The sequence below is a fragment of the Pseudomonas sp. FSL R10-0056 genome (assembly GCF_009600105.1).
Lineage (GTDB): Bacteria > Pseudomonadota > Gammaproteobacteria > Pseudomonadales > Pseudomonadaceae > Aquipseudomonas > Aquipseudomonas bubulae.
Genome location: NZ_WIWL01000187.1, coordinates 1 through 48,576, shown reverse-complemented (window position 1 = coordinate 48,576; position 48,576 = coordinate 1). Strand labels below are relative to the sequence as shown.

General features: G+C 57.8%; 46 protein-coding genes and 2 pseudogenes. 35 read left to right on the top strand and 13 right to left on the bottom strand.

The features are described 5' to 3' along the window. Positions 1 to 26 precede the first annotated feature (26 nt). The 9 genes and pseudogenes from GHO42_RS15550 (at position 27) to GHO42_RS15510 (ending at position 6,684) form a co-directional block, all read left to right on the top strand. Entirely contained in the window at positions 27 to 458 is a 432-nt protein-coding gene (locus GHO42_RS15550; RefSeq protein WP_153328135.1) for a hypothetical protein, read from the top strand. A gap of 55 nt (positions 459 to 513) precedes the next feature. Continuing rightward, a complete protein-coding gene (locus GHO42_RS15545; protein WP_153328133.1) occupies positions 514 to 1,095 on the top strand; it encodes a tail assembly protein in 582 nt (193 codons plus the stop codon). 65 nt (positions 1,096 to 1,160) lie between these two features. Beyond that, positions 1,161 to 1,514: a hypothetical protein gene (locus GHO42_RS15540; RefSeq protein WP_095024239.1), complete on the top strand. Its 354-nt coding sequence runs from the start codon at positions 1,161 to 1,163 to the stop codon at positions 1,512 to 1,514. A gap of 55 nt (positions 1,515 to 1,569) precedes the next feature. After that, positions 1,570 to 3,548, top strand: a pseudogene (locus GHO42_RS15535) (host specificity protein J); the annotation flags it as partial. Positions 3,549 to 3,829: 281 nt separating this feature from the next. After that, positions 3,830 to 4,123, top strand: a complete 294-nt coding sequence (locus GHO42_RS15530; RefSeq protein WP_153328131.1) for a hypothetical protein — start codon at positions 3,830 to 3,832, stop codon at positions 4,121 to 4,123. Between the two features lie 24 nt (positions 4,124 to 4,147). Beyond that, positions 4,148 to 4,420 carry a hypothetical protein gene (locus tag GHO42_RS15525; protein WP_095024241.1) on the top strand — a complete coding sequence of 91 codons (273 nt, stop codon included), beginning with the start codon at positions 4,148 to 4,150 and terminating at the stop codon, positions 4,418 to 4,420. A 58-nt stretch (positions 4,421 to 4,478) separates the two neighbouring features. Further along, positions 4,479 to 5,012: pseudogene (locus GHO42_RS15520) on the top strand (glycoside hydrolase family 19 protein). Further along, entirely contained in the window at positions 5,009 to 5,569 is a 561-nt protein-coding gene (locus GHO42_RS15515; RefSeq protein WP_095027278.1) for a lysis system i-spanin subunit Rz, read from the top strand. Before GHO42_RS15520 ends, GHO42_RS15515 begins: the two are co-directional and overlap by 4 nt. Positions 5,570 to 5,613: 44 nt before the next feature. Next, complete coding sequence (locus GHO42_RS15510) at positions 5,614 to 6,684, top strand: hypothetical protein (protein ID WP_153328129.1); 1,071 nt, start codon at positions 5,614 to 5,616, stop codon at positions 6,682 to 6,684. Positions 6,685 to 6,774: 90 nt separating this feature from the next. On the opposite strand, the gene GHO42_RS15505 is transcribed toward GHO42_RS15510, so the two are convergent. From GHO42_RS15505 to GHO42_RS15490, 4 genes are all read right to left on the bottom strand, one after another. After that, positions 6,775 to 7,692 (bottom strand): hypothetical protein, encoded by a 918-nt coding sequence (locus GHO42_RS15505; RefSeq protein WP_153328127.1) that lies wholly within the window; start codon positions 7,690 to 7,692, stop codon positions 6,775 to 6,777. A gap of 412 nt (positions 7,693 to 8,104) precedes the next feature. Next, positions 8,105 to 8,347 (bottom strand): hypothetical protein, encoded by a 243-nt coding sequence (locus GHO42_RS26140; RefSeq protein WP_153328125.1) that lies wholly within the window; start codon positions 8,345 to 8,347, stop codon positions 8,105 to 8,107. Between the two features lie 97 nt (positions 8,348 to 8,444). After that, on the bottom strand, positions 8,445 to 9,050 hold the full coding sequence (locus GHO42_RS15495; RefSeq protein ID WP_095024247.1) for a hypothetical protein: 606 nt from the start codon (positions 9,048 to 9,050) through the stop codon (positions 8,445 to 8,447). 71 nt (positions 9,051 to 9,121) lie between these two features. Further along, positions 9,122 to 10,009, bottom strand: coding sequence for a LysR substrate-binding domain-containing protein (locus GHO42_RS15490; RefSeq protein ID WP_153328123.1), 888 nt, complete (start codon positions 10,007 to 10,009; stop codon positions 9,122 to 9,124). 108 nt (positions 10,010 to 10,117) lie between these two features. Here GHO42_RS15490 and GHO42_RS15485 point away from each other — a divergent pair, with 108 nt between their 5' ends. The 7 genes from GHO42_RS15485 to GHO42_RS15455 all read left to right on the top strand — a co-directional run bounded on the left by GHO42_RS15485 (position 10,118) and on the right by GHO42_RS15455 (position 14,289). Continuing rightward, complete coding sequence (locus tag GHO42_RS15485) at positions 10,118 to 10,453, top strand: carboxymuconolactone decarboxylase family protein (RefSeq protein WP_178126987.1); 336 nt, start codon at positions 10,118 to 10,120, stop codon at positions 10,451 to 10,453. Between the two features lie 6 nt (positions 10,454 to 10,459). Next, a complete protein-coding gene (locus tag GHO42_RS15480; protein ID WP_153328121.1) occupies positions 10,460 to 10,834 on the top strand; it encodes a tautomerase family protein in 375 nt (124 codons plus the stop codon). 161 nt (positions 10,835 to 10,995) lie between these two features. Beyond that, positions 10,996 to 11,727, top strand: coding sequence for a zeta toxin family protein (locus GHO42_RS15475; RefSeq protein ID WP_153328119.1), 732 nt, complete (start codon positions 10,996 to 10,998; stop codon positions 11,725 to 11,727). Beyond that, positions 11,724 to 11,918 carry a hypothetical protein gene (locus tag GHO42_RS15470; RefSeq protein WP_095018804.1) on the top strand — a complete coding sequence of 65 codons (195 nt, stop codon included), beginning with the start codon at positions 11,724 to 11,726 and terminating at the stop codon, positions 11,916 to 11,918. The genes GHO42_RS15475 and GHO42_RS15470 overlap by 4 nt, the downstream gene beginning before the upstream one ends. Before the next feature lie 283 nt (positions 11,919 to 12,201). Next, positions 12,202 to 12,717, top strand: a complete 516-nt coding sequence (locus tag GHO42_RS15465; protein ID WP_153328116.1) for an ATP-binding protein — start codon at positions 12,202 to 12,204, stop codon at positions 12,715 to 12,717. A gap of 430 nt (positions 12,718 to 13,147) precedes the next feature. Beyond that, positions 13,148 to 13,375 carry a hypothetical protein gene (locus tag GHO42_RS15460; protein WP_095002317.1) on the top strand — a complete coding sequence of 76 codons (228 nt, stop codon included), beginning with the start codon at positions 13,148 to 13,150 and terminating at the stop codon, positions 13,373 to 13,375. A gap of 245 nt (positions 13,376 to 13,620) precedes the next feature. After that, positions 13,621 to 14,289, top strand: coding sequence for a DUF3313 domain-containing protein (locus GHO42_RS15455; protein ID WP_095002318.1), 669 nt, complete (start codon positions 13,621 to 13,623; stop codon positions 14,287 to 14,289). Between the two features lie 72 nt (positions 14,290 to 14,361). Here GHO42_RS15455 and GHO42_RS15450 read toward each other — a convergent pair whose 3' ends face one another. Next, positions 14,362 to 14,568: a hypothetical protein gene (locus tag GHO42_RS15450; protein WP_095002319.1), complete on the bottom strand. Its 207-nt coding sequence runs from the start codon at positions 14,566 to 14,568 to the stop codon at positions 14,362 to 14,364. Positions 14,569 to 15,116: 548 nt separating this feature from the next. Here GHO42_RS15450 and bcsQ point away from each other — a divergent pair. The 10 genes from bcsQ to GHO42_RS15400 all read left to right on the top strand — a co-directional run bounded on the left by bcsQ (position 15,117) and on the right by GHO42_RS15400 (position 30,790). Beyond that, entirely contained in the window at positions 15,117 to 16,196 is a 1,080-nt protein-coding gene (gene bcsQ / locus GHO42_RS15445) for a cellulose biosynthesis protein BcsQ (protein WP_095021181.1), read from the top strand. After that, positions 16,193 to 18,415, top strand: coding sequence for a UDP-forming cellulose synthase catalytic subunit (gene bcsA, locus GHO42_RS15440; protein WP_095018808.1), 2,223 nt, complete (start codon positions 16,193 to 16,195; stop codon positions 18,413 to 18,415). Before bcsQ ends, bcsA begins: the two co-directional genes overlap by 4 nt. After that, positions 18,415 to 20,682 (top strand): cellulose biosynthesis cyclic di-GMP-binding regulatory protein BcsB, encoded by a 2,268-nt coding sequence (gene bcsB, locus GHO42_RS15435; RefSeq protein ID WP_153328114.1) that lies wholly within the window; start codon positions 18,415 to 18,417, stop codon positions 20,680 to 20,682. The genes bcsA and bcsB overlap by 1 nt, the downstream gene beginning before the upstream one ends. A 6-nt stretch (positions 20,683 to 20,688) precedes the next feature. Then, positions 20,689 to 21,927 carry a cellulose synthase complex periplasmic endoglucanase BcsZ gene (gene bcsZ, locus GHO42_RS15430; protein ID WP_153328112.1) on the top strand — a complete coding sequence of 413 codons (1,239 nt, stop codon included), beginning with the start codon at positions 20,689 to 20,691 and terminating at the stop codon, positions 21,925 to 21,927. Continuing rightward, positions 21,903 to 25,823: a cellulose biosynthesis protein BcsC gene (locus tag GHO42_RS15425; protein ID WP_133144368.1), complete on the top strand. Its 3,921-nt coding sequence runs from the start codon at positions 21,903 to 21,905 to the stop codon at positions 25,821 to 25,823. The genes bcsZ and GHO42_RS15425 overlap by 25 nt, the downstream gene beginning before the upstream one ends. A 17-nt stretch (positions 25,824 to 25,840) precedes the next feature. Next, a complete protein-coding gene (locus tag GHO42_RS15420; RefSeq protein WP_095025060.1) occupies positions 25,841 to 26,509 on the top strand; it encodes an SGNH/GDSL hydrolase family protein in 669 nt (222 codons plus the stop codon). After that, positions 26,506 to 27,168 (top strand): alginate O-acetyltransferase AlgF, encoded by a 663-nt coding sequence (locus GHO42_RS15415; RefSeq protein WP_095025061.1) that lies wholly within the window; start codon positions 26,506 to 26,508, stop codon positions 27,166 to 27,168. The genes GHO42_RS15420 and GHO42_RS15415 overlap by 4 nt, the downstream gene beginning before the upstream one ends. 18 nt (positions 27,169 to 27,186) lie before the next feature. Further along, a complete protein-coding gene (locus tag GHO42_RS15410) occupies positions 27,187 to 28,602 on the top strand; it encodes an MBOAT family protein (RefSeq protein ID WP_153328110.1) in 1,416 nt (471 codons plus the stop codon). Between the two features lie 11 nt (positions 28,603 to 28,613). Beyond that, positions 28,614 to 29,750 carry a cell division protein FtsQ gene (locus GHO42_RS15405; protein WP_153328108.1) on the top strand — a complete coding sequence of 379 codons (1,137 nt, stop codon included), beginning with the start codon at positions 28,614 to 28,616 and terminating at the stop codon, positions 29,748 to 29,750. 209 nt (positions 29,751 to 29,959) lie between these two features. Beyond that, positions 29,960 to 30,790, top strand: coding sequence for an AraC family transcriptional regulator (locus GHO42_RS15400; RefSeq protein WP_095002327.1), 831 nt, complete (start codon positions 29,960 to 29,962; stop codon positions 30,788 to 30,790). Here the strand turns inward: GHO42_RS15400 and GHO42_RS15395 are convergent. Then, a complete protein-coding gene (locus GHO42_RS15395) occupies positions 30,787 to 31,374 on the bottom strand; it encodes a LysE family translocator (protein WP_153328105.1) in 588 nt (195 codons plus the stop codon). The two genes, GHO42_RS15400 and GHO42_RS15395, sit on opposite strands and share 4 nt — an antisense overlap. A gap of 159 nt (positions 31,375 to 31,533) precedes the next feature. Here GHO42_RS15395 and GHO42_RS15390 point away from each other — a divergent pair, with 159 nt between their 5' ends. The 4 genes from GHO42_RS15390 (at position 31,534) to GHO42_RS15375 (ending at position 35,448) form a co-directional block, all read left to right on the top strand. Next, positions 31,534 to 32,091 (top strand): helix-turn-helix domain-containing protein, encoded by a 558-nt coding sequence (locus GHO42_RS15390; RefSeq protein ID WP_095002329.1) that lies wholly within the window; start codon positions 31,534 to 31,536, stop codon positions 32,089 to 32,091. Between the two features lie 22 nt (positions 32,092 to 32,113). Continuing rightward, a complete protein-coding gene (locus tag GHO42_RS15385) occupies positions 32,114 to 33,460 on the top strand; it encodes a glutamine synthetase family protein (RefSeq protein ID WP_153328103.1) in 1,347 nt (448 codons plus the stop codon). A 145-nt stretch (positions 33,461 to 33,605) separates the two neighbouring features. Further along, positions 33,606 to 34,367 (top strand): hypothetical protein, encoded by a 762-nt coding sequence (locus GHO42_RS15380; RefSeq protein WP_153328137.1) that lies wholly within the window; start codon positions 33,606 to 33,608, stop codon positions 34,365 to 34,367. 22 nt (positions 34,368 to 34,389) lie between these two features. Further along, the gene (locus GHO42_RS15375) at positions 34,390 to 35,448 is read left to right on the top strand and encodes a linear amide C-N hydrolase (RefSeq protein WP_095031856.1); all 1,059 of its coding nucleotides are present in this window, start codon (positions 34,390 to 34,392) and stop codon (positions 35,446 to 35,448) included. Between the two features lie 136 nt (positions 35,449 to 35,584). On the opposite strand, the gene bamA is transcribed toward GHO42_RS15375, so the two are convergent. Then, complete coding sequence (gene bamA / locus GHO42_RS15370) at positions 35,585 to 37,951, bottom strand: outer membrane protein assembly factor BamA (protein ID WP_153328101.1); 2,367 nt, start codon at positions 37,949 to 37,951, stop codon at positions 35,585 to 35,587. A 183-nt stretch (positions 37,952 to 38,134) separates the two neighbouring features. Between bamA and GHO42_RS15365 the strand changes: the two genes are divergently transcribed. The 3 genes from GHO42_RS15365 to GHO42_RS15355 all read left to right on the top strand — a co-directional run bounded on the left by GHO42_RS15365 (position 38,135) and on the right by GHO42_RS15355 (position 40,727). Then, positions 38,135 to 38,818, top strand: a complete 684-nt coding sequence (locus GHO42_RS15365) for a response regulator transcription factor (RefSeq protein ID WP_095021175.1) — start codon at positions 38,135 to 38,137, stop codon at positions 38,816 to 38,818. After that, positions 38,815 to 40,074, top strand: a complete 1,260-nt coding sequence (locus tag GHO42_RS15360; protein WP_153328099.1) for an ATP-binding protein — start codon at positions 38,815 to 38,817, stop codon at positions 40,072 to 40,074. The genes GHO42_RS15365 and GHO42_RS15360 overlap by 4 nt, the downstream gene beginning before the upstream one ends. A gap of 203 nt (positions 40,075 to 40,277) precedes the next feature. Further along, entirely contained in the window at positions 40,278 to 40,727 is a 450-nt protein-coding gene (locus tag GHO42_RS15355; protein WP_095002338.1) for a hypothetical protein, read from the top strand. Here GHO42_RS15355 and GHO42_RS15350 read toward each other — a convergent pair. Further along, positions 40,721 to 42,307 carry an aldehyde dehydrogenase (NADP(+)) gene (locus GHO42_RS15350; protein ID WP_095026976.1) on the bottom strand — a complete coding sequence of 529 codons (1,587 nt, stop codon included), beginning with the start codon at positions 42,305 to 42,307 and terminating at the stop codon, positions 40,721 to 40,723. The genes GHO42_RS15355 and GHO42_RS15350 overlap by 7 nt on opposite strands. A gap of 330 nt (positions 42,308 to 42,637) precedes the next feature. Further along, on the bottom strand, positions 42,638 to 43,249 hold the full coding sequence (locus tag GHO42_RS15345) for a TetR/AcrR family transcriptional regulator (protein WP_095018821.1): 612 nt from the start codon (positions 43,247 to 43,249) through the stop codon (positions 42,638 to 42,640). A 117-nt stretch (positions 43,250 to 43,366) separates the two neighbouring features. Between GHO42_RS15345 and GHO42_RS15340 the strand changes: the two genes are divergently transcribed. Further along, on the top strand, positions 43,367 to 44,572 hold the full coding sequence (locus GHO42_RS15340) for an MFS transporter (RefSeq protein WP_095002341.1): 1,206 nt from the start codon (positions 43,367 to 43,369) through the stop codon (positions 44,570 to 44,572). A 59-nt stretch (positions 44,573 to 44,631) separates the two neighbouring features. Here the strand turns inward: GHO42_RS15340 and pcp are convergent, their stop codons facing one another. Genes pcp through GHO42_RS15325 form a run of 3 tightly spaced genes read right to left on the bottom strand, consistent with a single transcriptional unit; the run spans position 44,632 to position 46,956 of the window. Continuing rightward, positions 44,632 to 45,270 carry a pyroglutamyl-peptidase I gene (gene pcp, locus GHO42_RS15335; protein ID WP_150628075.1) on the bottom strand — a complete coding sequence of 213 codons (639 nt, stop codon included), beginning with the start codon at positions 45,268 to 45,270 and terminating at the stop codon, positions 44,632 to 44,634. A 7-nt stretch (positions 45,271 to 45,277) separates the two neighbouring features. Next, on the bottom strand, positions 45,278 to 46,228 hold the full coding sequence (locus tag GHO42_RS15330) for a DUF979 domain-containing protein (protein WP_095002343.1): 951 nt from the start codon (positions 46,226 to 46,228) through the stop codon (positions 45,278 to 45,280). Then, complete coding sequence (locus GHO42_RS15325) at positions 46,225 to 46,956, bottom strand: DUF969 domain-containing protein (RefSeq protein WP_095002344.1); 732 nt, start codon at positions 46,954 to 46,956, stop codon at positions 46,225 to 46,227. Before GHO42_RS15325 ends, GHO42_RS15330 begins: the two co-directional genes overlap by 4 nt. 306 nt (positions 46,957 to 47,262) lie before the next feature. Between GHO42_RS15325 and GHO42_RS15320 the strand changes: the two genes are divergently transcribed. After that, a complete protein-coding gene (locus GHO42_RS15320) occupies positions 47,263 to 48,183 on the top strand; it encodes a LysR family transcriptional regulator (protein ID WP_095002345.1) in 921 nt (306 codons plus the stop codon). 90 nt (positions 48,184 to 48,273) lie between these two features. Here GHO42_RS15320 and GHO42_RS15315 read toward each other — a convergent pair whose 3' ends face one another. Next, positions 48,274 to 48,441, bottom strand: a complete 168-nt coding sequence (locus GHO42_RS15315) for a hypothetical protein (protein ID WP_153328097.1) — start codon at positions 48,439 to 48,441, stop codon at positions 48,274 to 48,276. Positions 48,442 to 48,576 lie beyond the last annotated feature (135 nt).

Below are 48,576 nucleotides of genomic sequence, written 5' to 3'. Positions count from 1 at the left end.
TCGCTGGTTGCTCATGGCACCTCCTAATGGGCCTCATTTTAAGGCTTGGAGGTGTCTACGAAACTAGGGGCGATTCAGGGTGTGCGTCTTCACCCATCCCAGTCAGCCAGGCAAAGCCGGTTCCATCTGATGAGCTTTATGCTTTCCAGTCAAAGCCCGCGGGTGAGAGTGGTGTGATTACAGTCGTCCGGGATTCCGGGATGGTTGGATCTGGTTGCGATATCGTCGTGTACGTCGATGGGCGCAAAGCTGGCAAGATTGGCACCAGTCAGCGCGCGAGCTTTTATCTGCCTGCCGGCAATATAAATCTGGGGGCTGGATTGGCTGGCTCCGGCCTGTGTGCTGGCGCGGCGATTCGAACCATTTCAGCCAGTATTCAAGCCAACAAAGAAAGCCTCTACAGGATCAGTGGTGATATGAGCGGCTTCTATATCGGCCCCTATGTCGATTACAACTGAGTTCCAATCTTTAAAAGCCGCCTCCGGGCGGTTTTTTAATGTCCGGAGAAAAGTAATGCAGGGTTCGGCAATCAACTACCAACCCGTGACGACCATCCGGTTGTACGGCCCATTACGCCAATTTGGTCGCTCATTCAGACTGGCCGTTAAATCACCAGCAGAAGCCGTCAGGGCTCTCTGCGTCCAGGTCCCTGGCTTCGAGCGTTTCCTGTCGAATGCCAAATCCAGAGGGCTTGAATTCACCGTATTCCGGGGCAAAACAAACATTGGACAAGATGAGCTTGGCTACTGTGGGGCTGGCGATATACGCATTGCTCCTGTCGTAGTCGGCAGTAAGCGGGCAGGGCTTCTTCAAACCATCATTGGTGCGGTACTCATTGTGGCAGGCAGCTACTTTAAGCAACCTTGGGCTGTTCAGTTGGGCGTGGGTTTGGTCGGTGGTGGCGTAATCCAAATGCTCAGCCCCCAGGCGGGAGGCCTAAAAACCAGCGCGGCTCCCGAGAACACCCCCGGCTACGCCTTCGGTAGCGCCAAGAACTCTACGGCCTCCGGCAATCCTGTTTCGCTCTGCTACGGGCGCCGTCGCTGGGGTGGCGCCATTATCAGTACTGCGGTCTATGCGGAAGATCAAGTCTAGAGGTCGGGTGGAAACAAGTACTGATATCATTATAATGGCGTACTTCAAAAAAAGGAAATGTTGTAATGACATCGGAAATCACTCAAACGCCTACCATCTCTTTTGAAGAAATTCATACCAGAGGTACTGAGCTCATACGCAAGCGAGCGTCATTCGAGATATTGGGGCTTAATGGCAAGATGATTGATGCTGTTAGCCTGCTCGAAGCCGAAATTGAAAAGCAGGGTTTGACCTGCCGCATTTACACAAGCGGTAGAATTGCATCGATTGGCGCGTCCATGCTGGGTGGAGTGACTGGGATTGTAGGGATTGCTTCTGCTGCAGTGATTGCTGCGCACAACATAGCTACCTTCAATCCAGACTATGAAGTGTCAAAACATCTCGTAGACAACAAGCTTGTTGTTTCATACGAAAAGTAGGATTTCAGAAAGTACGGACCCGCGTTAGCGGGTTTTTTTTCGTCTGGAGGAAAACATGGGCGCAGCACAGCTACTCGATATCCACGGTGCCAAGGGCGGTTCCGACAAGCCGAAAACCCCAACCGAAGCCCCGGACAGCCTGCGCTCGATTGCCTTGGCGAAGATGCTGATCGCGGTCGGCGAGGGTGAATTCGACGGCATCCCCACGGCCCAAAATATCTACCTCGACAATACCCCGCTGCAGGACGAACAGGGCAACTTGAACTTCCCGAACGTAAAGTGGGAATGGCGCTCCGGCTCCGTGGAGCAGCCTTATATCCCCGGTATTCCCTCGGTCGAAAACGAAACCACCTTGGGCATTGAGCTGCGCAGCGGCACGCCGTGGGTGAGGTCGATCAACAACACCCAGCTGTCCGCAGTACGCCTGCGCTTTGCCTGGCCCATGTTGCAATCAATCGACGAGAGCGGAAATATCAACGGCTACCGGATCGAGTACAAGGTTGAGGTAGCTACGGATGGCGGTGCCTATCAGCAGGTATTGAGCGAGGCCGTGGACGGCAAGACCACCAGCACCTACGAGCGCACCCGGCGCGTTGACTTGCCCAAGGCCGCAAGTGGCTGGATGTTGCGCGTCACTCGGATTACGCTGAACCAGAACAGCAACAAAATTGCCGACACCATGCAGATCGCAGGTTACACCGAGGTCATCGACGCCAAGCTGCGCTATCCGAACACCGCGCTGCTCTATATCGAATTCTCTGCTGAGCAGTTCCGCAATATCCCTGCGATCACGGTTGAGTGTGACGCGCGCAAAATCGCCGTGCCCAGCAATTACGATCCGCGGAGCCGGTCGCACACGGGTATCTGGGACGGCACCTTCAAGCAGGCCTGGACTGACAACCCGGTATGGATGACCCACGACATTACGGTCAACGACCGCTTCGGCCTCGGCCGGCGCATCAAGCCCTGGCAGGTAGATAAGTGGGAGCTGTACCGCATCGCCCAGTACTGCGACCAACTGGTGCCGGACGGCAGGGGCGGCTTGGAACCGCGTTTTATCTGCAACCTGAACCTGCAGGGCAAGGCGGATGCCTGGACGCTGCTGCGGGATATTTCGGCGATTTACCGCGGCATGACCTACTGGGCGCAGGGTCAGGTGTTCTCGCTGTCGGATATGCCGCGCTCCACTGATTTTGATTTTGCCTACACCCGTGCCAATGTCATCGACGGTAAGTTCACCTATGCCAGTGCCTCGGAGCGCACCCGCTACAGCCGCGCAATGATCAGCTACGACAACCTGGCCAACAACTACGACACCGATGTCACCGCGGTGACCGACAGTAAGTTGCAGCGCCGCTATGGCGACAGCCCGTTGGACATCAGCGCGATTGGCTGCACCTGCGAATCAGAGGCGCAGCGCCGGGGTAAGTGCGCTGCTGACCAATGCCAAGGATCGGGCGGTGACGTTCAGAACGGGCTTGGCCGGGCGTATCCCGCTGCCGGGGTATGTGATCCCGATTGCTGACGAGTTGATTGCAGGGCGGCCAGTGGGCGGGCTGGTGGCGGCGGTTGCCGGCAAGGTCATTACCCTGGACCGCGAGACCTCGGCCAAGCCGGGCGATCGCCTGATTCTCAACTTGCCTGATGGCAAGTGCGAGGGGCAGACGATCCAGCTGGTCAGCGGGCGCAAGGTGACGGTGACAACGGCGTACTCTGTTGCGCCTGAACCGGAACTGGTGTGGTGCCTGGATGCTGACGATCTGGCGGTACCGCTTTACCGGGTCACCAGCGTGTCGCGGCCGGAAGCCGGTGTATTCGAAATATCGGCCGTGCAGTACGACCCGAGCAAGTTCGCGCATATCGATACCGGCCCGCCTGGAAGAGCGCCCCATCAGCGTGATCTCGATCACCGTGGTGCCGGCGCCGGCCAGTGTGGCGCTGACGTCGAATTCGTCGATTGCCCAAGGCTTGGTGGTGACCACCATGAGCATCGCCTGGGAGTCGGTTCCCGGCGCTGTCGCCTATGACGTGGATCTTCCCGCAGGGCGCGGGCAGGCTTGGGATGGCGCCTTGCAGCCAGCCACCTTTGTTGGCCAGCCTGCACATAACGTCACACTCTCGTTTACGACCGGACAGGATGGCACTGGAAATGCGCTCTATACACTCATGCAAACTTATTGGATGAACTCGAGTGTACTTTATGTCGGGGTTAATACTGGCCATGCACCCGCCTATGTACACCCGCCAATGGAATATGGAATATTGGCGGCAGGCTCGTTTGTTGCGTCTTTCCAATCTTCAGGGCGGTTGAAATAATGAAAATATTCCTAAGCCCGCAACGGCGCGACGATACGTTGAGCGTTGTCAGACGTGGTGATTTGCTGATTGTAAATGATGAGCCTTTTGATTTTCCGGCAGTTGAGGAAGGCGACATATTGCCCCGGTCTGCAATCGAATCAGACTGGTTTGCCGGGGATGTGACACGAGTAAACGGCGAGCTTGAACTGACCCTGATCCTGCCAAACCCCGCGAACTTCAGTCAGGCGCAAGCGTTCCCCGTGCCCCTCACTATTACTAAAATGGGCCAGTTGAGTTTCCCAGGCCGTTAACTGACGTAACCAAGGAGCCAGCCCATGAGCAATATTGACTGGTCAGAGCTGCGCAAGGCAGCAGATATCAAAGCTGAGGCCGAGACTGCATGCTTGGCGCCTTTGATTGCTGTCGAAGTCCAGTGGGTCGAGCAGGAGCGTAAGTTCGTGGCTGAGCAACTGGAGGCCATTGAGGACGGGGAGCAGGTAGCGGGCACGGAGCGCCTGTGGCGTGACTATCGCACCCAGGTTCGAGCCTGGAAGTTGGGGGGCGAGGGCTATCCCGACTCAAGCCAGCGGCCAGAACGCCCAAGCTGACATCAACAGCAACACCGAGCCCCGCCGAGTGCGGGTATTTTTTTGCCGGGAGAAAGTCATGCCCATCACCACGCAGCAACTGTTACAGATCCTCCCGAACGCCAGCCATGTTGCTGGCGTTTTTGTTCCTGTCTTAAACACCGCGATGGGCCGGTACCAGATTGTGGGCGCCAAGCGAGGAGTCGCATTTATCGCCCAGATTGGCCACGAATCCGGCCAGCTTAAATATGTCAAATAAATCTGGGGCCCCACGCTCGCTCAAACCAAATACGAGGGCCGCAAAGACCTGGGCAACACCGTAGTAGGCGACGGCTCCAAGTACCGAGGGCGTGGCCTGATCCAGATCACGGGCCGGGCCAACTACATGGCGTGCGGCGAAGGGCTGGGGCTTGACCTGATCAAGCAGCCTGAGCTGCAGGAGAAACCACCGCACGCATGCATGTCAGCGGCATGGTTCTGGGCGACTAATGGCCTGAGCACCTTGGCCGACGCGGGTCAGTTCGACAGGATCACCCAGCGCATCAACGGTGGCCAGAACGGCGCGGCCGATCGGCAGGCGCTGTATGCCCGGGCGCTCAAGGTGTTGGCGTGAACATCGACGCGGTGAAGTGGGGCGGGGTGCTGCTGATTATCCTGGCCCTGATGGCTGGCAGTGCGTGGGCCGCATGGACGTGGCAGGCCAACACCTACGGCCAGCAACTGGCCGCTAAGGAAGCTGCCCACCAAACCGAACGCACCCATCTGGCCAATGCCAACTCCGCGCAAATTCTGGCGGAGCAGGGCAAGCGTCTTGCGCTGGAGCAATGGCTGGCAGCCAGCGACCAATCCCATTACCGAGCCCTGACAGATGAGAAAACCAAACAAGCACGCCTGCGTGATCGCCTTGCTACTGCTGACCTGCGGCTGTCAGTCCAACTCGACGCCTCCGCAACTGGTTGTGACGCAGTGCAACCCGCCACCGGCGCCGGCGGCGTGGTTTATGGCGCCCATAGAGCCCGACTTGCCCCAGCGCACGCTCAACGAATTATCGGAATCACCGGCGATGGGGATCAAGGACTGATCGCATTGCAGGCCTGCCAAACTTATGCTGAAGAGTTTCTAATCCGCCTGATAGTAGCAATGAATAATTTAAGTGGATGCATACTTTGAGGCGTGATGGTAAATTGCCAGCTTTTTGGGCAGGGATGGCGTTTGTGACTAAGCTAGTTATTAAGAATGATAATGCTGCACTCAATCTATTGCAGAAATTGTTAGACGATGAAAACTTCGAAGTTCCAGAGGTGGAGTTTAAAAATTGGCCTCGATTCGAAATGCATGTGAAAGGCGAGCGTTATCACTCGACAATTACTCCAGAGCTTATGGAGTCTTTTTTAGACTTGCAGAAAACAATAAACAAATCATTTGCTTTGGTTCGCTATTCGGATTCTAGCCGTAGGCTTACCAAGGCGGATAGGCAAGATTTAAAGATATTAGTAGAAGTTAAGGACGGTAGCTCAGGTTTTTTTGCTGCACTAGAAGCGCATGTAGGTATCATTGCTACAGGAATAGCTGAGGGGTTTAAAACTATGGACTCAAGGCATAAGCTTATTGCTATTTTGGCTATTGGCACTTTAGCCATTGGTGGGTATGGATTTAACTCCTATATAGAGACGCAAAAGGCCACAAGACTGGCTGAGCTCCAGAATCTAGATAACGAGGCTGAGCGCAATGAGCGTATTAGGACTCTAAGCTTATATAAAGATATGAACTCGGAACAAACAGCTAAAAATGCGGAGCTTTACGGTAAGGTTCTAGACAAAATGCCGCAAGTGCAAACCATTTCTGATCACATGGCAGGGACCTATAACAAATTTATTGCAGGCACTGTTGATGCTGAATATATAGAGGTTCAGGGGGCGAAGGTTCCTGGTATCGTTGTTGATGAGATTAGCAATGCTTCTCGAAATGTTGCAGTAGATGACAGGGTGGCGAGTGTTTTCCTCATGCGTGGTGTAGATCACTCATCAGGCGAAGACTATAAGTTTAAGCTTTTTGATGTTGTGAGAGGCGGCGAAGTTAATGCGACTTTGCCTAAGGATGGGTCTTTCGTGACGGACGCTATACTTGATGTGATTCAGGACGCTGAGTGGGGTGGTAAAGTAGTGCTGCTCCAACTTAGAACGAAAACGCGAGCAGGAAAAGTTGTAAAGGCAGAGATCGAGAAGGTCACGGAAATAAAAGATCAGGGTGGTTATGAAGAGGCTGTTGCTTCTAAAGAGGATTGAGGAAATCTGTAAGAGCCTAAGGGGAATACAATCTCCTTAGGTTGGTGTTTTTAAATGAAGCTATTCGTGGTTGGGCGAGATATGACTACATCATGAGTTAGTTTCGACATTGGCCATCACGGCTTGGATTGCTTCCGTCTGCGAAAATGTGCCCTTTAATAGATCTATCGTAATGGAAAACCCTTCATACTCCTCAGCGGAGATACCTGAGGCAGAGGTTATGAAAACTGCTGAAAAAATTCCGAAAATAGTTACTGACGTGACCAGCTGTCTGCCAAGCACCATAGAAAGCAACACATGAGTGCCATGCTCTTTTTTACATGAGATACCATGAATGCTATTAGTCCCACCTTTCATGCCAATCGAAGCGAACTCTTCATCCAGTGTTGTTGCTAGCCCTAGGCGATATATCTCCCCACTTTCTGAGTTGATGGCACTGTCTCCAAAGCACCAGACAGTCATTAAATAAGCAATTTTCAGTAGCTCTTTTTGTACTAGATAAGTATCGCAGCTGAATGATGTATGTATCTTGGGGTTTGGTGTGATGATGGATTCACCAATATCTATCGATATTTTCTTTTTTGCATGATCTTTCTTTACTCTCTGAGCATGTGCCTTGGCTGCGTCGCCAAACCCTTTGACTGCTTTTATTTTTCCAGTTGCTGGATCGGTAACTACCGGATTCGCAAATCTAAAACTAATTTCATTTAGTGAAAATGATGTTTTCAGAGCGTCACCATTAGATACAAGTATGGCAGGGAGGTTGGCTATGACAGGTCCAGATCTAGATACAACACCTTGGCTCATTGCTAGGAAACGAATTAGTTGGTCGTTAGAAAAAGGAGCATCGATTAATTCGTTTAGTCTGCTATTTTCCGATTCAGAAGCAATGACAAAGAACTTCGTTGGCGCGCCAATTGCCACCGGCAACACGTGCTCCTCATTGATTCGCTCAATGGAAGCTAACGGTTGGTTTGTATACGGGCATAACGTCTGTGGTACCTGCATGGCCAGCATCCTTTAAAGGGTAGTTATTAAAAACGATATCACGAATGATGTTAAACGAGCGCCTGTTGCTGGAGTCCAGTGTTTACTGGTGCTTAGTCGGCGGAAAGGCAATGTCGGGGACTTACTGAAGGCTTTGCAGGCCCCCTATGAAGCACATAGTGTCATCACAAGGATACGTCGCAATTTCCAACAGTATGCCATCATAGGGAGTGCAGTAAAGCTGTAGCAAAATACAGCTCTAAGTTATTGATTTTTATAGGGTAGTTGTCCTGGTTTTGCACAGTCTTAGCAATAAATAAATCCTATGTATTTCAATGACTTACGTTAGTTCAACGGTCAACCTTGACATGGTGGGCGTCGTTGGTTCGAGTCCAATCGCGCCTACCAAACAAAATCCGCTCTGCTGGGCGGTCTAGAAGGGCTCACCGAAAGGTGGGCCCTTTTTTGTTGTTCTCGTTTGGGAAAACTTTGGCCAATCATTGGGCAAACCACCAACGCGCAGCAGTTTCAGATCGGCTTTGACCTTGTGATAAATCACAGCCTCCGGCCCATGCCCGGACTGATAATGCTCTGTCATTTTCACATCGGCATACCCCATCAAACCCTGAATGTTATCCTGAGCAAATCCCTGTTGCTCATATAGCCAGGCACCCAACGCTCGAATCTCATGAAAGGTTGGCCGCTCATTCGCCGGAATGTGGTTATAGGCCTTTGCTTGCCCAAAGCGAGCGAGTCGCTACTTGATTTGTTATTCAGCAGTTGAATACCGGTGCGTAGCGTTCTTCGCGCTTCTTGAAGTGGACAGGTGCCATCGGGACTTTCTCACCGTTCACGAAAATATCCGGAAAGGTTACGGTGAAGTCATCCATATCCCCTTTGCCCAAGGGCGTTCCCTTGAAGCCCGCGTGGAAGATTTTCCTCGGATCAAAACCGGTTTCCAGCTGTTCAACGCTGACCTGATAAGACTGCCCTGTAGCCAGTTGCACGGTGACCATGGGCGATGCGGCACTCACCCAAAGGTCGGGTGGGGTCTGTTTGAGCGCCGCGCTGCGTTGTTCCGGGGTGTTCAGGTTGAGCAGGTAAGGCGGTTTGTACAGGCGACCGAAGAGGCGCAGTTCCGTGTCAGTTGAGCGCTTGTTGCTTGGCCAGCTGGATGTACCCGGCGGTGCTGCATAAACCAGCACATGAACCCAGTCGAGTTCTTCAGAAAGAGGCGTATAGCTCATCGCCGCCTTTGGCCCGGGGCAGGTACGCTCGAGGAGGGCGTTTTGGCCCACGGCTGATTCTGGATGCAGATAGGGCCCTGTACTGCATCCCGCGAGCAGTACCAACAGCGCATACAAGGTGTGTTTTTTCATAGGGGCAACTCCATTTGCTGCGCGATAAGCCGCTAGTTCGACGTCTGGGCTGCTTGATTCAAGCTAAGAATTTATTTTGAAACTGCAAAATTGAATGCCGGCTCTTGTAGGCTCGCTTTGATCAATGCTGCGAGTTCACGCGTGGCTGGTGTGGGAGCCTCAGTACAGCTATGAATCATGTAACCAAGGTGTGGTACAGGGGGCAAGCCTGAAACGATGTCGAGATGGCCCGGTAGCCCGATGCGGGTTCTTAGCGTCAAGCCTAATCCAGCAGCAACGGCGGCCCATATACCGGCAACGCTGGGGCTGGTCAGGGCGATTCGCCAGGGGATATTCGCCGCATCCAGTGCCTGGGTGGCGGCACTGCGCAACACGCACGGCGCATCAAACAGGATCAATGGCAGCGGTGAGTCATCCATCATGGTTGGCAGTCGTGTGTTACGAGCCTCGATCCAGTGCATCGGCGTTTCACCCAGTCTCGTCGCAAGCGGCGAATTGCGCTCCGTGTCCCATGTTAGGGCCAAGTCCAGGCCGGTGCTTTCTACCATTGAAAGTAATTCAGCGTTTCGCGCAATCCTGACTTCAAGATTCACCATTGGGTAGGCTTGAACGAAGCGTCGCAGGATGTCGCTGAGGAAATGCTCCCCAAAATCTTCTTGAACTCCGAAGCGAACGGTTCCGGTCGTCTGGCTTTCATGCAGGCTAAAGAAAATCCCGTCGTTGAGCTCCAGTAGCCGGCGGGCGTGGCTGAGCAGGGTTTCTCCCACAGGTGTCAAGACCAGGCCACGTCCTGATCTGGCCAACACCGGGGTGCCCATCTGCTCTTCAAGTTTCTTCAATTGAGCGCTCACTGCGGACGTAGATCGACCGAGGCAATCCGCAGCCTTGGCAAAGCTGTTGAACTCAACGCCGGTGACGAAGGTGCGCAATACATCGAGATCGAAAGTTGGACGGCGCATCGGATAATCCACAAATTTGGAACAGTTGCTCCTATTAAATCTGATATTCGCAATTACCGCGACTTGATAGTTTTGCCCGATTGACAAGGTAATTCGGGGATTAAGGTCGTGAATACATTAAAGGAAAGCGGGCGAGAGCACGTGGGCAGATTCCCGCAAAAGTTTGCCGATTTAACTGACCATACCCTGTTTGGTGATATGTGGAAGCGAACGCAATTGACACCCCGTGAGCGCAGCCTGGTGACGGTGGCTGCCCTAGTGGCGCTGTACCGGCTGGAGCAACTGCCGTTCCATTTGAGTCGAGCGCTGGACAACGGTTTGAGTGATGATGAATTGGAGGAAGTCATGACCCATCTGGCGTTCTATTCAGGCTGGCCGACGGCTGCTTCTGGCCTGAAGCAGCTCCGCGATGTGCAAGCCAGTCGTGCTCCCAGCCAAGGGTAACTATTTATGCCATTTGCACGTATTTCACTGCATCGCGGAAAGTCCGCTGCGTATCTGCAGGCGCTATCCCAAGGGGTGCATGACGCTCTGGTCGAGAGTTTTGAGGTGCCTGGCGCAGATCGCTTCCAGGTCATCCATCAGCATGATGTCGGTGAGCTGATTTTCAATCCCGAGTACCTGGGCGGGCCGCGCAGTCATGATTTTGTGTTGATTGCTATCACCGCTGGCCGTTCACGAAGCGTCGAAACGAAACAGCATTTCTACCGCACTCTGGTCGAGAAACTTAACGAGGCTACTGGGCTTAGCGAGGAAGATGTCATGGTGGTAATTACCACCATAGGCAGTGAGGATTGGTCGTTTGCTGGCGGTCGGGGTAACTAGCTCCCGGACTTTGCGGGGATTTGCAACACCATGCTGTGCATCTTTTAATTCTGAGATAATGGCGAAAAGCCACGCAGCCCTTGATCACGCGGGGCATGGTTTATCATGACTTGACCCAAGCATTAGGTGGTAGAGTCTTGGTTCTCGTTAAGGATGAGACCATGCCCGGGGAAGAGCAGGCCGTTTCTGAGCGCGCCGTAGCGTTTGCAAAGCTAAATCGAACTAGCGTTGCCCGGGAATTGGCATCCTTGGATCGATATCCGTGCGATGAGTACCCCGTCTCGGTGTTTATGGCGGGGTCGCCAGGAGCAGGGAAAACTGAAGTGTCCAGGGCGTTTATTCAAATGATGCAGGCCGGAGGATCGTGTGCGTTACGAATCGATCCGGATGATTTCCGGTGCTACTTCCCTGAATACACGGGGCTTAACTCCAGTCTTTTCCAGCGAGGGGTGACCACTTTTGTTGAGCGCACTTTGGACTTGGTTTACCAGCAGCGTCAGTCTTTTTTGCTGGATGGGACACTTGCGAATCTCGATGTAGCAAGGCGGAATATCTCCCGCGCTCTTGATAAAGAAAACAGGTCGGCCCAAATTATCTACGTGTACCAGAGGCCAGAACTTGCATGGGAGTTTGTGCTTGCAAGGGAGAAAAAAGTTGGAAGGAACATTCCCTGTTTAGAGTTTGTCAGGCAGTTCTATGCTGCAAAGGCATCTGTTTGCGCGCTTAAGCGTGAATTTGACGCTGCTTTGCAGGTAGATGTAATCATCAAGGATATCGATGGTGGAAATGAAGACATTGGGATCGACCTTTCAGCTGGTGAAATTGACGGGTTCGTCAACCAGCCCTATGATCACCTCGAGCTTGAAAGAATTTTGAACGGAGTACCCCAATGAAAGGCGAAAATGCAGCAGTCGCTTCGACGAAGGTGAATGCCTCTTCGAAGATGTCTGAGTTTTTCCGCCACGGCTCCGTGGAGGAAAGGCGAGCGGTTTATCTCATGGCAGCCAATGTCGCCATCAACGAGCAGAAGGATGTTATTCGCTCAGTTAAGTCTGGCGAATTTCTGATCACGAAACGCAAATAGCCTTCTCCGGACGTCCTAAACCCAGCCCTCGTGCTGGGTTTTTTCATTTGGCAGTCTGCCAGTTGCTTCCGAGAGAAACCATCGCACCCACAAAGCGCTCAGCTTTCTTCTGTGTGTCTACGAGTCAGCTATTTATGACGCTCCCACCAGTACTCCGGATCTGCACCACCCAGAGGCCACGCTTCGGGTAGAGGCAACGCTATCGATTGAGTGGTAGTAGATGCTGAAGTGGCCCGGTTCCTGCGTATAACGGGCAGTCACCAGACCCATTCAAGGACATAAAATGCTTATTGTCTTCAGCGGCCTTCCAGGCACCGGAAAAACGACTATCGCAAGCGAGCTTGCGGGCAGAACGGGTGCCGTCTACCTAAGGGTCGATACCATCGAACAGGCGATTCGAAACGCCGGCGTTCTTGCAAAAGAGGTGGGCAAGAGCGGTTACATGGTCGCCAATGAGCTTGCTCTGAGCAATCTTCGTTTTGGCCACACGGTTATAGTCGACTGTGTAAACCCGGTCGTTGAAAGCCGACAGGCATGGAGTGATATTGCTCAGCGTGCTGATGTGCCCTTGGTCAACATTCAGGTGATCTGTTCTGACAGGCGCGAGCACCAGCGTCGGGTGGAAACCAGGGAGGTCGATATTCCCGGGTTGACGCCCCCAACCTGGCAGTCTGTTCTCGATCATGAATATGAGGCGTGGGGCACTGCTCCATTCAGCATCGACACGGCCTTGACTTCTAAGGCGCAGGCTGTGGCGCTGATCACTGAAACGCTTTTATCCAGGGCGAGTCTGCTCTGAAGGCGTTCAATGCGCCTCCCGGTTCTCCTGGAGCCGGTTATCTGTCCGCATCGGAGTGCGATCTGCCTGATGCTTGTCAGCTGCGCTTGTGCGCTGGCCGGCAGCCCCGGATCACACTCCGATGCGACCTCCCGTGAGGGATCGGGCAGTTAGCGACAGGCTGTCGTTGGCGCTGGTTGTTCGGTGCGGTTCTATACCTGTAATTGAAGCTTGATCAGGTCAACTTGCACTGCTTTTTGCAGATTTATTGACCGTCGGTTCTCATTCTGCTCCCCAATTAACCAACACCAAGCAGGCGAAAGTGGTTGGGTCAGGTAGGGCGTGTGCCCCAGTACGCAGTCTTTGCGAGGGCGGGAGCAGCCGCGGGTGTCGAGGAATCATTGGTCGTTTTTATTGTCATATTTATGACCTTTTCTTTCAGGACGTTCAAATGAAGCGCACAACCCTATTGATCCTGGCCGTCTCAGGCGCTTTTCTGCTGGGCGGCTGCGCGCCTGTCTGGTACGACGGGGGGCGGCATGGTCACGATCGAGGTTACGACTCGGGCCGTGGATACGATCGCGGGCATGATGATCGGGGTTATGACCGCGGCTACGATCGTCGCGACAATGATCGCCGTTATGACCGCAATCGCGATCGTGATGACAGGGACGACTGATCCTCTGGTGCTTTAACTGCGCAGCGTGTCATCCACGCTGCGCTTCAGGTTATTAACTGCTGGCTCAATCCATTCCCGCCATTTGTTTCACCTCTGCAATATCCCTGCTTTGCGGAAACAAACCGGACATCTGCCAGCAATTGCGTTCAGGCAAGCTGTGCGCAATTAGTCCCGCCACGCTCGTTCTGGCACCCGGGGCTGATGAGAACCCTCCTGTAAAACATCGTCCCGGGAATTCCTGCTCCATGCGAACCAGTCTTTCGCTGCCGCTGCTGGCTGCCTTGTCCATTTTGCTTGCGGCCTGTGCCAGCAAGACCATCCCGCCCGAAGAGTTTTCGGGCTATCTGTCCGATTACAGCCAGTTGGCGCAAAAGCAGTTGCCTTCCGGGCAGGCCGTACTGTCCTGGGTAAGCCCTGATCTGGATATCAGCCATTACACCGGCGTCTATATCGAGCCAAGCCAGTTTTACCCGTGGGTGCTACCGACCGGGCGGGGGCCACAGTCCACGCTGTCGGCCGTAACCGGTTATTACGATGCTGCGCTCAAGCGCGAACTGGGCAAGGTCATGACGGTTGTCGCGGCCCCGGGCCCTGGCACGCTGATTGTCAGGCCGGCCATAGTCTCGCTCTCGGCTAGTACCCAGGGCCTGCGGTTTTATGAGTATTTGCCCGTGACCCTGCTCGCCGCTGGGGTCAGCACGGCGGTCGGGATGCGTGATCAGGACAGTGAAATCAGCACCGAGATCGCCGTGATCGATGCCGCTGACCAGCAGGTGGTCGCGCAAGTGGTGCGCAAGGGGACAGGGTTGGCGCTGGAAAATGATTCTCAGGTCATGACGCTGGATGATTTCAAGCTGGTGCTCGATGGCTGGGCGCTTGATATGCGCCGCGAATACTTGTCCAGCCGCCATTGAAAGCCGGTCAAGGGTTGGTCCGGGGCTCGCCGAAAGGCGGGCTTTTTTTTGTCTGCGATTTGTCTGGCTCCTTCACACGACTTCAAGTGCCGCCTGAATCTGATCGGCGTACTTGCTCAGGTTATTCATCTCTGTCTGTAACTGACCGGAGCTGGCTGAGTTCAGCACCTTGGACTGGATCAAGGTCAAAGCAGCCGCGACGGCCAGTTCACGTTTGCCTTCCGGGCTGGCAGCACCAAAGGGGGTATCGCCCCGGAGGTTTTTGAAGTGCTCAGACATGATGCTCTCCTTATCGTTGCGGTTTTAAACCTGTTACTACCGGTAACCGGTAATAACTAAAGTTTAGGGTAGGATTGATGGCGCGCATCGAAAAGGGCCTGAAAACAGCCCGGTAGACATGGTTGTGCCCGAAAGTACCGGCATGAATCTGAGGAACCGATCAGGGTGACCAGCGGTGCACCGTTAGTCGCTGCGTAACGTTCAACTTTGTTCATAATGGCGCGGTAATTGCTGTCTGTCGGTCCGCCAATGGATCACTCGTCTAATTTATGTGCATTTCCTGCGCATTTTCCGGTCTTTCCGGCCTTCGCGTATAAGCCTCGTCATTACAAAGGATTGGGTTGATTGGTTGAGAGCGACGCGAGCAGCGCCAAATAAAAATAGCCGTACTAGTCAATAAAATGGCGAACAGCCTGATTATTTGTGCTTGCAATTACGATATTAATCCAAATTTGTTCAATTTATTGACGATATCATTGTGATGTCTTATTTTGACGCCCTGTTGCTGGCCATGCGTCGTGAATACTCAGTCCGGAAGGAACCTACTTATGAGTCGTACAGACGACATATCGAACTTGTTCAGCAGGTTCGGCGCCACTTCGGACAGTTATCACGAGTTCGACAGTCAGTTCGAATACCCCAATACGCCGCCAGCTCAAGTTAAAGCCTCTGAGCCTGAAGAAGTCACGGCCCCGGTACTTGCTGCTCTGCCACCGGTTGCGCCAGTCTGCGTGGCATTGGCGAAAGCCGAAGATCCGGCACCGCTGATGAGCACTGCCGACGTTGCCATCCCGCTGCGTAATTTGCTCGCTGAAGTAGCGCTTGCTCGTCAGGCCGAAACCGAGGCCCTGCAGGCACAATTGCGCACGCCGCAGTGCAAGGCTCGTGTCGTGGTGCTGGTCTCGGCCAAGGGCGGCGTTGGCAAGACCACGCTGGCCGCCAGCCTGGCAAGCAGCCTGCGTCTGGAGGGTGGCAAGACCCTGGCCATCGACCTTGATCCGCAAAATGCCCTGCACCATCACCTCGGCGTTGAATCCGGCGTGACCGGCATCGGCAGCGCCTGCTGGAGCAGCAATCTGCAGCAGGGATTCAACGATGTACAAGTGCTGCCCTACGGCGTGTTGAGCGATGACCAGCGCTGTGCCCTGGAGCGCGAAGTAAGCCAGGACCGCCACTGGCTGGCACGGCAACTGGAACGCATGGACCTGGGCACACATGACCTGGTGATTGTCGATACGCCCACCGGCCGCTCGGCGTACCTGCAGCAGGCGCTGGATGTGGCCGATCAGGTGCTGGTGGTCACTGCTGCCGACGCGGCCAGCTTTATTGCCCTGGAGCATATGGACCGTCTGCTGGGAGCCAACGTTGCGCGCAGCTATGTGGTCAATCAATTTGAGCCCGGGCGCGAGTTTTCCCGCGACATGCTCGAAGTGCTCAAGCGCCGTCTGGGTGCGCAGTTGACGGGGGTAGTAGAGCAGGATCACGGTTTTGGCGAGGCCTTGGCTTACGGCCGCAACCCGTTGACGGTGCCCGTCCGGTCTGTAGGTGGTGAAGGGGTTTTACTGCTTGGCGAACACCTTAAGGCTGCTTTGCAGAACGTCCGTGTAACCGAGAACTCAGCTTCATGAGTCAGTCAAACAGCCCCCCCCAGGTTGCGCAAAGCCGGTTTCAGCGTTGGGCCCAGTCGCTGTCAGATCATCTTGATCAGTGGCCGGCTGCGGCACGCCGTGCGCTGCTTGCCGGTACCGCAGTGTTTTGCGGGCTTTTGGGCCTGCTGATCATTACCGTACCGTTCGAATTCTATGCGCAGTGCATCTTTGCCATCGGCTGCTTTGTTGCAGCATTGGTGCTGCGCAGGATACCCGGGCGCCTGACCATCCTGATCATGATCGGCCTGTCACTCACGGCCTCGTTGCGCTATATATACTGGCGCTTGACCGAAACCCTGGGGTTCGACGACTGGGTCGACATGGCGTTCGGTTATGGCCTGGTGCTGGCCGAAATCTATGCCCTGGTGGTGCTGGTGTTTGGCTACCTGCAAACGGCCTGGCCGCTGCGGCGCCAGCCGGTATTGCTCAAGGGCCCGCCGAGCGAATGGCCAGTGGTTGACGTGTTTATCCCGTCATACAACGAGACGCTCGATATCGTGAAGCTGACCATCTTTGCCGCTCAGGCAATTGACTGGCCACAGGACAAGCTGCGCGTGCATGTGCTCGATGACGGTCGCCGCGAAGACTTTCGCGAGTTCTGCGAGCAGATCAACGTCAACTACATCACCCGTGACAACAATCGTCATGCCAAGGCCGGTAACCTCAACGAAGCATTGCAGGTCACCAGTGGCGAGTTCGTAGCATTTTTCGATGCCGACCACGTGCCGACCCGCTCTTTCTTGCAAGTGAGCATTGGCTGGTTCCTCAAAGACCCCAAGCTGGCGATGTTGCAAACGCCGCACTTTTTCTTTTCACCCGACCCGTTCGAAAAAAATCTCGACACCTTCCGTTCGGTGCCCAACGAAGGCGAGTTGTTTTATGGTCTGGTGCAGGACGGCAACGACCTGTGGAACGCCACGTTTTTCTGTGGCTCTTGCGCAGTGATCCGTCGCAAGCCGCTGATGGAAGTCGGCGGGGTGGCGGTCGAAACTGTGACCGAAGATGCCCATACCGCGCTCAAGCTCAACCGCGCCGGCTACAACACTGCTTATCTGGCGATACCGCAGGCAGCGGGTCTGGCCACGGAAAGCCTTTCACGCCACATTAGCCAGCGTATTCGCTGGGCGCGGGGTATGGCGCAGATTTTCCGCACCGACAATCCGCTGTTTGGCAAGGGCCTGAACCTGGGCCAGCGCCTGTGCTACCTCAACGCAATGCTGCATTTCTTCTATGGTTTGCCGCGCTTGGTGTTTTTGACGGCGCCGCTGGCTTTTCTGTTTTTTGATGCGCAAATCTTTCATGCCTCGGGCTTGATGATTGCCGCCTATGCATTGCCGCATATTTTTCATGCCAGCCTCACCAACTCCAGCATTCAGGGGCAATACCGGCATTCGTTCTGGAACGAGGTCTACGAGACAGTACTGGCCTGGTACATCATGGCCCCGGTGCTGGTGGCGCTGGTCAACCCCAAGTTCGGTGGTTTCAACGTGACCGACAAGGGCGGGATCATTGACGAGAAGTACTTCGACTGGAAGCTCGCCCGTCCATATATCGTGCTGCTGACCCTTAACATGGCAGGGATGGCGTACGGGATCGCGCGGCTGGCAATGGGTGAGGAGGGCGCCACGACCACGCTGTTGATCAACCTGTTGTGGACGCTCTACAACGTGATCATCACCAGTGCCGCCGTGGCAGTGGCCAGTGAAACCCGGCAGGTTCGTGCCGAGCCGCGGGTTGCTGCCACATTACCGGTGCGCCTGGTCCGTGGCGATGGCAGTGTGATAGACGGCGTTACCCAGGACTTTTCGCAAAAAGGCATGGGCTTGCGTTTGCCACAGGGCGTCAGCGTACCTCAAGGCGAGCAGGTGCAGATTTCGCTATTGCGCAGCCAGCACTTGAGCCTGTTCCCGGCTGTGATTGTATTCAGTCGCGGTGAATTGCTCGGCGTTCAATTTGAAGCTCTGACTCTGCGCCAGCAAAGTGATCTGGTACGTCTCACCTTTTCCCGTGCCGACACTTGGGCATCGACCTGGGGTAGCGGGCAGGTTGATACCCCGCTGGTGGCCCTGCGCGGAGTCAGCCGAATTGGTTTTCGCGGTATCCAAGAACTCTTCAAAGCCTCGCTCATGGAAGTGCGCAGCTTGCTGCGCCGTCGCCGCGTCGCCCCATCAAAGCTAGAAAACATCCAGGATAAGTGATGAATTCAACGTCTTCAGTCTTCGCCAATTTGCGCGATCCGCGTCGTGCCCTGGCACGCATTGCGTGTGCCTTGCTGGCTTTGAACAGCGGCGCTGCCTGCGCCGAGAGCGCTCCAGCCGTTGCTGCAACCGGTAGCAATAATTACACCGTGACCCTCAAACAGTTGGGCCGCAATTATCCGATGAACCTGCGTGGTGTGGAGTCGAGCGACAGTGTCAGTTTCGATGTGCGGGCCGACTCGATTGTGACGGGTGCCAAGTTGAACTTGCAGTACACCTACTCGCCGGCATTGCTGGAAGAGCTGTCGCAAATCAACGTCATCATCAACGATGAAGTGGCGGCAAGCCTGCCGTTGCCCAAGGACAAAGCCGGGCAACTGCAACAGCATGTCGTCGACATACCGGCGCACCTGATTACCGAGTTCAACCGTCTGAGTTTGCAGTTTATCGGGCACTACACCATGAGTTGCGAAGATCCGCAGCACACCAGCCTGTGGGCCAAGATCAGCAACGCCACCAGCTTGAGCATTGATGTATCGCCCTTGGGTTTACCCAATGATCTGTCCATCTTGCCGTTGCCATTTTTCGATCGTCGCGATACCCGGGCTCTGGATTTGCCGTTTGTGTTCGTCTCTGCGCCTGACAACGCCACGCTCGAAGCAGCCGGTGCACTGTCGTCGTGGTTTGGCGCCCAAGCCAGTTTTCGGGGTGCACGGTTTTCCTCGAGTTACAACCAGATTCCCGCCAGCGGCAGTGCGGTGGTTTTGATCAGTGGTCCGGATGCGCTGCAGATTGGCAGTATTAGTCTACCGCCAGCGAAGGGCCCGACCCTGACCTTGATGACCAATCCGAATGACGTCAATGCCAAGCTGCTGGTGGTCAGCGGTCGCGACGGTGCCGAACTCAAGAGTGCCGCAACTGCTTTGGTACTGGGCAGCCAGGCCTTGTCGGGCAGCAGCGTGGTGATCGATCGATTGCAGGTGGTGCAGCCCCGCAAGCCCTATGACGCGCCGAACTGGTTGCCCAGTGATCGCCCGGTAAAGATTGGTGAGTTGATGCAGGCCAAGCAACTGGCGGTGTCCGGCTACAACCCGGGTGACATCACCGTGCCGTTGAATTTTCCGCCGGATTTGTTTACCTGGCGTAACGAAGGCGCGCCGCTGAATCTTAAATACCGCTATACGCCGCAAGAGAAGTCCTACAATTCGTCGTTCATTATCAGTTTTAATGACGCGCTGATTCAGTCGCAGAACCTGCTGTCCCGGGACAGGCTCGACAGCAGTGTGCTCAGAACACTGAAGTCAGACGACAGCCTTGACCGCGAAACCAATGTGTTGCTGCCCCTGAACTCGGTGGCCCTGCAGTCCCGCCTGCAGTTGCGCTATATGTTCGATTACATCAAGCAGGGCCAATGTAACGACATCATCATTGACAATATGCGCGGTGCGATTGATCCCGAGTCGACCCTTGATTTGAGCGGCTACGACCACTTTATCGCCATGCCCAACCTGGGCGTGTTCAAGGATTCTGGCTTTCCGTTTACCCGTCTGGCTGACCTGTCGCAAACCGCCGTGGTGTTGCCGGATGATGCCGGGGTTGCTGATTTGAATGCCTACCTCACACTGCTCGGCCGATTTGGCCAGTCCACCGGCTACCCGGCTACTGGCGTACAGGTGATTCAGGCGGATCAGGTGGCGGGCGCTGCGGACAAGGACTTGCTGGTGCTGGCGTCCGGTGCCAATCAGCCTTTGCTGACACATTGGGCCGATCGCCTGCCCGCTAACGATGGCGAAGGCCAGCAGAGCTTTCATTTATCTGACTTGCCGATGCGGCTACGTGACTGGTTTAGCCCCGATCCTGAAGCCAATATTCGCAAGACGCGGTTGGCGATGGCGTTTTCCGGTGGCGCGCGTAGCACTTACCTGACCGGTTTCGAATCGCCGCTTAAAAAAGGGCGCAGTGTTGTGGTTATTGCCAGTGGTCAACCGCAAGGTCTGGCCGATGCCACAAATGCACTGATCGGAGGTGAGGATTACACCCATTCGATCCAGGGCAGTCTGGTGATGGTACGCGGTAAAAACATCGAGCCTCTGGTGGCGGACGAGCAGTACTACGTTGGCAGCCTGGGGCCTATCAAGTACCTGCAATGGTTGATGTCGCGCCATGTGGTCTTGTCCCTGCTGCTGACCGGTCTGGGGGTGATTTTGCTCAGTGGTCTGGCTTATCTGGCACTGCGCGCACGCGCCAACAAACGACTAGGTAACTGACGGCTCATGGGGTTCTTCGCGATCAAACGTTTTAATTCCTCACCGCGGCGCCTGCATCGTGCGCTGCTGTGGTTGGCAGGCGCTCTGGCAGGTATCGCCCTGACCCCCGCGATGGCCAAGGACACCAGGTGCCAAAAAGCCGACTGGTCGCTGTGGCAAGCCTACGCTTCGCGCTTTGTACAGGCTGACGGCCGTATGCTGGAGTCCAGCCCACAGCTCAACCAAAGCTCTTCCGAAGGTCAGTCCTACGGGATGTTATTTGCATTGATCGGCAATGATCAGGCGCGCTTTGACAGGTTATGGCAATGGACCCTGGCCAATATGGCTGGCGCCGACGTGAGCACGCGTTTGCCAGGCTGGTTGTGGGGGCAGGGCAAGGACGGGACGTGGCAATTGCAGGACGCCAATTCAGCGTCCGACTCGGACTTGTGGATTGCCTATTCGTTGCTTGAAGCGGCACGTCTGTGGCAGCGCCCTGACTACCGCGAGGCAGCCTTGCATCTGCTTGAAAACATCCAGAGCCAACTGGTCGTGAGCTTGCCCGGTCTGGGCAAAATGGTGTTGCCCGGGCCTCAAGGCTTTGTGCAGCCCGATCACCTGTGGCGCTTGAATCCCAGCTATCTGCCGCTGCCGTTGCTGCGGCGGCTGGCCATGCAGGCACCGGCCGGGCCGTGGAAAGAAATTGCCGAAAACACCGTGAAAATGGTCAAGGCTTCCAGCCCCAAAGGCTATGTTGCCGACTGGATCGGCTATCGTGCCACCGGGCCGAACAGCGGTCTGTTCGTGGTCGATCCGGTTAATGGCGAACTGGGCAGTTACGACGCGATTCGCGTTTACCTGTGGGCAGGCATGACGCCCAAATCCGATGTGCTGGCAGCACCGTTGCTGGCGCGACTGGAGGGCATGGCGAACAGCACGGCTTCCACCGGCATTCCACCGGAAAAGGTCCAGGTCAGGAGCGGTACGCTAGAGGGGCAGGGGCCGTTCGGCTTCTCCGCCGCGCTGATTCCTTACTTCCAGGCCAAAGGCCAGCCCTGGCTTGCCCAAGCTCAGCAGCGTCGAACCGAGCTAGCCCTCACGAAGGTGCTGGGGCAGGCCGATGGCGAACGTACCGAGCCTTTGTATTACAACGTCATGCTTAGCCTGTTCGCACTCGGCTGGGCAGAAAACCGCTTTCAGTTTCGTGATGACGGAACACTCAAACTGTCTTGGGAGACGTCATGCGTCCGCACCGCCACGCACTAGCTATCGGGATTCTAACCGCAGTCATCGGCACAGCCGTCCACGCCGATACCAGCGACGTGCAAGCGCGGCTGGTCGAACAGGGTCAGTACTGGCAAGGCCGCGCCAATGCACAACGGGCGGCCGAGGCCTGGGAAAAAGTCTTGCGTCTGGACCCCAATCAAGTGGATGCCCTTTATGGTATGGGCTTTGCCAGCCTCAAACAGAACAAGCCCGAGCAAGCCAGGCAATACCTGGCGCGTTTGCAGGCCCTGTCGCCCCGACCGTGGCTGGCGGCGCAGCTGGAACAGGATATTGCCCTGACTGAGACGCAGAACAAAGCACTGCTGGATGAGGCCCGACGTCTGGTCGATAGCGATCAGCGAGATGAGGCGACTCAGGTGTTTGCCAAACTGTTTGCCGGTCGCACACCGTCAGGCACGGTGGGACGTGAGTATTACAACAACCTGGCGTTCAATCCTGCAGGTTGGCCAGAAGCGCGAAAAGGCATGGAGCGCTTGCTGCGCGAGACGCCCAACGACTCGACTCTGGCGCTGTTTCTGGCCAAGCAACTGATTCGTTACGAAGACAGTCGCCCTGAAGGTATCCGTAATCTGGCCAAGCTATCGACCCGGCCCGACATCGGCGGGGACGCTGATGAAAGCTGGCGTCTGGCGCTGGTCTGGTCCGGTCCGCCGAGTGCTGCCCAGGTGCCGTTGTTCGAAGCCTTTTTAAAGGCTCATCCAGATGATCAAGAAATTCGTGACCTGCTGAACAAAGGTAAATTGAAAGCCAGCACTGCAGACCGTGTACCGGCCTGGCAACCTGATCCGCTGGTCGAGCGTGGGCTCAAGGCGTTGGATAAAGGTGATCAGGCGGGTGCCGAGCAAGCCTTTGCCGCACGCTTGAAAAACAAGCCGAATGATCCTGATGCTTTGGGTGGGCTCGGTGTGGTGCGTCAGCAACAGGACCGTCTGAGCGAAGCTGAGCAACTTTTGAACCGCGCTATCGGCAACGGCGGCTCGCGCTGGAAGCCGGCGCTGGATAACGTGCGCTACTGGGCTTTGCTGCAACAGGCGCGCAACCAGGCCAAGAGCCAGCCCGCCAAGGCCCGGGAAAGCATTGCCCAGGCAATGCGAGTGAACCCCAGGGGCATCGAGGCACGTTTGGCCCTCGCCGATATTCAGGCTCAGAACGGTCAGCTCGATGAGGCTCAAGCCAGTTACCGTCAGGTGCTGAGTGTGCAGAAGGACAATGCTCAGGCCGTACAAGGGCTGGTCAATGTCCTGTCGCAAGCGGGGCAGGCCGATGAGGCCTTGCGCCTGCTAGATACCCTGACCCCGGCCCAGCAGGCCGAAATGGGCGGTGGCGGTCGACTGCGTGCGCTGCGCTCCACGCAGGCTGCGGCATTGGCCGAGCAGCGTGGCGATACCCGGGGCGCACAACAAGCTTTGGTGCAAGCGGTCAAAGATGACCCGGACAACGTCTGGACCCGTTTTGATCTCGCCCGCCTTTACCTGAAAACCGGTGAGCCGCAAAAAGCCCGCGTTCTGATCGACAGCTACCTCAAAGCCCATCCGACAGATGTTGACGCCCTCTATACCAGTGCTCTGCTCTCAGTGGAAATGGAGCAGTGGGACGCTGCCCAGGCTGCCATAAGCCGGATTCCAGTGGGTCGTCGCACCGCAGATATGAACGATTTGGCGGATCAGATCACGCTGACGGTGCAGGTCAAGCTCGCTGCCACCATGGCCAAGCGTGGCCAGCGTCAGGAAGCCCTGGCATTGCTCGACCGGTTGCAACCGATGGCGAGCCGCAGTCCGGATCGTATGGCAACGCTGGCCTCGGCTTATGTGGACACAGGAGATTCCACGCGAGCGTTGACCATGATGCGCGATGTGATCAACCAGACACCGACACCTTCCGCCGACTTGATGTTGCAGTACGCCAATCTGCTGCTCAAGACGGGTAATGATGCCCAGGTCAACTCGATCCTGCGCGGCCTGCAAAACCAGCGAATGAGCGTTGCCACACGCAAACGTTTCGACGACCTGCTGTATCAGTACCGCATTCGTCAGGCCGATCTGCTGCGTGAAGGCGGTGACCTGGCGGGCGCTTATGACACTCTGGCACCGGCGCTGGCATCGCGGCCTGGGGACGCCGGTGCGACTTCGGCGCTGGCGCGGATGTACGTCAGCAGCGGCAATAACGCCAAGGCGTTTGAGCTGTACAAGCCTTTGCTGCAACGTCAGCCCAACGATCCGCAAATCCTCCTTAATGCCGCGGACGCTGCGGTTCTGGCCCGAGATAACGGCTACGCCGAGCGTGCGCTGGAGCAGTTTGTGAAACTGCAAAACTACGACCCGCAGTCTTTGACCGAAGCGGCACGAATCTACCGCAGCATGGGCAAGAGCGCTCAGGCTGCGCACCTGTTGCGCAAGGCCGTGGACATCGAGCAAACCGAGAAAAAACGCAACCTTACGGCTCAGGCCGGCGTATCTGGCGTTGCGCCGAACCCGTTCGCCGGCTTGTCGGGCCCAGCCAATCAGATGGGGCGTGGGGCCATCGATGCGATTCCCGCGCCCGCCCAAACCACGCTCGATTCGAGCGCTTATATGGCAGACGACAATGCGCTGTTGGCCAGTGATGTCTATCCGGGGCAGCCCCTGCCTTCCAGGACAGGCAATGGCACCTTGCCCGTGGGACGTAATGCTGGTGCCGGGGCTAATCCATTTTTACCCCAAGGCACGGTCAATGTGGCGGTGGACCAAGCCAGTTCGGCCCAGCGTGCGCTGGACAGTATCCTCCAGGAGCGCAGTGCCTACGTGACCCAGGGCGTCACTATTCGCAACAACGACAGTGAGCCTGGCCTTGGCAAAATGACCGATATCGAAACACCGCTGGAAATTAACTTTCCGGCGGGTGACAACCGTATCGCCGTACGTGTGACACCGGTGTCCCTGAATGCGGGTAGGGTGGGTGTTTATGCCGCCGAACGCTTTGGTAGTGGCAAAGAGTCAACCGAGGGGATTGGCGCCCAGCGTGAGAGTGGTGTGGGTGTGAGCGTTGGCTACGCTCGCCCGGATGAAGGCATCAAGGCCGACCTCGGTACCACGCCGATCGGCTTTCAATACAGCACCGTGGCCGGTGGCGTGAGTGTCGATCGCCCGCTCGCCAGCAATTCCAATGTGCGTTATGGCGTCAATGTTTCACGCCGCCCGGTGATCGACAGCGTAACGTCATTCGCCGGTACCACCGATGAGCGCACCGGGCAGACGTGGGGTGGCGTAACGGCTAACGGCGGCCGTGGTCAGCTGAGCTATGACAACCAGGCTGTAGGCGCCTATGGCTACGGCGCCTGGCACAAGCTGCTGGGTCATAACGTCGAATCCAACAGCCGTGCCGAACTGGGCGGTGGAGTGTATTGGTATTTGCAAAACACCGAGGACAGCAAGCTGACCCTGGGTCTGAGCGCTACCGGCATGAGTTTTGAGAACAACCAGAACTTCTTTACCTATGGCCACGGCGGCTACTTCAGCCCGCAAAGCTACTTTGCCCTGGGCGTGCCGGTGGCCTGGTCGCAGCGCACCGATCGCTTCAGCTACCAGGTCAAGGGCTCGGTGGGCGTTCAGTACACCCATCAGGCCGGTGCCGACTACTTCCCCGGTGACAAGGACATGCAGGCCACCAACGACCAGCGCTACTCCGGCGAGAGCAAGACTGGCGTCGGTTACAGCCTGGCCGCTGCCGGTGAGTACAAGTTCGGGTCGAGCGTTTTCCTGGGGGCCAATTTGGGTCTGGATAATGCTCAGGACTACCAGCAAATCACCGGGGCGATGTACCTGCGCTATATGTTTGAAAATATGAATGGCCCTATGGAGCTGCCGGTCAGCCCATACAGTTCGCCTTATTCCAATTGATGTCCTGGAGACTTTAAATGCCTTCTTCCGTTCTTGCCGGTATGACCCTTCTTGTTCTAGGGGAAAGCCACATGAGCCTGCCTAACTGTTTGATGGAGCCGCTGCACGCCAACCTGACCCAGCAGGGCGCAAATGTGCACTCGATTGGCGCGTGCGGTGCCGGTGCCGGCGATTGGTTGATTACCAAAAAAGTCGATTGTGGAGCCGAAGAAAAGGGTAACGGTAAAATTGTGATCAGGGGGCGTGACGCGACCACTACGCCGATCAAGGAGTTGCTTGCAGCGGATAAACCGGATCTGGTGGTGCTGGTGATTGCAGACACTATGGCCTCTTACGACAAGCCGGTGTTTCCCAAGGCGTGGGCGTGGCAAAACGTGTCTGCCCTGGCCAAGGAAATTACCGCCAATGGCGCCAAGTGCGCCTGGGTAGGCCCGGCGTGGGGCAAGGAAGGTGGCATGTACAAGAAGAACGATGCCCGCACCAAGCTGATATCTGCGTTCCTGGCGACCAATGTTGCACCTTGTACTTACATCGATTCGCTGGAGTTTTCCAAGCCGGGGCAGTGGGTGACCACTGACGGCCAGCATTTTACTGTAGCGGGTTACAAATCCTGGGCCAACGCCATCGGTGATGCATTGGGCAAGCTGCCCCCTGAAGCGGTCAGTGCCAAGGGTGCAAACAAGTGATCCGAGCTGTATTGAGCGCGGCAGTGTTGTTTTGCAGCGCGCATGCGCTGGCTGCCGACGTTGCGCTGTACCCCACTGGCCCCGATCAGGACGCCGCCTTTATCCGCTTCGTCAACGCCACCGCTACCCCTCTGGACGTAATGGGCCAGCCTGGGCAACCACCGTTGCGCCTTGAAACGGCAGCGCCTGCTTCATTGTTGTTCCCGGTGGATTCGGGCAAGGCCGTCAAGGGCTCGCTGGCCAGTGGAGCGCACCAGTTGGCCCTGGACCTCAAGGTCGAGCCGGGTGAGTTCGCGACCATTGTGGTGGTGCCGCAAGGCGACGGGATCGAACAAGTCGCCGTGCGCGAAACACCGGATGACTTCAACGGCCTCAAGGCTTCGCTGGCGTTTGTCAATGTCGACAAGTCCTGCAGCGATGCCAGTCTGCGTCCTGCCGGGCGCACGGGCGATCTGTTCAAGGCGGTACCGTTCGCCAGTCTGCAGCGACGTTCAATCAACCCGGTAAACCTGTCAGTGCAACTGGTATGTGCCAACGCCAACACCGGCGCGCCGCTGGACCTGGGCGCACTCAAGGCTGGCGAACGCTACAGCGTGCTGCTGCTGCCATCTGCCAGCGGGCCGCGTTTGTTGAGTACCACGGACACGCTGTCCCACTGATCGGATTCTGCTGCCACCATGGTCTTCGCCTCACTCGAGTTCCTGACGCTGTTTTTACCGGCCTTTATGCTGGTCTACGCCCTGGGCAAGCCGCAGTGGCGCAACGTGATTCTGTTGATCGGCAGCTGGCTGTTCTATGGCTGGTTGAACCCGATGTTCCTCGCGTTGCATGTGGCATTGACGGTCGTGGCATGGCTTGGCGGGTTGCTCATCGATCGCAGTCGTGAGGACTCCCGGGGCAGGGTGCGGCTGTTGATCGCGTTGGTCGTGTTCAACACGGCGGTGCTGTGCTGGTACAAGTACGCCAATATCCTGGCCGCGACCTGGATTGACTGGATCACATATCCGGGGGCGATGCCGCTGGAATGGCAGCGGGTGGCGCTGCCCGCCGGGCTGTCGTTTATCGTGCTGCAGGCGATTTCCTATCTGGTGGATGTACATCGCCACACCGTGCCGGTGGAGCGCAGCTTTATCAATTACGCCACGTATATCTCGATGTTCGGCCACTCGATTGCGGGGCCGATCATTCGTTATGACTGGGTGCGTCGCGAACTCACCCAACGTTATTTCGACTGGCAGAATTTCTCCCTGGGTGCGCGCCGTTTCATGATCGGCATGTGCATGAAAGTGCTGGTTGCCGACACCCTGTCGCCGCTGGTGGATGTTGCGTTTCACCTCGACAACCCTTCTTTTGTCGACGCCTGGATCGGCTGCCTGGCCTACTCGCTGCAACTGTTTTTCGACTTTGCAGGCTATAGCGCCATGGCCATTGGCCTGGGCCTGATGCTGGGTTTTCATTTCCCGGAAAACTTCAACCAGCCGTATCTGGCCAGCAGCATTCAGGACTTCTGGCGGCGCTGGCACATGTCGTTGTCCAGCTGGCTGCGGGACTATCTTTATATCGCCCTGGGCGGCAACCGCAACGGTGCCTGGAAAACCTATCGCAACCTGTTCCTGACCATGGCCATTGCGGGGCTGTGGCATGGCGGTGACAGCTGGAACTACCTGCTATGGGGCGCGGCCCACGGTATTGCGCTGTGTGTGGACCGGTTGTGGTCGCGTTCCAGCCTGCCGAGCATTCCGTCATGGTTGTCACATACATTGACGCTGCTGTTTGTGTTTATGGCCTGGACCTTGTTCCGCGCTCAGGATTTTGCTTCGGCCCTGAATATGTACGCCGCTCAGTTGGGTTTGCACGAGTTTGCCCTGGGCGACGCGCTGGCCGTGAGCCTGCGCTCGGCTCACGGCCTGGCGGCATTGCTGGGGGTGGCGTGCATCATCGCGCCGCTGTTCAAGCACCGGTATGAAGAGCGTTTTGGTGCGCAATTCTGGTTTGCGCCGATGGCGGCGCTGTGGCCAGTCGCGGGTTTTCTGCTGTCGTTCGCGTTGATAGCGAGCCGCGAAGCGGTGCCCTTTCTGTACTTCCAGTTCTGATGGTCGCGCCCATGTCCTCGTCATCGCCCAAACCGGCTGTAGCCACTGAATTCACTGCCCGTGTGAGCAGATTTGGCGGTGCAGTGTTTGTGCTGTTTCTGGCGGCGAGCTTTGCCTCGTCCCTGTGGTTGTTTGCCAGCGGCAAAATACAGATGCTTGCCCCCGACCTGAGCCGTGATGCGGTGCTGCATGGCGAGGTGACCCACAGAATTGCCAAGCAGTTGTCCGAGTCCGGCGTTGCACAAAAGGCGGCCGATCTGGAGCGTGGCGCCAGCTGGTTGCTGTTCCACGACACCGGCGCGCGGGTGCGTCCGGGCTGTACGGGCTGGCTGTTCTTGACCGATGAAATGCGCATCAATCGTCATGCTCAGATTAATGCTCAAACCAAGGCAGCAGCGGTGCGTCAAATCCAGCAGCAGTTAGCCGGGCGTGGTATCCGCTTGCTGGTGGCCGTGGTGCCGGACAAGAGCCGGATTGCCAGTGCGCAACTCTGTGATTTACGCCGCCCGGTGCAGTTGCAACATCGCGCCGAAGCCTGGGTTGAGGGATTGAACAAGGCAGGGGTGAGCGCTGTGGATCTCGCGCCAGTTCTTCAGTCTGTGGGCAGCGATGCCTATCTGCGCACTGATACCCACTGGAGTGAAGCCGGGGCCTCGGCGGCAGCCATGGCCATTGCCGTGCAGGTACAGGCAATGGGGATCAGCGCCACGCCGCACAAGCTTTATGAAATTGCCCGGCAAGACCCGGCGCGTCGCCCGGGAGATCTGGTGCGACTGGCCGGTCTTGAATGGTTGCCAGTGGGGTTGCAACCCGCTGCGGAATCGGTGGCGGCCAGCCGGCTCAGTGAGAAAATCGATTTATCCCAAAGCGATGCAGATAACCTGGATGATCTGTTTGGCGATGACAACCTGCCCAACGTTGCCTTGATCGGCACATCGTTCTCGCGCAAATCCAACTTTGCCGGTTTTTTGCAGCAGGCCCTGGGTGCGCCGATTGGCGATTTTGCCAAGGACGGCGGCGAGTTCTCGGGTGGTGCCAATGGCTACTTCAGCAATCCTGCCTTCAAACAGACACCGCCAAAACTGGTGATCTGGGAAATCCCCGAGCGTGATTTGCAGACGCCTTACAGCGAGCCAATAAAACTGTAACCCGAAGCAGCTGCCGCAGGAACGAGGCTGCGTCCGGCGACGCAGTCGCCGCAAAATCAGGCACTGCGGTGTGCCAGGTAAACCCGACTCGCAGGGTTTACGGTCGCTTCGCAACCGAACGCAGCCTCGTTCCTGCGGCAGTTGCTACGGACGGTCAGCCAAGGTGCTAGTCTGGTGATCTGTCACCTGCCCATCACGGTCACGCTACCATGCCCGCAAGCCCGTCAACACACTGCGCTACACCCCGGTTCTGGCGGGACGCGCAGTTGCCCTTTATCGAAGCGCGCTCCATCGCCGATGGCCGTAAGGTCTGCTATGCCCGACACTCCCACGAGATTTTCTCCATCGGCGCCATCACCTCCGGCTGCTGCACTTACCTGCATGAGAAAACCAGTCACGGTATCAGCGCCGGCACGGTGGTGTTGATGAACCCGGGAGATGTCCACGCCTGTAATCCGCTGGACGACCAGCCATGGTCCTATGTGATGCTGTATGTCGATGCGCAGTGGCTGGCAGGCATTCAACAGGCGTTTGACGATCAGGCCAGCGGGGTGTTCCAGCCCCTGGCGGCCACCCACACCCGCTCGCCGGGGTTGTTCAATGGCCTGACCGCCCTGTATGCGCAGCTGGTCGACCCGCACCTCGAGGGGCTGGCCAAGCACGAGTCGGCGGTCAAGTTCTTTTCAGCGATGCAACAGGAACTGGGCGGCCCGCTGGTGCTTCGCAAGAGCGCCAATGCACGGGTGGAGCGCGCCGCCAAATTTATCGACGAGCGTTTCCTGCACACCATTCGCCTGCAGGATATCTGTGCCGCCGCCAGCCTGTCGGAGGCTTACCTGATCCGTGCCTTCGAGCAGCGTTACCATATGACGCCCCACGCCTATCTGATCAATCGGCGCATTCAACATGCCCAGGCGCAACTGCGCGAAGGGGCGTTGATCGCCGATATCGCCCAGCAAACCGGTTTTGCCGATCAGGCGCATTTCCAGCGGGTGTTCAAAAAACACCTCGCGGCCACACCCGGGCAGTACAAGGGCTAAAACCACAGCAAGGACACCGCGCAGCCCACCAGCATGGCCGCCATGCCGCGATTGAACAGGCGGATGCGCCGGGTGCTGTGCAGGTAACGGCTCAGAAAGGCGCCGGTGTAGGCCCAGCAGGCCACTGACAGGTAGCAGACTACAAAGTAGATCAGTGCAAATGCCCAGATCAGCGTGGCTTCGCCCCCCGAAACAAACGCGCCCATACCTGCAACCGCCGCCAGCCAGGCCTTGGGGTTGAGCCATTGCATGGCGGCGCCGGTAAAAAACGACGGCTGCCGGGCGTCCCCGCCAAACTCGATGCGGCCGTTATCCATCGCCAGCTTCCAGGCCAGGTACAACAAAAATACCATGCCGGCCCAGCGGATCAGGTCGGTGAGGATCGGCCACTGCTTGAGCACTTCATGCAGGCCAAAACCGGTAAACAGCAGCAACACCACAAAACCGACGGTGGCCCCCAGCACATGGCGCAGACTGGGCCCCAGGCCGAACTGCATACCCGAACTCAGGGCCACCACATTCACCGGCCCCGGTGAGATGGAGGCTGCCAGGGCGAACGCCGCCATTGAAATCAGCACGCTCATCGTTATTGTTCTCCGCTCCAAGGTTGAGCCCTGAGGTTATGGGGCGCGGACCCAAGCGTATTGAACAAAACTCCCCTGTACGGAGGCACCTTGCGTTTATGAAATTTAATCTGTATTTTTTCATGAAAATAAATGATTTAAATTTCATGGCGGCCCGGGATGAACAAGCAAGAAGAGATGGCCGCCCTGGCCATCCTTATCCACGACCTGCGCAAGCACAAGAAGTACACGCTCAAGGAACTGGCCGATAAAATTGGCCGCTCCGTGGGTTTTTTGTCCCAGGTCGAGCGCGGCCTGTCCCAGCCCACGGTGGCCGACCTGACGGCCATCAGTGAAACCCTGGGTGTACCCACCACCTATTTCTACAGTTTGCCCAAGCCCAAGCAGTTGCCCTGGGTGACCCGCCCGGACGAGCGACGCACGCTGTACCTGGGCAACGGCATCACCGATATCCTGGTCTCGCCACAAATCCGTGCGTCGTTCTCCATGCTCGAAAGTCTGCTGGAAGCGGGCGCCAGCAGCGGCGAACGGCTTATGACCGACAGCTCGGAGCAGGGCGGCTATGTAATTGAAGGGCAATTGACCCTGTGGCTGGGCGACGACGCTGAGCCTGCCACACTCAATGCCGGTGACAGTTTCCAGTTCGACAGCCATACGCGCTGTCGCTACGCCAACCTGACACAGCAGCTTGCCCGCGTGCTGTGGGTCTACACCTGATAACAACAAAGGAACCTTGAAGATGGATGCTGCCTGCTCTGATCTGCTGGCCGAAGTGCGTGCGTTTCGTCAGCGCAACCCCGAGGTGCGTTATGTCGACCTGATCTCCCTGGATATCCCCGGGCATTTCTACGGCAAGCGTTACCCCATCGACATGCTGGAAAAAGTCGCGGCCGGCAGCGTCCTGAAACTGCCGCAGAACTGTGTGTTGCTAGGGGTGCAGGGCGGATTGTTCAAGATAGGCGACTATTGTTTCAACGACGGCGACCCGGATGCCGTGCGACGTCTGGTACCGGGCACGCTCAAGCCGGTGACCTGGGAAGACAAGCCCCTGGGCCAGATGCTGATCACTTCTGACGGCACTGCACAGCCGATCGTCTTCGAGCCCCGCGAAGTCCTGGCCCGGGTGCTGGCCCGGCTGGCGCGCAAAGGCATTCACCCGGTGGTGGCGTTCGAGCTGGAGTTCTACCTGTTCGACAAGAAGCTGCGCGATGGCTTGCCGCAGTTCCCCCGTGATCACTTGAGCGATGATGCCGACGATCAGCCCACTATGCATATCGAGCGGTTGTCGCGCTTTGCCCCGGTGCTGGATGACATGGTCGATGCGGCCCAGGCCCAAGGGATTGATGCCACCGTGATTACGGCCGAGCTGGGCCCGGGGCAGTTCGAAATCAATTTCGCTCACCTCGATGACGGTTTGCGTGCCGCGGACTGGGCGGCGCTATTCTGTCGCAGCACCCGCGGGGTGGCGCTCAAGCATGGCTATCGCGCCAGCTTTATGGCCAAACCCTACCTGGAGCACCCGGGCAGCGGCATGCATGTGCATGTCAGTCTGTACGATGCGGGCGGCAACAACTTGCTGGCGGCCAACCAGCAGCAGCCCTTGCGCCACGCTATCGGCGGTTGCCTGGAATTACTGCCGGCGTGCATGCCGATATTTGCACCTAACCACAATGCTTTTCGCCGCCTGGGCGGTACGACCAATATCGCCACCCAGGCCAGTTGGGGGTATGAGGACCGCGATGCGTGCTTGCGTATCCCGGAGTCGGACAGTAAAAACCTGCGGGTCGAGTATCGCCTTGCGGGCGCTGATGCCAATCCGTATCTGGTATTGGCGGCGATTCTGGTGGGGCTCGAACACGGGCTGGAAGCGGGCAAGGAGCCGATCCTGCCCCTGAACGAAGACCGCAGCAGCGGCATCGCCTTCCCGCTGGACATGCTTGAGGCCGTGCGCGCCATGCAGCACCAGCCGCAGCTGCGTGAAGGGCTGGGCGGCGAATTTGTCGATGTGTACTGCGAGAACAAGCGCCAGGATCATCTGGCCTTTATGCAGGAAATCAGTGCCCGGGAATATCGCTGGTTTATGTAAAAACCCATACAAGAGTTTTTGATCGCAACAATGCCTACTCCTGACAGCAGGTTTTCAGGTGAGAGCTGCTATACCTAATGATCAAATCAGATGCTGGTCAGTCAGGGCGATGAAAAATACAACGTTGAATAGAGCTGCAACGGCTTTGCCGCTGTTGCTGTTCGTGCAGGTGGCACATGCTGATCAGCCTGCGGACTCACAATGGTTATTGCTGGCCAGCCCCTTTGTCTGGGCGCCCTCCATGAGCGGGCAGGCGGCGCTTGGCGGGGTCAATACCAAGGTTGATGTTCCGTTTGCGGATGTCTGGGAAAACCTGAGCACGGTATTTATGGGCAATCTGGAATTGACCAATCGCACACTGGGTTTTTATATCGACGGCGTCCACGCTAAAACCGATCAGTCCGAACGGGTGTACGGGCGCAAGGTGGGCCTGGCGATCACCCAGAGCACCCTGGCTGTCGGCACCTATTATCGGGCCTATGAGTATGAGTTGGGTGGCCAAACGATTTTTGGCGAGCCGCGCACCTGGCGTGTCGAACCTACGATCGGTGTGCGCTGGACCAAGCTGTCAACCAAGCTGGACATAGACTCGCTGGGGTTCAGCACCAAGAAAAAAACCGAGTGGACCGACCCGTTCGTGGGGCTGCGCATGCAGGCTGACCTGACCGACCGCTGGACCCTGTCCGGTGAAACCGACACCGGCGGGCTGGATACCTCCTCGAAGAAAACCTGGAACGCTCAAGGGTATCTGGGCTACCGCATGTACCTGGCCGATCACCCCACGATCATCCGCGTCGGCTATCGGGTTCTGGCGCAAAATTATCGCACCACCGACTTTACCGGCAACACGTTCAAGTACGACGTGACCCAGCGCGGCCCGGTACTGGGCCTGTCCATGCGCTTCTGACAAGTACCGAGGAGACAAGGGAATGCAACTGCTCAAACACACCCGCAATCTGACGCTGGCCCTGGCGGGCTTTATGCTGGCGCTGCCAGTGGCTACTGCCTGTACCCGCCTGGTGTATCTGGGGGACAACGACAGGGTGATTACGGCGCGTTCGATGGACTGGAAAACCGACGTGGCCACCAACCTGTGGATCTTCCCCCAGGGCATGCAGCGCACAGGTGAAGTAGGGCCGGGGTCGCTGAAGTGGACATCAAAGTACGGCAGCGTGATTGCCAGCGGCTATGACATTTCCACCACCGACGGCGTCAACGAAGCGGGTCTGTCGGCTAACCTGCTGTGGCTGGTCGAGTCCGAGTACCCGCCGGTCAATCAGGGTAAACCGGGGCTGAGCATTGCCGCCTGGGCCCAGTATGTACTGGACAATTTCAGCAGCGTTGCCGAAGCGGTGGCGGTGCTCAAGACTGAACCCTTTACCGTGGTTACCGCCAATGTGCCGGGTGAAAGTCGCCTGGCGACCTTGCATCTTTCAATGTCCGATGCATCGGGTGACAGCGCCATCATTGAGTTTATCGATGGCAAGCAGGTGATCCACCATGATCGCAGCTATCAGGTCATGACCAACTCCCCGGCGTTCGATGCCCAACTGGCCATGAACGCCTACTGGCAAGCCATCGGCGGGACGGTAATGCTACCGGGTACCAATCGCTCGGCGGACCGTTTTGCCCGGGCCTCGTTTTACGTCAATGCGGTGCCGAAAAACCAGGACTCGCGCTTGTCGCTGGCCAGTGTATTCAGCGTGATCCGCAACGTTTCAGTGCCGTATGGCATCACCACTCCCGGCGAGCCGAATATTTCCTCGACGCGCTGGCGCTCGGTAATCGACCACAAGCAGGGGCTGTACTTTTTCGAGTCGGCCATTACACCAAACACCTTCTGGGTGGACTTGAACAAGATCGATTTCACCAGGGCTACAGGCGCGGTCAAAAAACTGGATCTGGGCCCGGACCAAAGCACCATTTACTCCGGGGAGGTTTCAAGCCGCTTCAAAGCCACTCCGGCCTTCAAGTTTGAAGGCGCGTAAAAGCCCCAGCTGCTGTCGCCGGACAAGCAAGCGCGACGTGGGAGCGAGCCTGCTCGCGAAGGCTGTTCGCGAGCAGGCTCACTCCCACAAATTGCAGTTCCTCTGCAGCTACTGACAGGTTAAAGATTCCGCGCTTTTAAAACGTCTGCCCCATGGAGAACTGGAACACCTGTGTTTCTGCATCATCAGGTTTGCGGATGGGCAGCGCGAGGTTGACGCTCAGCGGGCCCATCGGGCTGTACCAGGTCACGCCCACCCCTACGGAACTGGCCATCTGGCTGAGGTCCACGCCGTCACAGCCGGTGGTGGTGCTCAGGTAGCATTTGTCCGAGTACACGCTGCCCACATCCCAGAACAGCGAGGTGCGCAGGGATTTGTTGTCCTTGATAAAGGGCATCGGGAACAGGTACTCGACCCCGCCGGTGATCATGATATTTCCGCCTAGCGCCTCGGTGTCGCGGTCGGAGTAGTACGCCTGCCCGGCGCTGCTATAGGTGCCGGTGGCCGGGGTGTTGCGCGGGCCCAGGGTGCCGCTTTCAAAACCGCGCACCGTGCCTTCACCGCCCGCAGTGTAGTTTTCATAGAATGGCAGGCCATCGGTGGAGCCATAGCCGTTGCCGTATCCCAGCTTGGTGTGAAAGCGCAGTGAGGTGGATGCACTGACGGGCAGGAAGGTCTGGCCGGTGTAGTCGATCTTGTAGAAGCTCAGGTCGCTGCCGGGCACCGTGACCATCAGGTTAAGGTTTTGCGCATAGCCGCGGGTAGCCAGGATGCCCTTGTTCAGGGTCGATTCCGACCAGCCCAGGTTGGCCTTGAAATTGGTAAATTCCTTGCCTTCGCGGTCGATAAAATCATAGATCTCGTCGGCACTGTAGGTGCCGGGCTCGATGCTGTCGTGCTGCGCGGTGAGGCCGAAACTGATCCGTGAGGTTTCATTGATCGGGTAGCCCAGGGTGGCACCGGCGCCATAACTGTTGATCGAGTAGTACGACACGCCATCGTCGTAGTAATCGTTGTAGTCGGTCTTGTTGTAGAACGCGTTGTAGCCAAGGCTGACGCCATCCTTGGTGAAGTACGGATCGGTAAAACCGATGTTGTACTTGCTCTGGTACTCGGAGCGGGTCAGGCCCAGGCTGGCGGAGTTGCCCGTGCCCAGAAAGTTGTTCTGGGTGATAGAACCACCAAGAATCAGACCGGCACTCTGGGCAAAGCCGACGCTGGCGGTGATCGAGCCGGAAGACTGCTCTTCAACGCTGTAATTGACGTCAACCTGATCGTCGACTCCCGCCACCGCCGGGGTCTCGACGTTGACTTCCTTGAAGTAACCCAGGCGCTCAAGCCGCGTTTTGGACTGGTCGATCAGGTAGGTCGAAGCCCAGCCGCCTTCCATCTGGCGCATTTCGCGGCGCAAGACCTGGTCTTCGGTCTTGGTATTGCCGCGAAAGTTGATGCGGTTGGCATAGGCGCGCTTGCCCGGGTCGACCACGAATTCGATATCTACCGTGTTGCCGTCCTTGCTCGGGACCGGCACCGCATTGACGTTGGCAAAGGTATAGCCCTCGTTGCCCAGGCGACGGGTGATCAGGTCCGAGGTGGAGGTCATCAGCTTGCGCGAAAATACCTGGCCCTTTTGTACCAGCAGCAAGGCGTGGATCTGATCTTCGGGTACTTTAAGGTCACCGCGCAACGTAATGTCGCGCACGGTGTATTTGGCGCCTTCGCTGATATTGACGGTAATGAAGACCTGCTTTTTGTCCGGGCTGATCGACACCTGGGTCGACACGATTTCCATATTGATATAGCCGCGGTCCATGTAGTACGAGCGCAAACGCTCCAGATCACCGGACAGCTTTTCCCGGGCATACTTGTCATCATTCTTGAAGAACGACAGCCAGTTGCTGGTCTTGAGGGTGAACTGATCGTCCAGCTCGGCCTGGTCGAAGACGGTATTGCCCACCACATTGATGTGCTTGATCGCGGCCACTTCGCCTTCGTCGATCCTGATCTTGAGGCCGACGCGGTTGCGCGGCTGGGCCACCACCTCGGCGTCCACCGCGGCCGAGTAACGCCCCTGGGCTACGTACTGACGCAGCAGCTCATTGCGTACACCTTCGAGCGTGGCGCGCTGGAACACTTCGCCTTCGGCCAGCCCCGATTGCTTGAGGCCTTTCATCAGGTCATCGGTGGAGATCGCCTTGTTGCCCTCGATGTCGATATTGGCAATGGACGGCCGCTCGACTACGGTGATCACCAGGACGTCGCCGTCGCGGCCCAGCTGGATATCTTGAAAGAATCCGGTCTTGAACAGTGCGCGTGTGGATTCCACCAGTTGCTGGTCATCGATCTGTTCGCCAACGTTCAAGGGCAGGGCACCGAACACGCTGCCGGCGGATACCCGCTGCAGGCCGTTGATGCGGATATCGGCAATCTTGAAGCCCTGGGCGTGGGCCAGTGAGGCATTGAGCAGCAGTGCAACCGAGCAGAGCAGGCGCGCAAAATTCATGTAGATCATTTATCCAGGACACATCGACAAACAGCACAAGCAGGCTGGTGGAGGTCCAGCATAAAAGCTCGGGGCGTATGGTGCGGTTAACCGAGTGTCAAGTTAGGTAAAGGTTGGCTGCAGGCAATGACGCTGCGGGCCGCAAGGACGATAATGGGCAGATCCCCCCTTCAAGAGTTCGCCATGATCCGTGTATTGCTCGTCGACGATGACCAGGAACTGACCGGTTTGCTCAGTGAGTATCTGGAGCGCGAAGGCTTTGAAGCGACTGCGGTGCATACCGGCGAAGAGGGCGAGGTGCAGGCTTTGTCCGGGCAATTCAGCATTGTGGTGCTGGATGTGATGCTGCCGCGACTGTCGGGGATCGAAGTGCTGCGGCGCATTCGCGCGCGCAGTCAGGTGCCGGTGGTGTTGCTCACTGCCCGTGGCGACAACATCGACCGCATCACCGGCCTGGAGCTGGGTGCCGATGACTATGTGCCCAAACCCAGCTCGCCGGGGGAGCTGGTGGCGCGTTTGCGCGCCATCATGCGCCGGGTGCAGCCGGCGGAGCTGGCCACCACCGAGGTGATCAAGACCGGCCCGCTGGTGTTGTGGCCCGGCAAACGCCAGGCGCTGTGGCAGGGGCGGGAGCTGGGAGTGACCAGCACCGAGTTCAGCCTGCTCGAAGAGCTGGCCCGCAGTGCCGGGCAAGTGGTGAGCAAGCAGGACTTGTCGCTCAATGCCCTGGGCTGCCCGTTGACCCGCTATGACCGGCGTATCGACGTCCATATCAGCAGCATCCGCCAGAAGCTCGGCCCGCGACCAGATGCCAAGGCGTGGATCCAGAGCGTGCGCGGGCTCGGCTATCTGTTGATCGCGGAATGATGAAACCCAGCCGGCTGTTCTGGAAACTGTTCCTGGCCTTCTGGCTGGCCACCAGCCTGACGTTTTTTGTCGGTATCGGCATTATCACCTTGAGCCGCCAGGGCCCTGGCAACCCGCATCTGGATACCATTCTTGAAAGCGAAGAACAGTTGCTGCGCCAGTTTGGTGTCGAGGCCGGCAAGCAGTTGCTGCAGGTATGGCACCACCCCGATGACGAGGCCATTGCGGTGTATGACAGTGGCGGCCGACTGCTGGCCGGGCTGCCGATCGTGAATCCGGCGTTTGAGCGTACGGTGATCAGCAAGGAAGGCCTCACGCTGTCGCTCAGGTCGACGCGGGTGCCCGGCAATGGCGGTGGTGGGGAGGGCGGACCGGGGCTGATGCCATTGCTTATCGGAACCGTGATGAGCGCGCTGTTCAGCAGCTTTATGGCGTTTTACCTGGCCTGGCCGTTGGCCTATTTGCGTCGGGCGATGAGCGATGTGGCCCAAGGGCGATTCGAAACCCGGGTAAAGCCGTTTATGGGCGCGCGGCGTGATGAAATTGTCGACCTGGCCGAAGACTGCGACCGTATGGCCAACCAACTCAAGCTGCTGGTTGATGCCCAGCAACACTTGTTGCATGACATCTCCCATGAATTGCGTTCGCCCCTGACACGCATGCAGGCCGCCATCGGGTTGTTGCATCAAAACCCGTCCCGCGCCGATATGGTCGAACGCATCGAGCGCGAATCGCAGCGCATGGACACCCTGATCGAAGCCCTGCTGACCCTGGCCCGGGTGCAAGGGCGGCCCGAGAGCATCGCACGCGAGCCGGTGGACATCATCGAGTTGCTGCACTTGATAGTCGAAGACGCGCAGTTCGAAGCGGGCATCAAGGGTTGTCGGGTGATCCTGGAAGGGTGCCCGTCCTTTGTCAGCCGGGTCAGTGGCGAGTTGTTGTATCGCTGCTTTGAGAACGTGATCCGCAATGCAGTGCGCCATACCCGTGCCGACAGCACGGTGCTGGTAATGGCTGAAGCCAGCCCGGCGGGCCACTGCCTGACAGTACGGATCAACGATCAGGGTCCGGGTGTTGAAGAATCGCGGTTGCAGCGGATTTTCGACCCGTTTGAGCGGGGTGTCAGTGAGACGGGTAGCGGTTTTGGCCTGGGTCTGGCGATTGCTTCAAGGGCGGTGGAAATGCACGGCGGCAGCATCAAGGCGAGCAACCTGCCGGGAGGCGGCTTGAGCGTGGCAATCACCTTGCCGCTGTAGATACTCTGTTGCAGGTCAAGCCCTATTGTGGGAGCGAGCCTGTTCGCGAACGACCTTCGCGAGCAGGCTCGCTCCCACAGTTGCAGTGTTCCTGTAGATACTACGGGATCGCCGGGGATCTTTACACGAAATTACATTGCCTTGACGGCCCTGTACGCCATGCCCCCGTAGACTTTACCGCTCAATATCGAGCGGAGTTGGGCATGTTTCTGGTGCATAAAAAAGGGTTCGTTGCCGGCAAGAAAATGGTTGATGGCCTGGTGCCTTATGACTTTTTTTGCGAGGACAATCCGGCCATCAATCTGTTTGTGTTTACCGGTGCCGGCGCGTTGGGCAAACCGGTAGAAGAGCAGACGCTATGGGGCTTTACCCGCCTTGAACGCTTTGAAGCGCTGAGCAGTACCCTGGTCGCCAACAAAAAGAACCAGGGCTGGTTTCAAAGCGTCAATGTGCTCACCGGGCCCGCACAGAACGGCACCCAGACAGTGAAGTTCCAGCGGGTGCTGAAGATCATCAAGCATGTCAGCGTCAACAATCGCGTAGCCAGCAAGGCGGGCTACGAGATCCTGACCGAAGAGGGCGACACCTACTTCACCCTCAGGCATGCAGCGGGGCATAGCGCCCAGACCGTGATTTACGCCGCCGATCAGTGACCCAGCGGATTGCGGCTGTGGCTGCCGTTGACCAGACGCTCGATACCCAGCGGGTTGGCGTTTTTCAGCGCATCCGGCAGCAGGCTGTCAGGGTAGTTCTGGTAGCACACCGGGCGCAGGAAACGGTCGATGGCCAGGGTGCCGACCGAGGTGCCACGGGCATCTGACGTCGCCGGGTAAGGCCCGCCATGCACCATCGCGTCACACACCTCGACACCGGTAGGGTAGCCATTGAGCAGCAGGCGCCCGGCCTTGTGCTCCAGCACGGGCACCACCTCGGCGAAGGCTTCAAGGTCGCCAGGTTCAGCAATCAGCGTAGCTGTCAGCTGCCCATGCAGGCTGTGCAGCGCTTGCAGCAACTGCGCCTTGTCCGCGATCTCGACCACCAGGGTGGTTGGCCCGAAGACTTCCTCCTGCAACACCTCGGCACCACCGATCAACAGGCTGGCACTGGCCTGGAACAACTGCGGGCTGGCCTGGTTGCCCTGTTGCGGCGCACCGGCAAGGTGGCGGATGCCATCGACCTGGGCCAGACGCTGGATGCCTTTGCTGTAACTGGCCAGGCCCCCGGCGTTGAGCAGTGTTTGCGCCGGTTGAGCACTGAAGAACTGGCCAAGCGCGGCGACAAAGGCGCTGAATTCGGGGGAGCGGATACCCAGTACCAGACCGGGACTGGTACAGAACTGCCCGGCGCCAAGCATCACCGAACTGCCCAGCTCCTGTGCGATCTGCTCGCCACGCTTGAGCAGTGCCTGGGGTAATACCAGCACCGGGTTGATGCTCGACATCTCAGCAAACACCGGGATTGGCTGGGGTCTGGCGGCGGCCATATCGCACAGGGCGCGACCACCGGACAACGAACCGGTAAAGCCGACGGCCTGAATCGCCGGGTGCTTGACCAGCGCTGCGCCCACACCCGCGCCGAAGATCATATTGAATACACCGGCGGGCATGTCGGTGCGCTCGGCAGCGCGAACTATGGCCAGGGCAACTTGTTCAGCAGTTGCCATATGCCCGCTGTGTGCCTTGAACACCACCGGGCAACCTGCGGCCAGTGCCGAAGCGGTATCACCGCCAGCGGTGGAGAACGCCAGCGGGAAGTTGCTGGCGCCAAACACGGCCACCGGGCCCACGCCGATGCGGCATTGACGCAGATCTGCGCGCGGCAGGGGCTGACGGTCCGGTAGCGCCTGATCGATGCGTGCGCCATAAAAATCGCCGCGCCGCAGTACGTTGGCGAACAGACGCATCTGCCCGCTGGTGCGTCCCCGCTCGCCCTGGATCCGGGCGGCAGGCAGGGCGGTTTCGCGACAGACGATGGCAACAAAGTCGTCACCCAGCGCGTCTATTTCTTCGGCGATAGCTTCCAGAAACTCGGCCCGGCGTGTGGCCGGCAAACTGCGAAAGGCCGGGAAGGCGGTATTGGCCGCGCTGACAGCGGCATCCACTTCGGTTTCGGTGGCCTGCACAAACGCGTATGGCAATGCCTCGCCAGTACTGGCATCCACGCTGTACAGGTGAACGGTGCCGGCGCCGCTGCGCTGACCGCCAATAAAGTTCTGGCCGGTGATGGGGAACATAGGGATTTCCTTTAGGTGGGAAGGCAGAGACGCGCTGTTGCGAGACGAATCATGTCGCCGCTGACGAGCGCAGCGAGGCTGCGGCAAGGCCCGAAGGGCCTTGAACAGGCAGGGGCCGCTAGCAGCCTCGCTGCGCTCGTCAGCGGCTACAGGGGATTGCCACCCAAGTACAGGCAGTGGCAGCGTTTTCGCCGCCTGTTGTCGTTATAAGTTGCACCGCAGTTATCCCGATAGCGAGCCATAAGGGCTCTTTCAGGCGACCACTGTAGGTTTTGTCGGGGGCACTGCCCAATGACGAATATTGATTGGCCGATAACCAGCGCTCATCCCTCAGGCGCGCGCGGCATCCCAAGTGCTCATCACCTGGGTGATCGCAGCGTCCAGTACGGCATGGGCTACACCATCCCGGGCCAGGGTGGTCAGGCCCAGCAGAAAACTCTCGAACACCGTGGCCAGCGCTCGCGGATCAGTCTGGGCGGCAAGCTCACCCTCGCGGATGGCGCGCTCGACACAAGCCATAAACCCGGCCCGGTTACGCGCCCTCGCTTCGGCCAGAGGGGCGCTTATCGCCACCGCTTGAGCTGAACTGGCACTCATCAGCCCCAGAGCGACCAGACAACCCCGTGGGTGACCCGGCTCACATTGCATTTTGGCGGAGCTGCGCAACGTTCGCTCGATCGCTTCGCGTGGGGGCAGGTGAGTGTCGAACAGGCTTTCGGTGACCCTGCCATGGCTGTTCAGGTAGCGCGTCATGACCTCTTTGAACAGCGCCTCCTTGGAGCCGAAAGCCGCGTAAAAGCTGGGCGCGGAAATGCCTGAGCCCATATTGGCCTTGAGCTGGCTCAGCGATGTCGAGTCATAACCGTGCTCCCAGAACAGGTGCATGGCCTGGGTGATTGCCGCGTCCCGATCAAATGTACGCGGGCGTCCCATCTGTGCCATTTGAGTCTCCTTCGTAGCGAGATATAAATACTAGTCGATACAAAAGTCATTGACCAATATTTCCCGTCGCCCTACATTTGTACCTATCGATACATAACTAGCAGGAGCAGGGCATCCATGGGCAAAGAGCAAAACACCACTGAGCGATTACCCATGGGCGCGCTGCTGGCGCTGGCCATGACCGGTTTTATTTGCATTGTTACCGAGACCTTACCCGCAGGCCTGTTGCCGCAAATCAGCAGCGGCCTGCAAGTGTCATCGGCGCTGGCGGGGCAGATGGTTACGGTCTACGCGCTGGGCTCCCTGCTGGCGGCGATCCCGTTGACCATCGCGACCCAGGGCTGGCGGCGTCGCAACGTACTGCTGCTGACGATTGTCGGGTTTCTGCTGTTCAATTCGATTACCGCGTGGTCGTCTCAGTACGGCGTGACCCTGATTGCACGTTTTTTTGCCGGCGCATCAGCCGGGTTGGCCTGGAGCCTGCTGGCAGGTTATGCGCGGCGCATGGTTGCCCCGCAGTTGCAGGGCCGGGCCATGGCGGTGGCGATGGTGGGCACGCCGATTGCCCTGTCACTGGGTGTGCCATTGGGCACCTGGCTGGGTGCGCTGGTAGGGTGGCGTACGGCATTTGGCCTGATGTCGGCCTTGACCCTGGTGCTGATGGCCTGGGTAGTGCTCAAGGTGCCTGATTACCCAGGGCAGTCTGCTTCGCAACGTATCGGCTTGCGACAGGTGCTGCTGACACCGGGAGTGCGCTCCGTGCTTGCCGTGGTACTGACCTGGATGCTGGCGCACAACATGCTCTACACCTATATCGCGCCTTTCGTGGCATCGGCGGGCCTTGCCGATAAGGTCGATATTGTGTTGCTGGTCTTCGGATTGGCGGCGCTGCTGGGAATCTGGCTGACCGGGCGACTGGTAGACCGGCATCTGCGCAAGGCAGTCATGGCTTGCCTGGCGACATTTGCTGCGATTTCGCTGCTGTTCGGTTTCTTCTCGCAGTCGGTGGCTGTCGTATATGCAGGGATTTTTGTTTGGGGGTTGTCCTTCGGCGGTGCCGCCACCCTGCTGCAAACCGCTCTGGCCGATGCGGCAGGCGAGGGCGCCGATGTTGCGTTGTCGATGAACGTGGTGGTGTGGAACAGCGCCATTGCCGCGGGGGCATTGACCGGTGGCATATTGCTCGATCAATTCGGGGTGAACGTCTTCCCCTGGGTGTTGCTGGTGTTGTTGCTGGTCGGGCTGGGGATCGTGTTCAGTGCCCGTGCCCATGGTTTCCCGCAAGGGCACCGGCAGGCGGGGGCGGCGGTTGTCGGTCATTAGGCCGATAGCCGTGTTGGTCAGGCAGCGACTACCAATCGTGCCCGGTTTCCAACGCGTTATCAGCTGACCTGGCCACCACCTTCAAGTACATCATCTTCGGTATTCAGGGCCGTGATTACGGCGATGCGCAACCCTTCCACCTGGGTGGCCAGTGCCATGGACGGGCCACCAGCCACCACCGCCTGTTGCGGCAGAGGCGGGACGTGGATAAAACCACCGCGTACGCCGGTCCCGGCCAATGCATGCTGTAGGCAATAGAACACCTGATTGCAGACAAAGGTGCCCGCCGTATGGGAAACCGACGCGGGAATCCCGCCGGCCCTGATCGCCCGCACCATTGCCTTGAGCGGCAAGGTACTGAAATACGCCGCTGGCCCTTGCGCCACCACGGGTGTATCGATCGGCTGATAGCCAAGGTTGTCAGGGATGCGGGCGTCGTTGATATTGATCGCTACCCGCTCGATGCAGATGTCCGTGCGACCGGGGCCAAGCCCGACGGCGATCACCAGCGTCGGGGTGAACTCCTGCAGAAGTTGGCTCAGTCGCTCGGGCGCTCCGGCGAACGTACAGGGCAACTGACGGGCGATGATCTGCGTATCGCCCTGCAAGGTGCCGTCCAGAAGGCGTACGGCCTCCCAGGACGGGTTGACGGTGTCTTGGTCGAACGGTTCGAAACCGGTCAGCAGTACAGTGCGCATGCTGTTCTCACATCAGTACGTAAAGAAGCACGATATTGACCACCAGCATCATCAGAGCGGTGGGCATTTGAGCCTTGATCACGGCGTATTTGTCCGGCAGCTCCAGCAGGGCCACGGGCACGATATTGAAGTTGGCTGCCATTGGCGTCATCAGCGTGCCGCAGTAGCCGGAAAACATGCCGATTGCCGCCATGACAGCCGGGTTGGCATCGTAGATGCCGACCAGTACCGGCACGCCGACCCCGCCGGTCATGACCGGGAATGCAGCAAAACCGTTGCCCATGATGACCGTGAACAGCGCCATGCCCAGCACGTAGACCATCACCGCTACCAGGCGATAGTCCATGTTGATGTAGGCGGTGGTGACATGAGCAACGGCGGTACCGACCCCGGCGTCATTGAACAGCAGGCCAAGCATGGCCAGCATTTGCGGCAGCACCATGGTCCAGCCCAGGGCTTCGGTCAGGCGGCGCGATTCACGCAGGCCTTGCAGCGGCGTATCACGGGTCAGGATGCATGCCAGAACCAGGGCCACCATGCAGCCGATACCCAGGGACACGAAGGTGGTGTTTTTCGGGTCAAGCAGCGGTACGCCACCGATCTGGGTGTTTTTCAGCAGGATCGAACCGATCACGGTCACCAGCGGAATCGACAGGGCCGGGATAAACAGCTTGTGCCCCAGACGGCCAGCACTGGCCCGTGCAGCCTTGACATGCAACTCGGCGTGGGTGCCTCGGCCAACACCGCCAATGCCGGCAATGCCGGCCATGACCAGCACGCCAATACCTACCACGAACGGCGAAAGGCGATCGCCAATCAGGAACACCATGGCGAACAACGCCCAGAACAGGCCACTGGTCCAGCGTTTGGGGTGGGTGCGGTCTGTCAGGATCATGCCCGCGGTGATCAGCAGCAGCACTCCCGCCAGCCAGTAGAAGTACTCAATAGAAATAATCATCGTGCCAGCTCCTGAGCTGCGTCAACTTCTTCCCGGGCAACTTCGGCCATGCTGCGCTCCAGCATCAGGTCAAAGCGATACAGGCGCAGGGCATGCACGATAAAGGCGCAAATCGCCGTCGGAATTCCCCAGAAAGCGATGTGCAGCGGCTCGACATCAAGCCCCGAACCCAGCAGGAAGGTGTGCATCAGCGCGATTGCGCCGAAGGCCACAAACACGTCTTCACCAAAAAACAAACCGATGTTGTCGGTGGCGGCACACATGGCCAGGACTTTCTGCCGCACAGGAGCAGGCAGCTTGCCGTACTTGTTCTCGGCTGCGCCCTCGGCCATCGGGGCCAGCAGCGGGCGGACCATTTGCGGATGCCCGCCCAGACTGGTAAGGCCTACAGCAGCGGTGGTCTCACGCACGAACAGGTACATAATCAGCAACCGGCCGACCGTTGCGCGCTGGAAGCTGGCGATCCAGTTTTGCGCGTGCAGGCGCAGGCCGTGACGCTCCAGCAGGCCGATCACGGCCAGGGGCAGCAGCAGAATCAATTGCAGGGCGCGGGTTTGCAGGAAGCCTTCGCCCATTTCACTGATGATTTTTTCCAGCGGGAAGTTGGCAGCAAGGCCGGTGACGATAGCCGCCGCGCTGACCACCAACAGTGGGTTAAAGCGCAGCACAAAGCCGATGATGATGACGAACACGCCAATCAAGGGCCAAAGGTTTACGACGGTTTGCATGAGGGGGCAATCCCTTTAGCTGATTGCCGCAGCACCAGGGCAGGCTGGTGAGGGCAAGTCGAAAGCGGTCAGGCACACTTTCGAAAAATCGGTACGCTGCCGGACTCAGCGTGTTTTTTTATTGTTGAGACCCTATGGGCCTCATTGCCCGATATGGTTGGTGGCTTTGGGTTGTGCGTCCAGTCAATAAAAGTTGTCACCCCCGAACAGAAAAGTTTTATCAATCACCGACTTAAGCCGACTGGCCTGTCCCTGCGGCAAGGGTTTACAGTGCTGCCCTGGTTTTGATTGGGTGGGGCGTCCTGTATGAACATGCGATTTCTTCTGACATTCGTCTGGGTAGCGCGCCTTGGCAGTTTTCGGCTGACCGCCGAAAAGTTATCCAGTACCCAGGCAGCGATTTCGAGCCGTATTTCAGTCCTCGAAACCGAGCTTGGCGTGCAGTTGTTCCAGCGCGATTCCCGTGGCGTCAACCTCACCCGTGAAGGCCATCAGGTGCTGGGTTACGCCGAAGAAATGCTGGCCACCCAGCAACGCCTTCTGCAATCGCTGGGGCAGGCGGACAGGTTTGCCGGGCGCCTGCGCATCGGCGTGATGGACACGGTTATCCATAGCTGGCTGAGCGATCTGATCAGTGCGCTGAGCCGCGATTACCCCCAGGTAGAGGTTGAACTGACCGCCGATACGGCGCTGAACCTTAATGAACAATTGCTTAAAGGTCAGCTGGATCTGATTTTTCAGACGGATTTATTGCGTGCCGACGGCGTGCGCAATGTACAACTGGCCAGTTACCCGTTGAGTTGGATTGTGGCCAGGGACGCAGCCCTGAACCGCAGCTACCGTGACCTGGCGGATCTTTGCGAGGAGCGCTTGCTGACCTTTTCACGCTTGTCGCGGCCGCATCAGGACATGCTCAATTTTCTGCACCAGCACGATATTGCCGCGCCACGCATCAGTTGCATCAACTCGGTGGCGGCGATTATCAAACTGGTGGCGGACGGCTTTGGCATCGGTGCCCTGCCGCCGGTACTGGTCAGTCGCGAATTGCAGAGCGGGGCCATGATTGCGTTGCCGATCGAGACTGCACCGGGCTTTGCGGTATACGCCAGTTGGCGCACGGGGGCGGGGCTGGAGCTGAATGAGGCGGTGGTCAACCTGAGTCAGGCGGTTGTTGCCGAGTACCAACACAGCGTTGAGCCTGGGCATTTTGTGCTGCCGGGCATCTGATCCGTATTTTTTCGCGTTATCTGCACCTGTTATGTGTGCAGTTTGCGGCGCAAAATTTCCTCCAACCTTCCGAGACAGACGAGGACGCGACTACACAGCAGCACGTGTGTGTGGTCGGCAGCTGTTCTGCGCCTGTTTTATGACGAACGACTGACGGGGAAACATCATGAACAAGATGGCTTGGTTTTTGGGCGGTTTTTTGGTGCTGACCATCGGCATCGGTATTTTGGCGACAATTCCGCCGGGTTGATATTTCATCCTGTCCTCCACACGGCTTGTAGCAGCTGACGAACGCAGCCTCGTTCCTCGGCAGCTGCTAGGGGGCGTTCTCATTTGAATCGAGCAGGTTAAATCCGTAACCTTCAGTGGATTTGGAGCAGCGGATGAGTCGCC

Excerpts from the sequence above, each read along its gene's own strand:
- GHO42_RS15550 (WP_153328135.1), top strand. The coding sequence starts at position 27 with ATGGGCCTCATTTTAAGGCTTGGAGGTGTCTACGAAACTAGGGGCGAT.
- GHO42_RS15545 (WP_153328133.1), top strand. The coding sequence starts at position 514 with ATGCAGGGTTCGGCAATCAACTACCAACCCGTGACGACCATCCGGTTG.
- GHO42_RS15540 (WP_095024239.1), top strand. The coding sequence starts at position 1,161 with ATGACATCGGAAATCACTCAAACGCCTACCATCTCTTTTGAAGAAATT.
- GHO42_RS15530 (WP_153328131.1), top strand. The coding sequence starts at position 3,830 with ATGAAAATATTCCTAAGCCCGCAACGGCGCGACGATACGTTGAGCGTT.
- GHO42_RS15525 (WP_095024241.1), top strand. The coding sequence starts at position 4,148 with ATGAGCAATATTGACTGGTCAGAGCTGCGCAAGGCAGCAGATATCAAA.
- GHO42_RS15505 (WP_153328127.1), bottom strand. The coding sequence starts at position 7,692 with ATGCAGGTACCACAGACGTTATGCCCGTATACAAACCAACCGTTAGCT.
- GHO42_RS15495 (WP_095024247.1), bottom strand. The coding sequence starts at position 9,050 with ATGAAAAAACACACCTTGTATGCGCTGTTGGTACTGCTCGCGGGATGC.
- GHO42_RS15490 (WP_153328123.1), bottom strand. The coding sequence starts at position 10,009 with ATGCGCCGTCCAACTTTCGATCTCGATGTATTGCGCACCTTCGTCACC.
- GHO42_RS15480 (WP_153328121.1), top strand. The coding sequence starts at position 10,460 with ATGCCATTTGCACGTATTTCACTGCATCGCGGAAAGTCCGCTGCGTAT.
- GHO42_RS15475 (WP_153328119.1), top strand. The coding sequence starts at position 10,996 with ATGCCCGGGGAAGAGCAGGCCGTTTCTGAGCGCGCCGTAGCGTTTGCA.
- GHO42_RS15470 (WP_095018804.1), top strand. The coding sequence starts at position 11,724 with ATGAAAGGCGAAAATGCAGCAGTCGCTTCGACGAAGGTGAATGCCTCT.
- GHO42_RS15465 (WP_153328116.1), top strand. The coding sequence starts at position 12,202 with ATGCTTATTGTCTTCAGCGGCCTTCCAGGCACCGGAAAAACGACTATC.
- GHO42_RS15460 (WP_095002317.1), top strand. The coding sequence starts at position 13,148 with ATGAAGCGCACAACCCTATTGATCCTGGCCGTCTCAGGCGCTTTTCTG.
- GHO42_RS15455 (WP_095002318.1), top strand. The coding sequence starts at position 13,621 with ATGCGAACCAGTCTTTCGCTGCCGCTGCTGGCTGCCTTGTCCATTTTG.
- GHO42_RS15450 (WP_095002319.1), bottom strand. The coding sequence starts at position 14,568 with ATGTCTGAGCACTTCAAAAACCTCCGGGGCGATACCCCCTTTGGTGCT.
- bcsQ (WP_095021181.1), top strand. The coding sequence starts at position 15,117 with ATGAGTCGTACAGACGACATATCGAACTTGTTCAGCAGGTTCGGCGCC.
- bcsA (WP_095018808.1), top strand. The coding sequence starts at position 16,193 with ATGAGTCAGTCAAACAGCCCCCCCCAGGTTGCGCAAAGCCGGTTTCAG.
- bcsB (WP_153328114.1), top strand. The coding sequence starts at position 18,415 with ATGAATTCAACGTCTTCAGTCTTCGCCAATTTGCGCGATCCGCGTCGT.
- bcsZ (WP_153328112.1), top strand. The coding sequence starts at position 20,689 with ATGGGGTTCTTCGCGATCAAACGTTTTAATTCCTCACCGCGGCGCCTG.
- GHO42_RS15425 (WP_133144368.1), top strand. The coding sequence starts at position 21,903 with ATGCGTCCGCACCGCCACGCACTAGCTATCGGGATTCTAACCGCAGTC.
- GHO42_RS15420 (WP_095025060.1), top strand. The coding sequence starts at position 25,841 with ATGCCTTCTTCCGTTCTTGCCGGTATGACCCTTCTTGTTCTAGGGGAA.
- GHO42_RS15410 (WP_153328110.1), top strand. The coding sequence starts at position 27,187 with ATGGTCTTCGCCTCACTCGAGTTCCTGACGCTGTTTTTACCGGCCTTT.
- GHO42_RS15405 (WP_153328108.1), top strand. The coding sequence starts at position 28,614 with ATGTCCTCGTCATCGCCCAAACCGGCTGTAGCCACTGAATTCACTGCC.
- GHO42_RS15400 (WP_095002327.1), top strand. The coding sequence starts at position 29,960 with ATGCCCGCAAGCCCGTCAACACACTGCGCTACACCCCGGTTCTGGCGG.
- GHO42_RS15395 (WP_153328105.1), bottom strand. The coding sequence starts at position 31,374 with ATGAGCGTGCTGATTTCAATGGCGGCGTTCGCCCTGGCAGCCTCCATC.
- GHO42_RS15390 (WP_095002329.1), top strand. The coding sequence starts at position 31,534 with ATGAACAAGCAAGAAGAGATGGCCGCCCTGGCCATCCTTATCCACGAC.
- GHO42_RS15385 (WP_153328103.1), top strand. The coding sequence starts at position 32,114 with ATGGATGCTGCCTGCTCTGATCTGCTGGCCGAAGTGCGTGCGTTTCGT.
- GHO42_RS15375 (WP_095031856.1), top strand. The coding sequence starts at position 34,390 with ATGCAACTGCTCAAACACACCCGCAATCTGACGCTGGCCCTGGCGGGC.
- bamA (WP_153328101.1), bottom strand. The coding sequence starts at position 37,951 with ATGAATTTTGCGCGCCTGCTCTGCTCGGTTGCACTGCTGCTCAATGCC.
- GHO42_RS15365 (WP_095021175.1), top strand. The coding sequence starts at position 38,135 with ATGATCCGTGTATTGCTCGTCGACGATGACCAGGAACTGACCGGTTTG.
- GHO42_RS15360 (WP_153328099.1), top strand. The coding sequence starts at position 38,815 with ATGATGAAACCCAGCCGGCTGTTCTGGAAACTGTTCCTGGCCTTCTGG.
- GHO42_RS15355 (WP_095002338.1), top strand. The coding sequence starts at position 40,278 with ATGTTTCTGGTGCATAAAAAAGGGTTCGTTGCCGGCAAGAAAATGGTT.
- GHO42_RS15350 (WP_095026976.1), bottom strand. The coding sequence starts at position 42,307 with ATGTTCCCCATCACCGGCCAGAACTTTATTGGCGGTCAGCGCAGCGGC.
- GHO42_RS15345 (WP_095018821.1), bottom strand. The coding sequence starts at position 43,249 with ATGGCACAGATGGGACGCCCGCGTACATTTGATCGGGACGCGGCAATC.
- GHO42_RS15340 (WP_095002341.1), top strand. The coding sequence starts at position 43,367 with ATGGGCAAAGAGCAAAACACCACTGAGCGATTACCCATGGGCGCGCTG.
- pcp (WP_150628075.1), bottom strand. The coding sequence starts at position 45,270 with ATGCGCACTGTACTGCTGACCGGTTTCGAACCGTTCGACCAAGACACC.
- GHO42_RS15330 (WP_095002343.1), bottom strand. The coding sequence starts at position 46,228 with ATGATTATTTCTATTGAGTACTTCTACTGGCTGGCGGGAGTGCTGCTG.
- GHO42_RS15325 (WP_095002344.1), bottom strand. The coding sequence starts at position 46,956 with ATGCAAACCGTCGTAAACCTTTGGCCCTTGATTGGCGTGTTCGTCATC.
- GHO42_RS15320 (WP_095002345.1), top strand. The coding sequence starts at position 47,263 with ATGAACATGCGATTTCTTCTGACATTCGTCTGGGTAGCGCGCCTTGGC.
- GHO42_RS15315 (WP_153328097.1), bottom strand. The coding sequence starts at position 48,441 with ATGAAATATCAACCCGGCGGAATTGTCGCCAAAATACCGATGCCGATG.